Annotated in this window: 50 protein-coding genes and 1 pseudogene (1 of these 51 running past the window's edge); 32 read left to right on the top strand and 19 right to left on the bottom strand. The window is 65.2% G+C overall.

Translation table 11 applies throughout. The features are described 5' to 3' along the window. Positions 1-2,712, bottom strand: the 5' portion of a protein-coding gene (gene putA, locus LN450_RS14635) for a bifunctional proline dehydrogenase/L-glutamate gamma-semialdehyde dehydrogenase PutA (protein WP_011348844.1). 489 nt of this gene lie to the left of the window's left edge; only the first 2,712 of its 3,201 coding nucleotides appear in the window; the start codon lies at positions 2,710-2,712; its stop codon lies beyond the left edge, outside the window. A 265-nt stretch (positions 2,713-2,977) separates the two neighbouring features. Between putA and LN450_RS14630 the strand changes: the two genes are divergently transcribed. From LN450_RS14630 to LN450_RS14605, 6 genes are read left to right on the top strand one after another with little or no spacing between them, the layout of a single operon-like run. Further along, positions 2,978-3,454 (top strand): DUF2244 domain-containing protein, encoded by a 477-nt coding sequence (locus LN450_RS14630; RefSeq protein ID WP_039417578.1) that lies wholly within the window; start codon positions 2,978-2,980, stop codon positions 3,452-3,454. Positions 3,455-3,470: 16 nt separating this feature from the next. Further along, on the top strand, positions 3,471-4,430 hold the full coding sequence (gene coxB, locus LN450_RS14625; RefSeq protein WP_011348842.1) for a cytochrome c oxidase subunit II: 960 nt from the start codon (positions 3,471-3,473) through the stop codon (positions 4,428-4,430). 38 nt (positions 4,431-4,468) lie between these two features. After that, on the top strand, positions 4,469-6,073 hold the full coding sequence (ctaD, locus tag LN450_RS14620; RefSeq protein WP_005911527.1) for a cytochrome c oxidase subunit I: 1,605 nt from the start codon (positions 4,469-4,471) through the stop codon (positions 6,071-6,073). Beyond that, positions 6,054-6,227, top strand: coding sequence for a hypothetical protein (locus LN450_RS14615; protein ID WP_003484652.1), 174 nt, complete (start codon positions 6,054-6,056; stop codon positions 6,225-6,227). Before ctaD ends, LN450_RS14615 begins: the two co-directional genes overlap by 20 nt. Then, on the top strand, positions 6,224-6,820 hold the full coding sequence (locus LN450_RS14610; protein ID WP_008577454.1) for a cytochrome c oxidase assembly protein: 597 nt from the start codon (positions 6,224-6,226) through the stop codon (positions 6,818-6,820). Before LN450_RS14615 ends, LN450_RS14610 begins: the two co-directional genes overlap by 4 nt. Positions 6,821-6,858: 38 nt before the next feature. Continuing rightward, a complete protein-coding gene (locus LN450_RS14605) occupies positions 6,859-7,734 on the top strand; it encodes a cytochrome c oxidase subunit 3 (RefSeq protein WP_011348841.1) in 876 nt (291 codons plus the stop codon). A 93-nt stretch (positions 7,735-7,827) separates the two neighbouring features. Here the strand turns inward: LN450_RS14605 and LN450_RS14600 are convergent, their stop codons facing one another. Continuing rightward, complete coding sequence (locus LN450_RS14600) at positions 7,828-8,046, bottom strand: twin transmembrane helix small protein (protein WP_003484642.1); 219 nt, start codon at positions 8,044-8,046, stop codon at positions 7,828-7,830. A 60-nt stretch (positions 8,047-8,106) separates the two neighbouring features. Between LN450_RS14600 and LN450_RS14595 the strand changes: the two genes are divergently transcribed. The 4 genes from LN450_RS14595 to cyoE are packed head-to-tail and all read left to right on the top strand — an operon-like array spanning position 8,107 to position 11,505. Next, entirely contained in the window at positions 8,107-8,829 is a 723-nt protein-coding gene (locus LN450_RS14595) for an SURF1 family protein (RefSeq protein ID WP_011348840.1), read from the top strand. A gap of 27 nt (positions 8,830-8,856) precedes the next feature. Then, entirely contained in the window at positions 8,857-9,432 is a 576-nt protein-coding gene (locus LN450_RS14590; protein ID WP_011348839.1) for a hypothetical protein, read from the top strand. 10 nt (positions 9,433-9,442) lie between these two features. Then, positions 9,443-10,606: a COX15/CtaA family protein gene (locus tag LN450_RS14585; RefSeq protein WP_011348838.1), complete on the top strand. Its 1,164-nt coding sequence runs from the start codon at positions 9,443-9,445 to the stop codon at positions 10,604-10,606. Between the two features lie 2 nt (positions 10,607-10,608). After that, positions 10,609-11,505 (top strand): heme o synthase, encoded by an 897-nt coding sequence (cyoE, locus tag LN450_RS14580; RefSeq protein ID WP_011348837.1) that lies wholly within the window; start codon positions 10,609-10,611, stop codon positions 11,503-11,505. A gap of 235 nt (positions 11,506-11,740) precedes the next feature. Here the strand turns inward: cyoE and LN450_RS14575 are convergent, their stop codons facing one another. The 6 genes from LN450_RS14575 to rpsU form a co-directional block, all read right to left on the bottom strand. Then, positions 11,741-13,321 carry a thioredoxin family protein gene (locus LN450_RS14575; RefSeq protein WP_011348836.1) on the bottom strand — a complete coding sequence of 527 codons (1,581 nt, stop codon included), beginning with the start codon at positions 13,319-13,321 and terminating at the stop codon, positions 11,741-11,743. Between the two features lie 170 nt (positions 13,322-13,491). Next, positions 13,492-14,538, bottom strand: coding sequence for a bile acid:sodium symporter family protein (locus LN450_RS14570; RefSeq protein ID WP_039417584.1), 1,047 nt, complete (start codon positions 14,536-14,538; stop codon positions 13,492-13,494). Between the two features lie 109 nt (positions 14,539-14,647). Beyond that, complete coding sequence (dnaG, locus tag LN450_RS14565) at positions 14,648-16,396, bottom strand: DNA primase (protein WP_011348834.1); 1,749 nt, start codon at positions 16,394-16,396, stop codon at positions 14,648-14,650. Between the two features lie 81 nt (positions 16,397-16,477). Beyond that, on the bottom strand, positions 16,478-17,440 hold the full coding sequence (locus tag LN450_RS14560) for a YihY/virulence factor BrkB family protein (RefSeq protein ID WP_039417593.1): 963 nt from the start codon (positions 17,438-17,440) through the stop codon (positions 16,478-16,480). A gap of 565 nt (positions 17,441-18,005) precedes the next feature. After that, on the bottom strand, positions 18,006-18,452 hold the full coding sequence (locus tag LN450_RS14555) for a GatB/YqeY domain-containing protein (RefSeq protein ID WP_011348832.1): 447 nt from the start codon (positions 18,450-18,452) through the stop codon (positions 18,006-18,008). 263 nt (positions 18,453-18,715) lie between these two features. Beyond that, positions 18,716-18,931, bottom strand: a complete 216-nt coding sequence (gene rpsU, locus LN450_RS14550; protein ID WP_002808376.1) for a 30S ribosomal protein S21 — start codon at positions 18,929-18,931, stop codon at positions 18,716-18,718. A gap of 278 nt (positions 18,932-19,209) precedes the next feature. Here rpsU and tsaD point away from each other — a divergent pair, with 278 nt between their 5' ends. The 3 genes from tsaD to LN450_RS14535 all read left to right on the top strand — a co-directional run bounded on the left by tsaD (position 19,210) and on the right by LN450_RS14535 (position 23,112). Continuing rightward, a complete protein-coding gene (gene tsaD / locus LN450_RS14545; RefSeq protein WP_011348831.1) occupies positions 19,210-20,271 on the top strand; it encodes a tRNA (adenosine(37)-N6)-threonylcarbamoyltransferase complex transferase subunit TsaD in 1,062 nt (353 codons plus the stop codon). Positions 20,272-20,355: 84 nt separating this feature from the next. Next, positions 20,356-20,712 (top strand): dihydroneopterin aldolase, encoded by a 357-nt coding sequence (folB, locus tag LN450_RS14540; RefSeq protein WP_011348830.1) that lies wholly within the window; start codon positions 20,356-20,358, stop codon positions 20,710-20,712. Positions 20,713-20,940: 228 nt separating this feature from the next. Next, on the top strand, positions 20,941-23,112 hold the full coding sequence (locus LN450_RS14535; protein WP_008577425.1) for a glycoside hydrolase family 3 N-terminal domain-containing protein: 2,172 nt from the start codon (positions 20,941-20,943) through the stop codon (positions 23,110-23,112). Between the two features lie 169 nt (positions 23,113-23,281). On the opposite strand, the gene LN450_RS14530 is transcribed toward LN450_RS14535, so the two are convergent. Next, complete coding sequence (locus tag LN450_RS14530; protein WP_011348829.1) at positions 23,282-24,460, bottom strand: PQQ-dependent sugar dehydrogenase; 1,179 nt, start codon at positions 24,458-24,460, stop codon at positions 23,282-23,284. 182 nt (positions 24,461-24,642) lie between these two features. On the opposite strand from LN450_RS14530, the gene yiaA reads away from it, so the two are divergent. Continuing rightward, positions 24,643-25,077, top strand: a complete 435-nt coding sequence (gene yiaA / locus LN450_RS14525; RefSeq protein ID WP_011348828.1) for an inner membrane protein YiaA — start codon at positions 24,643-24,645, stop codon at positions 25,075-25,077. A gap of 54 nt (positions 25,078-25,131) precedes the next feature. Here the strand turns inward: yiaA and LN450_RS14520 are convergent, their stop codons facing one another. The 6 genes from LN450_RS14520 to LN450_RS14495 form a co-directional block, all read right to left on the bottom strand. Beyond that, positions 25,132-25,464: a hypothetical protein gene (locus LN450_RS14520; RefSeq protein ID WP_011348827.1), complete on the bottom strand. Its 333-nt coding sequence runs from the start codon at positions 25,462-25,464 to the stop codon at positions 25,132-25,134. Between the two features lie 174 nt (positions 25,465-25,638). Further along, complete coding sequence (locus LN450_RS14515) at positions 25,639-26,136, bottom strand: hypothetical protein (protein ID WP_008577417.1); 498 nt, start codon at positions 26,134-26,136, stop codon at positions 25,639-25,641. Between the two features lie 200 nt (positions 26,137-26,336). Further along, on the bottom strand, positions 26,337-27,653 hold the full coding sequence (locus LN450_RS14510; RefSeq protein ID WP_011348825.1) for an APC family permease: 1,317 nt from the start codon (positions 27,651-27,653) through the stop codon (positions 26,337-26,339). Further along, positions 27,650-28,426, bottom strand: coding sequence for a L,D-transpeptidase family protein (locus LN450_RS14505; RefSeq protein ID WP_011348824.1), 777 nt, complete (start codon positions 28,424-28,426; stop codon positions 27,650-27,652). The genes LN450_RS14510 and LN450_RS14505 overlap by 4 nt, the downstream gene beginning before the upstream one ends. 259 nt (positions 28,427-28,685) lie before the next feature. Next, positions 28,686-29,783, bottom strand: coding sequence for a dipeptide epimerase (locus LN450_RS14500; RefSeq protein WP_011348823.1), 1,098 nt, complete (start codon positions 29,781-29,783; stop codon positions 28,686-28,688). After that, positions 29,780-31,192 (bottom strand): C40 family peptidase, encoded by a 1,413-nt coding sequence (locus tag LN450_RS14495; protein ID WP_039417587.1) that lies wholly within the window; start codon positions 31,190-31,192, stop codon positions 29,780-29,782. The genes LN450_RS14500 and LN450_RS14495 overlap by 4 nt, the downstream gene beginning before the upstream one ends. Positions 31,193-31,564: 372 nt before the next feature. On the opposite strand from LN450_RS14495, the gene LN450_RS14490 reads away from it, so the two are divergent. The 10 genes and pseudogenes from LN450_RS14490 to hglS all read left to right on the top strand — a co-directional run bounded on the left by LN450_RS14490 (position 31,565) and on the right by hglS (position 39,451). Further along, the gene (locus LN450_RS14490) at positions 31,565-32,371 is read left to right on the top strand and encodes an N-acetylmuramoyl-L-alanine amidase (RefSeq protein WP_011348821.1); all 807 of its coding nucleotides are present in this window, start codon (positions 31,565-31,567) and stop codon (positions 32,369-32,371) included. Positions 32,372-32,462: 91 nt separating this feature from the next. Next, positions 32,463-33,209, top strand: coding sequence for a M15 family metallopeptidase (locus tag LN450_RS14485; RefSeq protein WP_008577405.1), 747 nt, complete (start codon positions 32,463-32,465; stop codon positions 33,207-33,209). Positions 33,210-33,494: 285 nt separating this feature from the next. Further along, the gene (locus LN450_RS14480) at positions 33,495-33,692 is read left to right on the top strand and encodes a CPXCG motif-containing cysteine-rich protein (RefSeq protein WP_008577403.1); all 198 of its coding nucleotides are present in this window, start codon (positions 33,495-33,497) and stop codon (positions 33,690-33,692) included. Positions 33,693-33,917: 225 nt separating this feature from the next. After that, positions 33,918-34,295 carry a hypothetical protein gene (locus LN450_RS14475; protein ID WP_008577401.1) on the top strand — a complete coding sequence of 126 codons (378 nt, stop codon included), beginning with the start codon at positions 33,918-33,920 and terminating at the stop codon, positions 34,293-34,295. Positions 34,296-34,521: 226 nt separating this feature from the next. Next, positions 34,522-34,875, top strand: a pseudogene (locus tag LN450_RS14470) (EF-hand domain-containing protein). A gap of 232 nt (positions 34,876-35,107) precedes the next feature. Beyond that, positions 35,108-35,509: an EF-hand domain-containing protein gene (locus LN450_RS14465; RefSeq protein ID WP_033479311.1), complete on the top strand. Its 402-nt coding sequence runs from the start codon at positions 35,108-35,110 to the stop codon at positions 35,507-35,509. 36 nt (positions 35,510-35,545) lie between these two features. Then, positions 35,546-36,298, top strand: a complete 753-nt coding sequence (locus tag LN450_RS14460; RefSeq protein WP_008577394.1) for an HAD family hydrolase — start codon at positions 35,546-35,548, stop codon at positions 36,296-36,298. A 137-nt stretch (positions 36,299-36,435) separates the two neighbouring features. Further along, positions 36,436-37,008, top strand: a complete 573-nt coding sequence (locus LN450_RS14455) for a hypothetical protein (protein WP_008577392.1) — start codon at positions 36,436-36,438, stop codon at positions 37,006-37,008. Positions 37,009-37,302: 294 nt separating this feature from the next. After that, positions 37,303-37,920, top strand: a complete 618-nt coding sequence (locus LN450_RS14450; RefSeq protein ID WP_046935182.1) for a hypothetical protein — start codon at positions 37,303-37,305, stop codon at positions 37,918-37,920. Between the two features lie 163 nt (positions 37,921-38,083). Further along, positions 38,084-39,451, top strand: a complete 1,368-nt coding sequence (gene hglS, locus LN450_RS14445) for a 2-oxoadipate dioxygenase/decarboxylase HglS (RefSeq protein WP_011348817.1) — start codon at positions 38,084-38,086, stop codon at positions 39,449-39,451. Between the two features lie 184 nt (positions 39,452-39,635). Here hglS and LN450_RS14440 read toward each other — a convergent pair whose 3' ends face one another. The 3 genes from LN450_RS14440 to LN450_RS14430 form a co-directional block, all read right to left on the bottom strand. Beyond that, the gene (locus tag LN450_RS14440) at positions 39,636-42,776 is read right to left on the bottom strand and encodes an efflux RND transporter permease subunit (protein ID WP_011348816.1); all 3,141 of its coding nucleotides are present in this window, start codon (positions 42,774-42,776) and stop codon (positions 39,636-39,638) included. 133 nt (positions 42,777-42,909) lie between these two features. Further along, a complete protein-coding gene (locus LN450_RS14435) occupies positions 42,910-46,158 on the bottom strand; it encodes an efflux RND transporter permease subunit (RefSeq protein WP_011348815.1) in 3,249 nt (1,082 codons plus the stop codon). 93 nt (positions 46,159-46,251) lie between these two features. After that, a complete protein-coding gene (locus LN450_RS14430; protein WP_011348814.1) occupies positions 46,252-47,496 on the bottom strand; it encodes an efflux RND transporter periplasmic adaptor subunit in 1,245 nt (414 codons plus the stop codon). A 259-nt stretch (positions 47,497-47,755) separates the two neighbouring features. Here LN450_RS14430 and LN450_RS14425 point away from each other — a divergent pair, with 259 nt between their 5' ends. From LN450_RS14425 to LN450_RS14405, 5 genes are all read left to right on the top strand, one after another. Then, the gene (locus tag LN450_RS14425; RefSeq protein ID WP_011348813.1) at positions 47,756-49,063 is read left to right on the top strand and encodes a M20 family metallopeptidase; all 1,308 of its coding nucleotides are present in this window, start codon (positions 47,756-47,758) and stop codon (positions 49,061-49,063) included. A 156-nt stretch (positions 49,064-49,219) separates the two neighbouring features. Beyond that, positions 49,220-50,035: an NADPH-dependent 7-cyano-7-deazaguanine reductase QueF gene (queF, locus tag LN450_RS14420; RefSeq protein WP_011348812.1), complete on the top strand. Its 816-nt coding sequence runs from the start codon at positions 49,220-49,222 to the stop codon at positions 50,033-50,035. A 102-nt stretch (positions 50,036-50,137) separates the two neighbouring features. Further along, positions 50,138-50,431 carry a LysM peptidoglycan-binding domain-containing protein gene (locus LN450_RS14415; RefSeq protein WP_039417450.1) on the top strand — a complete coding sequence of 98 codons (294 nt, stop codon included), beginning with the start codon at positions 50,138-50,140 and terminating at the stop codon, positions 50,429-50,431. A 105-nt stretch (positions 50,432-50,536) separates the two neighbouring features. Continuing rightward, positions 50,537-51,094 (top strand): RodZ family helix-turn-helix domain-containing protein, encoded by a 558-nt coding sequence (locus LN450_RS14410; protein ID WP_011348810.1) that lies wholly within the window; start codon positions 50,537-50,539, stop codon positions 51,092-51,094. Between the two features lie 357 nt (positions 51,095-51,451). After that, positions 51,452-53,683, top strand: coding sequence for an NADP-dependent isocitrate dehydrogenase (locus LN450_RS14405; protein WP_011348809.1), 2,232 nt, complete (start codon positions 51,452-51,454; stop codon positions 53,681-53,683). 71 nt (positions 53,684-53,754) lie between these two features. Here the strand turns inward: LN450_RS14405 and LN450_RS14400 are convergent, their stop codons facing one another. After that, complete coding sequence (locus tag LN450_RS14400; protein WP_008577373.1) at positions 53,755-54,015, bottom strand: hypothetical protein; 261 nt, start codon at positions 54,013-54,015, stop codon at positions 53,755-53,757. A gap of 101 nt (positions 54,016-54,116) precedes the next feature. Between LN450_RS14400 and LN450_RS14395 the strand changes: the two genes are divergently transcribed. The 3 genes from LN450_RS14395 to LN450_RS14385 all read left to right on the top strand — a co-directional run. Next, positions 54,117-55,061 carry a LysR substrate-binding domain-containing protein gene (locus LN450_RS14395; RefSeq protein WP_008577370.1) on the top strand — a complete coding sequence of 315 codons (945 nt, stop codon included), beginning with the start codon at positions 54,117-54,119 and terminating at the stop codon, positions 55,059-55,061. Next, on the top strand, positions 55,058-56,797 hold the full coding sequence (gene aceK, locus LN450_RS14390; RefSeq protein ID WP_011348808.1) for a bifunctional isocitrate dehydrogenase kinase/phosphatase: 1,740 nt from the start codon (positions 55,058-55,060) through the stop codon (positions 56,795-56,797). The genes LN450_RS14395 and aceK overlap by 4 nt, the downstream gene beginning before the upstream one ends. Positions 56,798-56,857: 60 nt before the next feature. Next, positions 56,858-57,671, top strand: an 814-nt coding sequence (locus LN450_RS14385) for a TonB C-terminal domain-containing protein (RefSeq protein ID WP_228892857.1), incomplete at its 3' end; no start/stop codon positions are given.

Raw genomic sequence — 57,671 nt, 5'->3', positions numbered from 1 at the left:
CTTGAGCGCATCAGCATCGATGACGGGGCCAACGTCGGTCGAGAGCAGGCCCGGATCGCCGATCTTCAACTCGCCCATCGCGCCGGCCAGCATCGTCATGACCTTGTCGGCGATGTCGTCCTGGACGAACAGGACGCGCGCCGCGGAGCAGCGCTGCCCGGCCGAGATGAAGGCACTGGAAATGGCGTCTTTGACCACTGCTTCGGGCAACGAGGACGAGTCGGCGATGAAGGCGTTCTGGCCGCCGGTTTCGGCGATCAAGACGCCGATGGCAGCGTCGCGTGCGGCCAGGGTGCGGTTGATGATGCGTGCGGTTTCGGTAGAGCCGGTGAAGGCTACGCCGGCAACGCGCGGGTCGTTGGTCAGCGCAGCGCCAACGGTAGCGCCATCGCCTGGCAGGAACTGCACGACCGCTTCCGGTACGCCGGCCTCATGCAGCAGCTTGACCGCTGCAAAGCCGATCAGGTTGGTCTGCTCGGCCGGCTTGGCGATGACCGTATTGCCGGCCGCCAGCGCTGCGGCGACCTGACCGAGGAAGATCGCCAACGGGAAGTTCCATGGGCTGATGCAGACAAAGACGCCGCGCCCGTGCAGCTGCAGCTCGTTGGATTCGCCGGTCGGTCCGGGCAGACGCTCCGGCGCACCGAACTGCGCACGCGCCTGGCCGGCGTAGTAGCGCAGGAAATCGACGGCCTCGCGGACTTCGGCCACTGCGTCGGGCAGCGTCTTGCCGGCTTCCTTGACGCAGATCGCCATGAAGTCGGGCATGCGCGTTTCGAGCAGATCGGCTGCATGTTCAAGGATGGTGGCGCGGCTCGCTGCAGGCGTGCGGTTCCAGGCCGGTTGCGCGGCCGCAGCGCTGGCCAGCGACTTCTGGACGGTATCCGGATCGGCCGGGTGCCACTGTCCAACCGTCTCGCGGCGATCTGCCGGATTCAACACCGTCTGGCCGGGTGTGCTGATCAGCGCACCGGGCACCAGGGGCGTGGCCTTCCACGGCTTGATCGCGGCGTTGAGTTGCTCGGCCAGCTGGCGCAGATCGTTGTCGTTGGCGAGATTGGCGCCCATGGAGTTTTTCCTGTTCTGGTTCTGGCTACGCAGCAAGTCGGCTGGCAGCGGAATCTTGGGATGCGGGATGGAAGTAAATGACGTCACTGCCTCGACCGGGTCGCGGATGAGGTCCTCGATGGCGACATCCTCGTCGGTGATGCGATTGACGAAGCTGGAATTGGCGCCGTTTTCGAGCAGGCGACGTACCAGATACGGCAGCAGATCTTCGTGCGAGCCGACCGGTGCATAGACGCGGCACGGCAGATCGAGACGATCGGCAGGAATCACCTCGGCATACAGGTCGTCGCCCATGCCGTGCAGTTTCTGGTGCTCGTAGGTCTTGCCTGCCGCAATCGCACGTACCGCCGCAATGGTCTGCGCGTTGTGCGTGGCGAACATCGGGTAGAGCGCGTCGCTGTGCGCGAACATGCGACGTGCGCATGCCAGGTACGACACGTCGGTGTTCTGCTTACGCGTAAACACCGGGTAGCCGGGATGCCCTTCGATCTGGGCGCGCTTGATCTCTGCGTCCCAGTACGCGCCTTTGACCAGGCGCACCGGAATGCGTCGCCCGACACGGCGCGCCACATCGGCAAGAAAATCGATCGTGTACGGCGTGCGTTTTTGATAGGCCTGCACGGCCAGGCCATAGCCTTCCCAGCCATCCAATGACGGGTCGGAGAAGGTGGCCTCGATGATGTCTAGCGACAGTTCCAGCCGGTCGGCTTCTTCGGCGTCGACGGTGTAGCCGATGCCGTACGACTTGGCCAACTGCGCAAGTTCCAGCACGCCCGGCACCAGCTCTGCCATCACGCGGGCGCGCTTGGCGTGCTCGTAACGCGGGTACAGCGCCGACAACTTGATCGAGATGCTGGGCGCGGCAAGTACATCGGTACCGACGAAGTTGCCGCTGCGGCCGATCGCATGAATCGCATCCCGATACGCCTGCAGATAGCGCTGCGCATCCTTCATGGTGAGCGCGCCTTCGCCCAGCATGTCGAACGAATAACGGTAGTTGGCGTTGTCGCCCTTGCGCGAACGCGACAGCGCTTCGCCGATGGTGCGGCCCATGACGAACTGATGGCCCATGATCTTCATGGCCTGGCGCACGGCCAGGCGAATCACCGGCTCGCCGACGCGGCCGATCAGGCGTTTGAAGGCGCCCGGCACATCGGCGCGGGTGAGGTCGTTGAGCTGCACCAGCTGACCGGTCAGCATCAGGCCCCAGGTGGAGGCGTTGACCAGCACCGAATCGCTGCCGCCCATATGCTTCTTCCAATCCGCATCGCCGAGCTTGTCGCGGATCAGCTTGTCGGCGGTGTCCTGGTCGGGAATGCGCAGCAGTGCCTCGGCCACGCACATCAGCAGCACGCCTTCTTCGCTGCCCAGGTCGTATTGGCGCATGAAGGCTTCGATGGCGCCCTGGTCCTGCGCGCGTGCCCGCACACGGGTAACCAAGTCGGCCGCGACCGCCTGCACCTTGGCTTGCTCAGCGGCGGGCAGGCGTGCCTGGTCGAGCAATTCGCGCACGTGTTCGGCTTCGTCCTTGAGCCAGGCCGCGGTGATGGCGGCACGCAATGCGCCAGGTGCGGCGGGCAGTTCGGGCGCCAACAGCGGGCGCGCAACTGAGGTGGAGGCAAGCGGGTCGAGCTGTGCGTTCATGCGAAAGGTGCCTTGGATTCCGTGCTCATTCTAGTGAGCCAGACGGCTTGCGCACTTGTGTGGAAGCGGCGGCTTTCCCGCCGTTTTGTGCATGCCGCCATCGCGCAGAGTGACGGCACGGCCATTGTCGAGCAACGCGGAAGTGATTGATTTGCGCGCACTTTTAGCTGCACTGCAGCAAATTCTTGATCGCCGGAAATGCTTGCCGCATGCGTTGGCGCGGGTCTACCATCGGGCTATTCCCGCAGTGCGCTGCGTGCCGTTTATGATCGAAGTGCTGCCGTTGATGTCCGAAGGGGTTGGGACGCAGCTGCGGTTGCGGCCTCCGCGGGCACTGTCGGCCAGGCAATTCGTGCAACTGTTCGCAGTGCTGGCGGGAACGATGTGGTTATTTGCAGGCCTGGGGTGGTGGACCGGCAATGCGTTCGCGCCGGTGTTTGCCCTGGTGCACAGTGGTGTGGTGGCGCTGGCGCTACGGCAGTTGTGGCGAAGTGGCGAGCGCGAAGAAGCGATCCGGGTGGGGGAAGCCGTTGTTGAGGTGTTTCCGTCCGGGCATGCGCCACCAGCGTTTCAGGCACATCCGCACTGGGTGCGGCTTTGCATAGAACGCGATGACAGGGTGTTGCTGGTCAGCAGCGGCAAGCAGATCGAGATCGGAAGTTTTCTCGGGCCGGCCGAACGTGTGGAACTGGCAATAACGCTCAAACGCTTGCTCGCGGCCGCCAATGGCCGTCACCGATGACGTAAGGGTCTAGGCAATGACGCAACGCAGCAGCTGGAAGTCGATCAACACCTGCACACACGTGGGCCTGGCGATGGCGGCGCTGCTGAGCGCGCCGGTGGCCTGGGCGCAATCGGCCGATCCCAAGGAATGGCAGCTCAACATGGGGCGCGGAGTGACCCAGACCGCGCGGATGGCCTACGAGGCGCACATGGTGGCGCTGTGGGTGTGCGTGGTGATTGGCGCGCTGGTGTTCTCGGCGATGGGCTATGCGATGTTCAAGTTCCGCAAGTCCAAGGGCGCGGTGGCCGCACAATTCAGTCACAACACCACCGCGGAAGTGCTGTGGACGGTGATTCCGGTCCTGGTGCTGATTGCGATGGCGTGGCCGGCGACGGCAAAACTGATCGCGATGTACGACACCCGCGAATCGGAAATGACGGTCAAGGTGACCGGCTATCAGTGGATGTGGAAGTACGAATATCTGGGCCAGGGCGTGGAATTCACCAGCCGCCTGGCACGCGAATCCGATCGTATCCGCCAAAGCGGCGAGCGCCCCACCGCGGCCTCGCAGCCGCACTATCTGCTGGATGTCGATAACCGCCTGGTGCTGCCGGTCAACACCAAGATCCGCTTCGTGATTACCGCCGACGATGTGATCCACGCCTGGTGGGTGCCGGCGCTGGGATGGAAGCAAGATGCCATTCCCGGCATCGTCAACGAAGCCTGGACCAACATCGAGCAACCGGGCGTGTATCGCGGGCAGTGCGCCGAGTTGTGCGGCAAGGATCATGGCTTCATGCCGATCGTGGTGGAGGCGCTGCCCAAGGCTGACTTCCAGCGCTGGCTAGCGTCGCGTCGTAGCGCGTCAGGCACTGCTCCGGGAGCGGCGCCAGCGGCCGCACCGACGCCGACCAGTGCACCGGCCGCTCCGCAAGGTGACGCCGCGCCTGCGGCGACACCGGCCCAGGCCGCAACACCGACCGCCGCTCTTTAATCGCCCGCAATCGCTCGCTTCGCAGAGGTCGTTCCGTCATGGCGCATACCGCAGTCGATCACCACGGACACCACCAGCCCGGTTTCGTCGAGCGCTGGTTCTTTTCGACCAATCACAAGGATATCGGCACGTTGTATCTGCTGTTTTCCTTCGTGATGTTCATCATCGGCGCGGCGATGAGCGTGGTGATTCGCGCCGAATTGATGCAGCCCGGCTTGCAGTTCGTCAAACCGGAGTTCTTCAACCAGATGACCACCGTGCATGCACTGGTGATGATCTTCGGCGGCGTGATGCCGGCTTTCGTCGGCTTGGCCAACTGGATGATTCCGTTGCAGATCGGTGCGCCGGACATGGCGTTGCCGCGTATGAACAACTGGTCGTTCTGGTTGTTGCCGGTCGCCTTTACCCTGCTGCTGCTGACGCTGTTCCTGCCGGGCGGCGCGCCGGCAGGCGGCTGGACGCTGTACCCGCCGCTGTCGCTGCAGGGCGGCTACAACGTCGCCTTCAGCGTGTTTGCGATCCACGTGGCCGGCGTCAGCTCGATCATGGGCGCGATCAACATCATCGCCACCGTGCTGAACATGCGCGCGCCAGGCATCGATCTGCTCAAGATGCCGATCTTCTGCTGGGCCTGGCTGATCACCGCGTTCCTGCTGATCGCGGTGATGCCGGTGCTGGCCGGCGCGGTGACCATGCTGCTGACCGACAAGTTCTTCGGTACCAGCTTCTTCAACGCGGCCGGCGGCGGCGACCCGGTGATGTACCAGCACATCTTCTGGTTCTTCGGGCACCCGGAGGTGTACATCATGATCCTGCCGGCGTTCGGCGTGGTCAGCGAGATCATTCCGACCTTTAGCCGCAAGCCGCTGTTCGGTTACCAGGCGATGGTCTACGCCATTGCCGCGATCGCCTTCCTGAGCTTCATCGTCTGGGCCCACCACATGTTCACCGTGGGCATGCCGCTGGGCGGCGAAATTTATTTCATGTTCGCCACCATGCTGATCTCCATCCCGACCGGGGTGAAGGTGTTCAACTGGGTCAGCACGATGTGGAAGGGCTCGCTGACCTTCGAATCGCCGATGTTGTGGGCGGTGGCGTTCGTGATCCTCTTCAGCATCGGTGGGTTCTCCGGCCTGATGCTGGCGATCGTGCCGGCCGACTTCCAGTACCACGACACCTACTTCGTGGTGGCGCACTTCCACTACGTGCTGGTGACCGGTGCGGTGTTCGCGCTGATCGCGGCGGTGTACTACTGGTGGCCCAAGTGGACCGGGCGGATGTACAACGAGACCTGGGCCAAGGTGCACTTCTGGTGGACGATGGTGTTCGTCAACCTGCTGTTCTTCCCGCAGCACTTCCTTGGCTTGGCCGGCATGCCGCGGCGCATTCCCGACTACAACGTGGTGTTTGCCGACTGGAATCTGGTCAGTTCGATCGGTGCGTTCGGCATGTTCGTCACGCCGTTCCTGATGGCCGCGATCCTGCTGTCCTCGCTGCGCAGTGGCGCGCGTGCACAGGCCCGCTCCTGGGAAGGTGCCAAGGGTCTGGAATGGACGGTGCCGTCACCTGCCCCGGCGCATACCTTCACCGTGCCGCCGGTGATCAAGCCTGGAGATCTTGCACATGAAGACATCGGCCACTGAGTCCGCCTCGGAGCCGGCGGTGACGCGTCTGTTATCTGCTGCGGAACGGCAGGCGCAGCAGCGCCGTGCGGTACGCCGTACCGCGATCACGGTCGGCATCATCGCGTTGCTGATCTATGCGGGCTTCATCGCCTCGGGAGTCATCGGGCGGTGAGTGCACGCGCGCCCGCACACGCACCCACAGCCGGCTTGTTCAAGCTGCTGGGCGTGGTGCTGGGCGTGTTCGTGCTGACGTTTTCCCTGGTGCCGCTCTACCGCATCGCCTGCGAGAAAGTGTTTGGCATCCGCATGGAGCGTGCGCCTGGGAGCAATCGCACAAACGCGGGCGCGCCACCTGCCGCCGGCAAGCGCACGGTGCGCGTGGAGTTCGATGGCGGGGTCAATTCCAAACTGCCGTGGACCTTCCATCCCGAACAGATGACGATGGATGTGGTGCCGGGCGAGCTCAACGAGGCGCTGTATTTCGCGCGCAACGATGGTGCACGTGCGGTGGTGGGCAGTGCGGTGCCTTCGGTTGCACCTGCGCGTGCGTCGGGCTACTTCAATAAAACCGAGTGCTTCTGCTTTACCGCGCAGACCTTGCAGGCCGGCGAAACGCGCGACATGCCGCTGCGTTTCATCGTCGACCCGGCACTGCCGCCGGAAGTCACTACGATCACCCTGTCCTACACGTTCTATCGCAACGACGCGCTGACCTCCGAACTGCAGGGCGGAGGCGCAGCTGGCGCGCCACGCGCTGCGCCGTAACCTTCCATCCACCCGTACCACGACACGGAAGCAACGCCATGGCCGATCACAGTCCCAACGCCGATGCGTATTTCGTCCCGAGCCAGAGCAAATGGCCCTTTGTCGGGTCGATTGCGATGTTCGTGATGATGATCGGCGTGGCCAGCTGGCTCAACGACGCGGCATGGGGGCGCTGGACCTTCTTCGCCGGCGTGGCGATGCTGCTGGCGACGTTGTTCATGTGGTTTGGCGATGTCATCCGCGAATCCAATGCCGGGCATTACAACCGCCAGGTGGATGGCTCGTTCCGCATGGGGATGGTGTGGTTCATCTTCTCCGAGGCGATGTTTTTCTGCGCTTTCTTCGGTGCGCTGTTTTACACGCGTGTGCTGACGCTGCCCTGGCTGGGCGGGGAAGGCGACGGCGTGATGACCAACGAGCTGCTATGGAATGGTTATTCCGCTGCGTGGCCGACCAATGGCCCGGGCACCATCGGTGGGCAGTTCCAGACCATTCCGGCCTGGGGCCTGCCGCTGATCAACACGCTGATCCTGCTCAGTTCCGGCGTGACCTTGACCATCGCCCACCACGCGCTCAAGGGAGGGCGCCGCGGCGCGCTGCTGTTGTGGCTGGGGTTGACCGTGCTGCTGGGCTGCGTGTTCCTGTTCCTGCAGGCCGAGGAATATATCCACGCCTATACCGAGCTCAATCTCACCCTGGGCTCGGGCATCTATGGTTCGACCTTCTTCATGCTGACCGGCTTCCACGGCATGCATGTGCTGCTGGGCACCATCATGCTGGCAGTGATGTGGCTGCGCGCGGCGAAGGGGCATTTCAACCGCGACAACCACTTCGCTTTCGAAGCGGCCGCGTGGTACTGGCACTTCGTCGACGTGGTGTGGCTGGCGCTGTTTTTGTTCGTGTATGTCCTTTGAGGCGGGGATTCGGGATTGGTGATTCGGGATTCGTAAAAGCGGCAGGCTTTAGTTTTTACGAATCCCCAATGCCGAATCCCCAATCCCGGCTCCTCAGCGGCCGAGCCCATGTGGCTTGATCCAGCCGGTGTAGATGCCGAGGATCACGATGGCGATCAACGCCACCGATAGACCGATGCGCCAGGTCAGGGCGTTGACGGTGCGCTTGGTCTGGCCACGGTCGGTCAGTAGGTAGTAGAGGCCGGCGCCCAGGTTCCATAGGATCACGATCAGGAAGGCGACAATCAGCAGCGTCTTGAGCGAATCGTTCACAACAGCCCCGGGTGCAGTCGGCGTGGTGATGGCATTGCACGCTTTTTTGCGCCGCTTGTCATGACGCGCAAGCACACGGCGGTCATCGGTTGGTGTCTGGCGCTGCTGGTGAGCGCGGGTTTCGCGGCGCTTGGGCATTGGCAGTTGCAGCGCATGCAGAGCAAGCAAGCCTTGCTGGACCGTGCCGCACATGTGCGCGACACCACGCTGCCCTTGGCACCGGCGCTGGCGACGAAGAATGAGTTGGCATGGGTACGCGGGCAAGTGCGTTTTTTGCCGCAGCTGGTCTTGCTGGACAATCAGCTGCATGACGGGCGTGCCGGTGTGCGCGTGTATCAACTGGCAGCGCCGGAAGGTGGATCGACAGACGTGCTGGTGGATCTGGGCTGGTTGCCATTACCGGCCGATCGGCAGTTGCCCGGCATCGTTGCGCTGAAAGGCGTGCAGACCGTGCAGGGGCTCTTGAGCGCTCCGCCGTCGGCGGGGCTGGCGATCGGACCGGCGCTGGCGCCGGGGGCTGCGGCGCAGACCTGGCTGGCCACGCGACTGGATCTGCAGGCCTTACGCAGCACGCTGGGCAGGCGCGACATTTCGTCGCAGGTCCTGCGCCTGGACCCTGCACTGCCGGTTGGCTACGCGCGCGATCTGGACATGCTGCCAAACACGCTACCACCCGCGCGGCACTTGGGTTACGCGGTGCAATGGTTCGGGTTGGCCGCCGCGGTCCTGGCGACCGCAATGCTGCTGACATGGCGTGCGCGCCGCCGCGACCGCGGGCACTGACGCCTGCGGCATGAGAAAATCGTCAGTATGACCTCCTCCACATCGGCCACGCCGCACTCGGTCAAACGCGGCCGCAGGATGCTGATTGCCCTGGCGGTGCTGTTCTTCGGCTCGATGTTGCTGGCCGGCGTGCTGCGCTTCTCCGGATGGCAGCCGGCGTCGATGCGCAATCACGGCGAGCTGCTGAAGCCGCCCGCGGATCTGCGGGCGCTGGTGCCGGTCCGTGCGAACGGGCAACCGTATGCATGGGCGCCGAGCGAGCGCATCTGGCGCATTGCAGTGGCGCCGCCGGCCGATTGCACGCAGCAGTGCGTGGCGTTGGCCGCGGAACTGGACAAGGTGTGGCAGTTGCTCGGGCACCGCGCCGACAAGGTGGAGGTGCTGTGGATCGGCCCGCCGCCGGCCGGGCTGCCGCCGATGCCTGCATTGCGCGTGCTACGCGACGATGCCCGCCTGCGCCAGGCATTGCCGCGCGGCACCGATGCGGCCGGCGTGCCGGTGTATGTGATCGACCCCAATGGCTTTGTGATCCTGCGGTATGCCCCCGGTTTCGACCCGGCCGGCCTGCGGTCGGATCTGGTCAAGCTGCTGAAACTGATGTGAGCCCGTTTCGATGAACCTGTTTGCGCCACCGGCGTTGTTCCGTCACTTCCATCGCATGGCCTGGCTGGCCGCGTTGTTCACTGCAAGCACGATCCTGTTCGGGTCGTTCGTCCGTTTGTCCGATGCCGGCATGAGCTGCCCGGACTGGCCGACCTGCTACGGCCGCGTGACCTGGCCGCAGACCAGCGACGAAGCCAACACGCACGTGGCCAGCAAGATCCGCCCGCTGGAATCGCACAAGGCCTGGCGCGAACAGGTCCACCGCTTCCTGGCCGGTGCGTTGGGCGTGGAAGTGCTGGTGCTGTCGTTGCTGGCGGTGCGTCGCCGTCGCATGGGCATTGCCCAGGTGGTGTCGGCCGCGGTGCTGGTGGCGTTGTCGATCCCGCTCTATATGTCCGGCTGGCACGCCATGGCCTTCGGCGTGGCGATCGCCGGCGAGGCCATCCTGCTGCTGGCGGCATTGCGCTGGAGCAACATCGATCTGGCGCGTGCAGCGGTGCTGACGCTGGCGGTGGTGATTTTCCAGGCGTTGCTGGGCATGTGGACGGTGACGTTGCTGCTCAAGCCGATCGTGGTGATGGGGCACCTGCTGGGCGGCATGCTGATGTTCTCGCTGCTTGTGTGGATGGCCTGGCGCGCGACGCATCTGCCGATCACCCTGGCCGATGCATCGCGCTTGAAGTGGCTGCTGCGCCTGGGCGTGGCGGTGCTGGGCCTGCAGATCGCGCTTGGTGGCTGGGTCAGCGCCAACTACGCCGCGCTGGCGTGTGGCGGCGGCAGCTGGTCGGCCGACAACTTCCCGCGCTGCGTCAGCCAGTGGTGGCCGCCGCACGATTTCCGTGAAGGTTTCACGCTGTGGCGCGGCATCGGAGTGGATTACGAAGGTGGCGTGCTGGACGGTGCGGCGCGTATCGCGATCCAGATGGCGCATCGGCTATGGGCAATTGCGACCGCGCTGTACTTGTGGTGGCTGGCCTGGCGCTTGTCGCGTTCGCCGGGCATGCGGGTGTGGGCCGGCGCATTGGCGCTGCTGGTGGCCGTGCAGGTGACCCTGGGCATGCTCAACGTGAAGCTGGCGCTGCCGCTGGAGGTCTCGGTCATGCATAACGGCGGGGCGGTGGCGTTGCTGTTCGTGCTGGTCTCGCTGCTGGCGCGGCTGCGCGCGCCGGAGTGAGCATGGCTGTCAGCGCACGCGATTATTGGGATCTGACCAAACCCAAGGTGGTGGCACTGATCGTGTTCACCGCGTTGGTGGGCATGTTCCTGGCCATTCCCGACATGCCGACCTGGCTGCAGGTACGCACCGGCGCGCTGGGCTTCCTGGGTATCTGGCTGGCGGCTTCAGCGGCGGCAGCGATCAACCAACTGCTCGACGCCAAGATCGACGCACAGATGGCGCGCACCTCATGGCGCCCGCTGGTGGTGGGCAAGGTGCGGCCCTGGCAGGTGCTGGTGTTCGCCGGCGCGCTGATCGTGATCTCCATGACCATTCTGGTGGTGTGGGTGAATGTCATCACCGCGGTGCTGACCTTCGCCTCGCTGATCGGGTACGCGGTGATTTACACCGTGTACCTGAAGCGTGCGACCTCGCAGAACATCGTGATTGGCGGCCTGGCCGGCGCCACCCCGCCGATGCTGGGCTGGGCCGCGGTGACCGGGCTGCCGACCAGCGCCGACTGGATCAATGCCTCGCTGCTGGTGCTGATCATCTTCATCTGGACGCCGCCGCATTTCTGGGCGCTGGCGATCTTCCGCCGTGCCGATTACGCCAAGGCCGCGATCCCGATGTTGCCGGTGACCCATGGCGTGCCGCATACGCGCAAGCAGATCCTGGTGTACACCGTATTGCTGGCGATCGTGACCTTGGCGCCGGTGGCGGTGGGCATGAGCGGGGTGTTCTATCTGGGCGGTGCGATCGTGCTCAATGCGGTGTTCCTCTGGTACGCGTGGCGCATGCTGAACCCGCCGGACGAACTGTTTTCGATGAAGATGTTCGGGTACTCCATCGTGTACCTGATGGCGTTGTTCGCCTTCCTGATGGTCGACCATCTGCTGCTGCCGTGGGTGCGCTAGTCGCCGAAGCGAGACGAGCGGCAATGCGGTAGCTCTGCCCCGATGACTTGCGTGGCAATCAGGCGGATGGATGGATCACGCCTGCAGCGCCTGCAGCGCGTGGCGAAAGGTGCCGGATGCGTGCCGCGTGCGCCGCGTCGAGGTCACCAGCGGCGTCCATGTCAGCAGACGCCGCGGTTTGCGGCTTGCCACGCTCTGATCATCATGCGTTGCCGGCACACGGCACTGTATCAACTCAACTCAGCCAACTGGCGCACTCGCTGGTAGCTTTGCTGTCGCAGCTGGACTGCATTTTCTGTTGCAGACGCGCCAGCACTGCGCTGCCTTCGCGGCGATGCTGCTTGCTCCAGGTCTTCAATGCGGTGCCAAGGGTGGCGAAGCGCTGACGGGTCCGTTGCCGGTAACCATCCGGTTGACCGGCCAACTCGCCGATCACCTGGGTGGCGGCGCCCTCGATGCCGGCGCTGTCGTCGGGGCTGAGCCGGATGAGCCCATCCACGTACATCACGCCCCACTGCACGCGTGTGGCGGGACCTTGCGCGCTGTCGTAGGCCCGTTTGAGCCACAACAGGGCGGTCTTCTTGTCGCCGCGTTGTTCGGCCAGATCCGCCAATTCGGGCATGTAGTAGTACGGCGTTTTGCTGCGCGACAACTCGGCCAGCAGCAATTGCTCTGCCGCGCTGCGATCGCCCACCTCGCTCAGCAACGCGGCGGCCATGCTGATGGTGGATTGGCGCTCCTCGTCGGTCTTGGCGGTGTCGGTGGCCCACTGCACGCGCTGGTGCACCACCTCCACCACGTCTTTCGGCAACGGTGGTTGCGGGCCTTCGGCTTCGGTTTCGGTGGGCTGGCCTTGTGCCAGGCGTGCCAGCTGGATGCGCGCGTATGCGGTGCCAAGCCGGTCGGAAATCGGCAATGAAGGATCGGCGTAGACCTTGTCCAAGGCCTGATTCAGTGCGTTGGAGAGCGTGCTGCGCTCGCCGGCCTCGTTGCTGGCGGCGGTGACCAGGCGTGCCGGCACATAGTTCAGCGTGCCGAGATTGGCGCGCACTTCTGCCGGGTCGGCCAACACCGCTTCCAACAGCGTGCGGTTGGCGCTGCTGGCAGCCGGTGGGTGTCTGGCGGCACTGATGGCGGCCAGGGCGAAGCTGCGTTGCAGTGCCGGCTGTGGCGCCGAGGTGGAGAGCCGGGTGAGCACGTCGGCGGCGGCATCGGGTTTGACCAGCGTATCGTCGGTGCCCCAGGCGTAGTTGCCGAGCACGGCCCAATCGTCCGCGCTGAGCTGTTGTGGTGTGTGCAGCGCCTTGTCGAGCAATTGCTGGGCGGTACTGGTGCTCTTGGCCGCAACCCGCAACACCTCGGCCAGGCGCGCGTTATCGGCATTGCCGGCCAGCCGGGTGATCTCCCTGCGGTCCGGGCGCAGCACGATGATGGTGGGATACGCCTTGACCCCGAAGCGCTCGCCCCAGGCCTGCGCGCCCTCCGAATCGCCGTCCAGGTGCACGGCGACGAACTGCTGGGTGCGCGCGATGAAGGCCGGATCCTTGAACAGCGTGGCCTTGAGGCGATTGCAGGGCGGGCACCAGGCTGCGCCCCAATACAACAGGATCGGCTTGCCGCTGTCCTTGGCTTCGGCAAAGGCGTCTTCCACGTCGCCCTCGCGCCAGGCGATGCCGGCAACGGGTGCCGGCGTGGACGCCGTCTTGGGTGGTGCGGGCGCCGCAGGCGGTGCTGGCTTGTCGCAGGCAGTCAGCGCAGCCAGCACTGCCAGCAGCGCGATCAAGGAAGGGGAAGGGCGTGGCAGCGACAGCGTCATGGCAAATCACCGTGGGGCGGCAGAAGGTCGATCGCGCACTCTAGCGGCCGCTGGCGGACCTGGGCGGGCGTGCGTCATCACCGTTGTACATCTGCTTACAACCTGGATGTGCGGCGATGCGAACTGCTGTTACGCGATACGCAGCGGGCAGGTGCTGGCGCGGTGCAGCGTCAATGACGCTCGGCTGCGCCTTGCGGCTGGCCCGATGCGCTGCGCGCATACCGTGCGGCCACAACGGCGCAGACGATCAGCTGCAACTGGTGATACAGCATGATCGGCAACACGATCGCGCCCAGCCCGCCGCCGGCAAACATCACCTTGGCCATCGGCACGCCGGTGGCCAAACTCTTTTTCGAGCCGCAGAAGACGATGGCGATTTCATCGGCGCGGCTGAAGTGCAGGCGCCGGGCGATGAAGGTGATCGAAAGCATCGCCATGGCCAGCAACAACGCTGCAGCGCCGAGTACCGCCAGCAGTGCAGGCAGCGGCGTCTTCTGCCACAGCCCTTCGTTCACCGATGCACTGAAGGCGGTATAGACCACCAGCAGGATGGTGCCTTGATCGGTGTAACGCAGCACGGCGCGGTGACGTTCGACCCAGCCGCCGATCCACGGACGCATGAAATGGCCGGCCAGAAACGGCACCAGCAACTGCAGCAGGATCTTGCCGATCGCTTCGGCCGGATGCGCCATGGCGCCCTGACTGCCGACCAGTGCGCCCATCAGCAGTGGGGTGAAAAACACGCCCAGCAGGCTGGAAAGCGAAGCGGCGCAGACCGCGGCCGGCACATTGCCGCGCGCCATCGAGGTGAACGCGATCGAGGACTGCACCGTGGACGGCAACGCGCACAGGAACAGCACGCCGACATACAGCTCCGGCGTCAGTGCCAGATGCGCCAATGGTTTGAACAATAACCCCAATAGCGGGAACAGCACGAAGGTGCAGCCCAGAATCACCAGATGCAGGCGCCAGTGCAACGCGCCGGCCTTCACCGCTTCGCGCGACAGCCGCGCGCCGTGCAGGAAGAACAGCGCCGCGATCGCCATGTCGGTGACATCGTCCATGACCGCCGCTGCCGTGCCCGTGACCGGGAGAAACGAGGCCAGTGCAACTGTGCACAGCAGCGCGAGGGTGAAGGGGTCAATGCGCAACCGCGCCAGCAGCTTCTTCATCGAGGTCCAACGGTAGCGCGCGATCTTGCGCCTGGTATGGGCCATTCTACGATGCGTGCAGGCCTTGGCTGTGGCATCGACGTCACCGGTCAGGCCTGAAACGGCACGGCAGTGCGCGATGGCCTTGCGCTGCCTTCGGCCAGGCAGCACTGCATCACAACGCTGCGAGCGCTTTGAGCAGTTCGCGCATTTCGTATTTGTCGGTGTCGTCCAGCCCTTGCGCGCGCTGTTTGGCCTGCAGCTCCTCCACGCGTTGACGCAGCAACTGCTTGTCGAGTTGCGCGACGACGTCATGCAGTTCAAGCGTCCAACTGTGTTCGTCGCCGGGAAGCTCCTGCGCCGCCAGCTTCTGCAAGGCAGCAAGCTCCTGGCGCTCGGCGAAGTGCTCCAGCAGCGCGCCGGTGCTGATTTCCGGGCGTTGCCGCACCAGGTCCAGCAACTCCATCAACAAGTCGATCCCGGGCAGGCGCAGCCCGGAAAAATCATGCACGCCCTCCAGGCTCATCGCCAATGACGGCCGTTGCAGCAGGATGGCGATGGACGCACGCACCAGGCTGCGTTTCTGCGTGGGCGCGCCCACGCGCGCAGGCAGCCGTAGCCTGGGTGCGGACTGCTGCGCAGACGCAGTGGCGCCAACCCCGGTCAGGCGCGCCAGTTCCTGTTTCATCAGATCGCCGAACGCACCTTCGGGGATCTGCGCCAACAGCGGGCGCGCACGTTCGGCCAGACGCGCCTTGCCGTCGAGCGTGTGCAGGTTGATCTCACGCGACATCTCGTCGAAGAAGAACTGCGACAGCGGCGTGGCCTGCTTCAGGCGCTGATCGAAGGCCTGCGCGCCTTCCTTGCGCACGATGGTGTCCGGGTCCTCGCCATCGGGCAGGAACAGGAAAAACGCCTGGCGGCCGTCCTTCATGCGCGGCAGCACCGATTCGAGCGCGCGCCAGCCGGCCTTGCGCCCGGCGTTATCGCCATCGAAACAGAAATACACATCCGGCGCGTTGCGAAACAGCAGCTCGGCATGTTCGGGCGTGGTGGCGGTGCCCAACGTGGCTACCGCCTGGGTCACGCCGAACTGGAACAGCGAGACCACATCCATGTAGCCCTCCACCACGATCAGCCGCTCGATCTTCTGATTGGCCTGGCGCACCTGCCACAGGCCATACAGCTCGCGGCCCTTGTGGAACAGCGCGGTTTCCGGCGAATTGAGGTACTTCGGACCCGGGTCGCGGCCATCGGCCGGCGCGCCCATGATGCGCCCGCCGAAGGCAATCACGCGGCCGCGGCGGTCGAAGATCGGGAACATCACCCGGTCGCGGAACTTGTCGTACACATGGCCGCGATCGTTCTTGGAAAACAGCCCGGCGCGTTCGAGCACGCTCATGCGGCGCGCATCGGTGCCCAGGGTGTCCTTCAGTGCGCTGTAGCCATCGGGCGCGTAACCGATCTGGAAGCGCGCGCGGTTGTCGGCATCCACGCCGCGACCGTCCAGATAGTCGCGGGCGCGTTCGCTGCCCTCGAGCTGGCGCTGGAAGAACTTGGTCGCCGCGTCCAGTGCCGAATACAGCTCGCGGCTGTCGTCCTGCTGTTGCGGGGTGCGTTGCTGGGTCTCGCGCGGGATGTCCATGCCGGCGCGCTTGGCCAGCTCGTCGACCGCATCGAGAAATTCGAGGCGGTCGTAATTCATCAGGAAACTGATTGCGGTACCGTGCGCACCGCAGCCGAAGCAGTGATAGAACTGCTTGGTCGGCGAGACCGTGAACGAGGCCGAGCGCTCGTCATGGAACGGGCAGCGCGCCGAATATTCCTTGCCCTGACGCTTGAGCGGCACACGACCGCCCACCACCTCGACGATGTCGGTGCGTGCTAGCAGTTCGTCGATGAATGCGTCGGGGATGCGGGCCATCCCGATAGGATATCCCAGCGGCCTGCCAGCACTTCGTCGCCCCCGTTGACGAGGCCGGCGAGGCAGGCATTGCAGCAGTCCTCAGCCGCGTGGCAGCGCGTGCGAGTCCGACGCTGAAGATGCAGGCGCCGCATCGGCAGGCGGCACGATCACCGGCGGATGCTCCGGGTCCACGCCCGCCTCGCGCAGCTTGCGATGCGAGCGCACCCGCTCGTCGATCACCGCAGTGATCAAGGCGCCGACGAAGAACACCACCGAGGCGTAGTACATCCACACCAGCAAAATGACCAATGTCCCCATCGAACCGTAGGCGCTACCCGGCGCTGCGGTGGCGATGTACACGCCGATGGCGTAGCGCCCCAGCGCGAACAACACCGCGGTGATAACGCCGCCCAGGAATGCCTGGCGCCAGTCGACGGTGCGATCGGGCAGGTAGCGATACAGGAACGCGAACGCCAGCGAGTACAGGGCCAGCGTGGTCACGTAGCCGACCGCCGGCAGGACCGAGGGCAGGCGCGCAAAGACCACCTGCAACGCGGTGGTGGCGATCATCGACACGATCAGCAAGAAGCCCAGCGCCAGGATCACCCCGAACGAGAACACCCGCTTCTGCAGCCAGGCCATCAAGCCGTCCAGGCGTTGCTTGTCGGTGCGAAAGATCAGGTTCAAGGCGTTCTGCAACTGCGCAAACACCGCCGTGGCGCCGATGAACAGCAGCAGCGTGCTCCACACGCCGGCCAGCGAGCCAACGCCAGGTTGATCGGTGGCATTGCGAATGATGGTCTGGGCGACTTCGGCCGCGCTGCCGCCGGCCAATTGCCCGATTTGCTGCACCAACGCTTCTTGCGCTGGCGGATAGAGCGAGGCGGTCAGCCACAACAGCAGCACCAGCAACGGGGCCAGCGACAGCAGCGCATAGAACGACAACGACGCTGCCTGCGTCATCACGTCGATCTCGATGAAGCGGTTCAGCAGCGCCATCGGCACGCTGCGCTGCAGACGGCTCAGATGCTTGTGCAGATAGGCGGATGAAAGCGTCGTCACCGGCGGGAGAATCCTTGGCGCATACCGTTGGCGCGCAGGCGACGTCAGGGCAAGGTCGGTATGCGGAAGGACCTTGCCCATGCCTGCGCTGGCGCACCCGTTCTAGCAGGGCCGGATCGAAGGACGGGTGAAAGCGCGCACGCGCTATGGGTAAAGCAGGAGGCGGCGCATCTGGTACGCGCAGTCTGTTGCTCGTCGGGAGCAAGGTGCGCGGTGTGTCTGTCAGCGCATTCAATGTGCGCCAGATGCCGATCTACCTGTATCAGACCGCGCCTGGCACTGCCGGCTGTCCACGCGATGACAAGAGCGCAGACTGTGCAGAGCGCTTGGTCCGCATGCTGGGCTAGACGCGTCTGAAGACGGCATTGCGCCTTGCCTGATGCGTTGCGCGTGGCAGATGTGCAACGGCCGTGGCGCTCCAGCGGCGTCTTGCACCATCACTGTTCGTTGGAAGGTCCGCCTTCCACTGGAAAAGCCGCTCGGTGATGCGGCAGGCAGTGCCGCAGCGCGCGCTGCGCACCGGTCGCAGCGCCCTGGCCGTGGCACAGGGCGCTGCGGCGATCCATCAGCCTGCCAGCTGCTGCTTGACCAGGGTCGAGACCAGGCCCATGTCGGCCTGACCGGCCAGCTTGGGCTTGAGTGCGCCCATCAGCTTGCCGATATCGGCCGGGCTGCTTGCCCCGGTCTCGGAGATCGCGGCCCGGATGGCGGCCACGATCTCGGCTTCGCCCATCTTGGCCGGCAGATAGCGCTCGATCACCACGATCTCCTCGCGCTCGATCTGCGCCAGGTCGTCGCGCGCGGCGGCTTGGAACTGGGTGACCGAGTCCTTGCGCTGCTTGACCATCTTGTCCAGCACGGCGATCACGGCGGCATCGTCCATCTCGATGCGCTCGTCCACTTCCTTCTGCTTGATGGCGGCGTTGATCAGCCGGATCACGCCCAGGCTGTGCTTGTCGCCGGACTTCATCGCGGCCTTCATGTCATCGGTGAGTTGCTGCTTCAGGGACATGCGGTAACTCCTGAGTGTAGGGATCGAGTGGTGGCCAAGGCGCCCAAGCGGGCTGGGTACCTCGGCCGAACGGAGGCAGGGCGTGCGTGGAGAGATGTCTTGCAGCGCCTCGCGCTCGGCGCAGACTGCCTGATGTCTCCAGCGCAATGCCTTGTGGCAGGCCAATACAAAAAGCCGGCGACGCTTGCGCGTGCCGGCTCTTGGGTTCGCTCCCGCTAGGTCGCGCCTTCAGCGCAGACCTGCCGGCAAGGAACCGCGTTCGATCAGTACAAGCGCTGGCGCTTGGTGACGTCGCGCGAGGAACGACGCAGCTGACGCTTCACGGCAGCGGCAGCCTTACGCTTACGCTCCTGGGTCGGCTTTTCATAGAACTCGCGCTTGCGGGTTTCGGCCAGCACGCCGGCCTTTTCGCAGGTGCGCTTGAAACGACGGAGCGCAAATTCGAAGGGCTCGTTCTCGCGGACTTTAACGCTGGGCATGTGTTCTCCAGAAATGGGATTTCCGTCCGGGAGCCCCGGGCGGGTGCGAGCGGACTCGCGTGACGGAATTTCCGGGTTGCCCCGGCGAGCCGCGCATTATAACGACTTGCCGACGACCTGCAAGCCCCCGGCAGAATTTCCCGCCGCGACACTGATAAAGCGTGCGCCCGGGCCATATGCGGCCGGCACGGCAGGGCCGAGCAGCATCTGGGAATCGGCCGATCTGCGCAGTGCAAAAGCTGCGAAAATAGTGGCATCTCCCTGCATGCCGAGCTGCCGTGAAAGTCCTTGGGATCGAATCATCGTGCGATGAGACCGGTGTGGCGGTCTACGACACCGCATTGTCGGGCGTGCCGGCGCTGCGCGCCCACGCGGTGTACAGCCAGATTGCGCTGCATGCCGAATACGGCGGCGTAGTGCCCGAGCTGGCCAGCCGCGACCATGTGCGCAAACTGCTGCCGCTGATCCGCCAGACCCTGGGCGAAGCCGGGTTGAGGATCGACGAACTCGATGGCGTGGCCTACACCGCCGGTCCGGGCCTGGTCGGGGCCTTGCTGGTCGGTGCCGGGGTGGCGCGTTCGCTGGCCTGGGCACTGGATGTGCCGGCGATCGGCGTGCATCACATGGAAGGCCACCTGCTGGCGCCGTTGATGGAGGACGACCCGCCGCAGGCGCCGTTCGTGGCCTTGCTGGTCTCCGGCGGGCATACCCAATTGGTGTCGGTGAAGGCGCTGGGCAGCTACGAAGTGCTGGGCGAGACGCTGGACGACGCGGCCGGCGAAGCCTTCGACAAGACCGCCAAGATGATGGGCCTGCCGTACCCGGGCGGCCCGCAGCTGGCGGCCTTGGCCGAAACCGGTACGCCGGGGCGCTATAAGTTCGCGCGTCCGATGACCGACCGGCCCGGCCTGGATTTCAGTTTCAGCGGGCTCAAGACCCAGGTGCTGCTGGCCTGGCGGTCCAGCGACCAGTCCGACACCACCCGCGCGGACATCGCGCGTGGCTTCGAAGACGCGGTGGTGGAAACCCTGGCCATCAAGTGCCTGCGCGCGCTGGACGCGGCCGGCTGCAACACCTTGGTGGTGGCCGGCGGCGTGGGCGCAAACAAGCGCTTGCGCGCGCGCCTGCAAGAGGCCGCCCAGCGCCGCGGCGGCCGGGTCTGCTTCCCGCGCCCGGCCTTGTGCACCGACAACGGCGCGATGATCGCCTTCGCCGGCGCGCTGCGGCTGCAGGCCGGCGAGCATGCGGATGCGGCGGTGCATGTGACGCCGCGGTGGGATATGGCGTGCTTGCCGCCGCTGGCGGCGGCGCGGGAATCGGGAGTGGGGAATCGGGAATAGTGAAGATCTTTACGCCGATCCTGTCCGTACGTGCGCTGTTGCCTTTGCTCCTCCCCATTGCCTATTCCCGACTCCCGATTCCCCATGGATAAAGTGTTTATTGAAGGTCTCGATATCGATGCGCTGATCGGCATCTACGATTGGGAACGGCGCATCCGGCAGACCTTGCGGTTCGATCTGGAAATGGGGTTCGACAACCGCATTCCGGCGGCCAGCGACGACATCGCCGATACGCTGAACTACAAGGCGGTGAGCAAGCGCTTGATCGAGTTCGTGCAAACCTCGGACTTCGGGCTGGTGGAGACGCTGGCCGAGCGCTGCGCGGCGCTCGTGCTGGACGAATTCGGCGTGCACTGGCTGCGTTTGAAGCTGAGCAAGCCGGGGGCGGTGCGCGGCGCGCAGGTGGTGGGCGTGATCATCGAACGGGAACGAGCGGTCTGATCGCCGCCTGCGCACCCGCCTGCCGGCCATTCACTCCATGGCGGAAGCCGGGAGGGCTGGAGGCGCCTGGCGGAGAGGGCTGCGCCGCTGCGGCATTCTGGCGCGCACTGTGCGTTGCAACCGGCCTCTACAAATCACCAAATCCCACTCCCGGCCCTCGAAACTTGCCTGCGCGCAGGTGCGTCAGGCTAGAATTGACGGCCATGTAAACGTTTTCTCAAGGATCTCATGGCTGCTGATCGCATCGAAACCCTGATTGCCCGGATGACCGTCGAAGAGAAGGTCGGACAGTTGGGTGTGTTCGCCGACATGGTGCGGCCGTTCGCGCCGGACGTGAATCCCGAGGCCAACGTGCTCAATGCCGACGAGGTGCTGCAGCAGGTGCGCCTGGGTCGGGTCGGCTCGCTGTTCAACGGGGTGGGCGCCGCGCTGGGCGTGCAGATCCAGAAAGTCGCGGTGGAAGAGAGTCGCCTGGGGATCCCGGTGATCCTGGCCGCCGACGTGATCCACGGCATGCGCACGGTGTTCCCGATCCCGCTGGGCGAGGCGGCCAGTTTCGAGCCGGCGTTGGCCGAGCGCACCGCGCGCGCCACCGCGATCGAGGCCACCGCTGCCGGCCTGCACTGGACCTACGCGCCGGCCGTGGACATCGCCCGCGACCAGCGCTGGGGCCGTGGTGCCGAGGGTGCCGGCGAAGACGTGATGCTGGGCGCCGCCTTTGCCGCTGCCCGTGTGCGCGGGTTCCAGGGCAGCGACCTGACCGCCCACGATTGCCTGTTGGCCACGCCCAAGCATTTCGCCGCCTATGGCGCAGTGGCGGCGGGCATGGAATACAACACCGTCGACATCGCGCCGCAGACGCTGCGCGATGTGCACTTGCCGCCGTTCAAGGCCGCTTTCGAGGCCGGCGCGTTGACCGTGATGTCGTCCTTCAACGACATCAACGGCGTGCCGGCCAGCGCCAACCACGAGTTGCTGACCGAGATCCTGCGCGGGGAATGGCAATTCCCCGGCGTGGTGATTTCCGATTACACCGCCGACATGGAATTGATCGCCCATGGCTACGCCGCCGATGAGCGCGACGCGACCAAGAAGGCCTTCCTGGCCGGCCTGGACCTGAGCATGCAGAGCGGCTTTTATGCCGCGCATCTGCCTGCGCTGGTGGAAAGCGGCGAGGTGCCGATGGCCACGTTGGATGCCAGCGTGCGGCGCATCCTGCAGCTGAAGGACGCGATCGGGCTGTTCGACAATCCGTATCGCTCGCTGGACCCGGCGCGCGAAGCCGACACCACGCACCTGCCGGCGCACGATGCGCTGTCGCGCGATGCGGCGCGGCGTTCGATCGTGCTGTTGAAAAACGAAGGCGGCGTGTTGCCGCTGAAGAAGAGCGGCCAGCGCATCGCGTTGATCGGCCCGTTCGTGCAGGACCGCGAGAACATCGAGGGCTGCTGGACCTTGTTCGGCGACAAGGAACGCTACGTGACCCTGGAGCAGGGCGTGCGTGCGGTGGTCGGCACTGAAGATCTGAGCGTGGTGGCCGGTTGCGGACTGGAAGAGGCGCTGCCGGGTGGCATTTCCGCTGCGATCGATGCAGCGCAGGCGGCCGATGTGGTGGTGCTGGCGTTGGGCGAGCCGCAGCGTTTCAGTGGCGAGGCACAATCGCGCACCGAAATCACCTTGCCGCCGGCGCAACAGGCACTGGCCGAAGCGATTGCAGCGACCGGTACCCCGATGGTGGTGTTGTTGCGCAATGGCCGCGCGCTGGCCTTGAGTGGTGCGGTGCGCGATGCCGATGCGATTGCCGTGACCTGGTATCTGGGCACGCAAACCGGGACCGGCGTGGCCGATGTGCTGTTCGGCGACTACAACCCGTCGGCGCGTCTGCCGATCAGCTTCCCGCAGGTGACCGGGCAACAGCCGTATTTCTATAACCATCTGCGCACCGGACGCCCAGAATTGCCGGCCCTGTCCGAGTACAAGGCGCGTTGGCGCGAGATGCCAAACGAACCGTTGTATCCGTTCGGACATGGATTGAGCTACACCACCTTTGCGTATGCGCAGCCGCAGTTGAGCGCGGCGCAACTCGGCTGGGATGAGACACTGACCATTACCACGCGCGTCACCAACACCGGCAAGGTCGCCGGCGAGGAAGTGGTGCAGTTGTATGTGCACGATCGCGTGGCCAGCCGCGTGCGCCCGGTGCGCGAACTCAAGGGATTTCGCAAGGTGTTGCTGCAGCCCGGCGAGAGCCAGGAGGTGGTGTTCACACTGGAGCGCGACGCGCTGGCATTCACCAACCACAAGGGCATCTTCGGTGCGGAGCCGGGTCTGTTCGATCTATGGGTGTGCGCGTCGGCCAAGAGCGGCGAGGCCGTCAGCTTCGAGCTGCTGGAACGCTGATAGCGGCGCGCTTGGCACCGACAGCCAGCGGCTATCGTGCGAACGGATGACCACGGCTACAACACGAAGCCCGCTGATGCGGTGCTCAGACGCGATGACGACTGTTCATGTCGTCATCGCGTCTGCCGGTGCGCTGCGTCAGCTACACCGGCTCATGCTGCGGAATCGATCAGGCGTCGTTCTCGACCGCGGCCTTGCTCTTGGGCGTCAGCTTCAGCAGACGTCCGGTGCTGCCACTGGCTTCGTCTTCCAGTAGCCAGAGCGCGCCGTCCGGACCTTGTTCCACTTCGCGGATGCGTGCGCCCATGTCGTAACGCGCCACTTCGCGCGGCTGGTCGCCCAGCGACACCTGCACCAGCGCCATCGACGACAGCCCACCGATGAAGCCATTGCCGCGCCACGCCGGGAACTGCTTGCCGCTGTAGATCACAAAGCCTGCCGGCGAAATCACCGGTGTCCAGCTGATCTTGGGCGCGGCGAACTCCGGGCGCGTGTAGTGGTCGGGGATCGGCGTGCCGTCATAGTTGTCGCCGTTGGAGACGATCGGGTAGCCATAGTTGGCGCCACGCTGGATCAGGTTCAACTCATCGCCGCCGAGCGGGCCCATTTCGTGTTCCCACAGGCGGCCCCTGCTGTCGAAGGCCAGGCCAAGAATATTGCGGTGACCCAACGACCACACCTGCGCAGCAACGCCGCCTTGCGCAACGAACGGGTTGTCGGTCGGTACGCTGCCGTCGTCGTTGAGCCGGATCAGCTTGCCGAGGTTGGCTTTCATGTCCTGGGCAGGAGTGAATTTCTGCCGTTCGCTGGAGCTGATCCACAGTTTGCCATCGGGCCCGAACGCGAGCCGATGCCCGAAGTGGCCATTGCCGGTGACCTTGGGATCCTGGCGCCAGATCACCTTCAGGTCCGACAGCGTGCCGCCGCCGGTTGCATCCAGCGTGAGTTTGGCGCGCGCCACCGCGGCGCCCCGCGTGTCGCCCTCGCCGGGCTCGGCATAACTCACGTAGACCAGCCCGTTCTTGGCGAAGCGCGGATGCGCCAGCACATCGCCGAAACCGCCCTGGCCACCATAAGCAACGGCCGGAATACCGGTAATGGCGCTCTTGCGCTTGGTCTTTAAGTCCAGTCGCATCAAGGCGCCGCGCTTTTCGCTGACCAGCAAGCTGCCATCGGGCAGAAAGGTCATTGCCCACGGTTCGTCGAAATCGGCGACCGTGGTGGCCTGAAATGGCCACTGTGCCTTGGGAATGGAGGCCGCGGGGGCGGCTGCGGGCGCAGCAACTGCAGTGCCGGCAGTAAACAGGGTGGCCGAGCAGGCCAGGGCAAGCAGACGACGGACAGACACGGGGTCCTCCTGGGGATGGGCGCGGTACGTTGCAGCCCTCCCGCAACGTGTCCCGCGTCGGGTTTTCAAGTACCTTACACGACGTCGCCGGGGTCGCCCTTGTTGCAGATCACTGTCTACAAGACGTCCGCGTCTCACATCGTTATATGTCATGCATCGTTTCACCATGAAAAGGAGTTTCCATGGCCACGCAAAAAACCTCGCCTGCTTTTATCGCTGCATCCTGGGCCGCCTTGTTGCTAGGCGGTGCGGCATATCTGATCGGGTTGTGGAATGCCGAGATGTTGCTCAACGAAAAGGGTTACTACTTCACGCTGCTACTGTTCGGTTTGTTCGCATCGGTGTCGCTGCAGAAGAGCGTGCGTGACCGTGCCGATGGGATTCCGGTCACTGGCTTGTACTACGCCATTTGCTGGTTTTCGCTAATCGCCGCATTGGTGCTGCTGACCATCGGCTTGATCAATGCCACGCTGCTGCTGAGCGAAAAGGGCTTTTACGCAATGGCGTATGCGTTGAGCCTGTTCGGTGCGGTTGCCGTGCAGAAGAACACCCGCGATGCGATGGAGATCAATGACGCACCGCGCAATCCGCGTAGCGTGCCGCCAGCACTCGACTGATCCATTGCAGATCGTACGATGCGACAACGCCACCTTGACGGTGGCGTTGTCGTTTTAGCGCTTGTGTGCATCGTCGCCGGTGACGAAATTGGCTGCGTTTTCCCAGGCGCGCTTGACGGCATGCCGCGCCTTGCTCCAACTCAGCGACGAAGTGCCGCGCTTGGCTTCCCAATCGCGATGCAATTCGGCTTCGACCTGGTCGTAGGCACGTGCGTTGTCGCGGATGCGCGCTTCATGCCCTGCAAGATAAGCGCCCTCATAATCTTCGTAGCGATCGCCTTCGGTGTAATACGGCTCTTCGGTGAAGCGTTCGCGCCAATACGTCGATACGTTCTGACTGCGGTCTTCGTCCGGTGCCCGGCCCGGAATCTGATACGGCACGTTCATGCCTGTCTCCGTGGTGGATGTGCGGCCTACCCTAGGCCGATCGCCGTTAATTTCATTGCCAGGGCAGGTGAGGAGTACATCAATGCAGCAGGCTCGAAGGGCGGCGTCGGCCACGCTTTTCAACGCGCTATCGCTGCAGCGTTGCGCGGCATGGCAGGCGCCTGGTCGATCGCTTCACGTGGTCGCTGAGGCCGCTTCATACGGCAATGGGGTGGCACCTGCCGCCACCATGGCGGCCTCGGCGTCCTGGAGCGCCGGCTGCTCTGCGTCGATGATCACCAGCACGCGCCCGGCCTGGATTTGATCTTCGAACTGACGACGCACCGGATCGGGCACCGTGGCGCCGATCAACGCCGACGACCAGCTGCCGACCAGCGCACCAGCCAGTGCCATGACGCCCGCGCCGGCCAAGGTCAGCCCGATCGGCGGTACTGCGATGGCGACCAGGCCAGCCACCAGGCCGGCGGCACCGCCGGTGGCGGCGCCGCGTGCGGCAGCGGGAAGGAAGTCGGTCTTGACGTCCTTACGTTCGTCCGGCACCTCCTGCAGCTCGATATCGGAGCGGGCAATCAACGACAGCGCATCATTGTCGATGCCGGTACTGCGCGCGGCCTGCAGCACGCGCTGGGCGCTGTCGAGATCGGCGGTGCTGTAGACATGGCGCAGTTTCATCGCAAGCTCCCATGCAGGTAGAAGCGCAGCGTTGGGTGCGCGCGGTTAGGCGTGCGTGAGCGCTGCGCGAGCATGCCGCGAAATCGCAGGTCATCGCCGGGGGCGCGGCTCACTGCCCGATGGACGGGAACGTGCAGCAAGCATGCGTTCGTACGCGCATGCCGCCTCGAAGGGCTGCTCAATCGCAGTTCGTCGTGCCCTCAGCCGTTTTCGACCTGCTTGCGCGGAAACAGATAAAACACCCAGCCGACCAGAAGTGCAACGCCTGCTGCGGCCAGATTCTGCCAACTGGCGCTGGCCAGCAGGCCCAGCGACAGCACCAAGGCGGCAATGGGGATGGCCGGGCCGCCGGGCAGGCGCAACGTGTCGGTGCGCTGCCGGTACCTGCGCGCCAGCACGATCACTGCTGCGGCGGTGCCGATGTAGGCGAACAGGCGGGTGACCATCGACAGCAATGCCAGCTGCGTAAACGATCCCGACAACGCCAATGCAAGCGACAACGCACCCTGCGTCAGCACTGCTGCGGCGGGCGTGTGGAAGCGCGGATGCACGCGTGCGAGAAACGCAGGGCCATAGCCATCGCGCGCAAGCGCAAACAGAAAGCGCGGGCCGAGCATCACGGTGTTGCTGGTGGTGCCGAGGATGGAAATGGTGGCACCCACGGTGAGGATCAGTGCCAATGCTTCGCCACCGAATCGGCTTGCGGCATCTGCCAGCGGCGTCGGCGAGGCCGCAAGGTTGGGCAGGGTGCCTTGCGCCACCACCTGCACGGCGGCGTAGATCAGGGTGACGGTGACGATCATGGTGATCAACGCAAATGGCACATCGCGCCGCGGGTTGCGGTATTCGCCAGCGGCCGCCGGAATGTTTTCGAAACCCGCGTAGGCGAACAGCAGCAGCAAGGCCGCTTCACCGAGATTGCCCAGGTCGCGCAAATCGGGCGCGGTGCCGGCAAAGGCCCACGACCAATCGACATAGAACAGGCCGATCGCCACGAACAGCAGCAATGGAACCAGCTTGCCGATGACCAACGCGATGCCGGTGCGCGCGGCCGACTTCACGCCGATCACGTTGATGGCGGTGAGCAGTCCCAGCGAGCCGACGACCACCAGCAAGCGCGCCCAGGGATCGGTGGAGGCGGTGGGCCAGAACCGCGCCACTGCGTCGGCCAGGCCATTGCTCAAGGCGGCGGCCGAGCTGATGCGGGTAAGCCAGATCATCCAGCCAATCTGAAAACCGACGAACGGGCCGAATGCTTCGCGCGTATAGAGATAGCTGCCGCCCGGCGTATCGAAGTAGCTGCCCGCCTGCGCGTAGCACAGCACCAGCAAGGCGACCGCGAGGCCGGCCAGCATCACGGCCCACAGGCTCATCGGCCCGAGCAGCGCGGCGGTTGCGGCAGGCAGCAGGTAGATGCCGCTGCCGATGACATCGTTGATCGACAGGCCGACGATCTGCCATCGGCTGACGACACGGACCAACCCCGTCGCGTCCGGCGCAGGTTGCGGCGTGCTCATGGCGCGTCCTCGGTCAGTGCAGGCAATTGCCATGCAGTGTGCAGGCGTGCGTATTCGGCGCGTGGCAGCAGCACGAACAACGGGCGATCTTCCGGCTTCAGCCAGGCGAGCAGGCGTTGCATGTCGGCCGCCGCCATCGCAGTGCAGCCGGCGGTGAACTGGCCCGGCGTGCGCCATAAATGCGCAAAGATGCAGCTGCCGCGCCCGGGAATGGCCTTGGGGTTGTGCGCGATCACGAAACCCTCGCTGTAGCGCGCATCGCCTGGGTGGCGCAGATCCAGGCGCATCGGCTCGGTCGAGCCGGCGACGGCGGCCTCGCCTACTTGCGCGGCATCGACGATGCGGTTGTACAGCGGCGAGCTGGGCACATCCATGCAGTAATGGGTGGCGCTCATCGCCTGGTACGGCATCGCGGTGTCGATCTTCGAGGCATAGCCGAACGCCGGGCCGATGGCGAAGACGCCGGCAGGGCTGCGGCCATCGCCTTCGCGCTTCTGCGGGCCTTGCGTCTGCGCCGGATGCAGGCCCTCGCCCCAGGCACTGCCATGCCGCCCAAGCGCGACGGTAAAGCTCCGGGCAGCCGGTTGCCATTTGCCATCCACACGGGTGAAGGTATGCAGACGCGCCTGGGTGCTGTTCCAGTCCGCGGTGGTCACCACGATCAACGTGCGTGCCTGATTCAACGCATCGACCGGGCTGGCCGCGATGGCGCGACTGCTACAGCTTGTCAGCGCCAACAGCACAAAGGATCGAAACACGGTGGCAAGGCGCATGCAGGCTCCGGGTGTTGGGTCGAGCGGGATGAATCTAGGGGCGACACACGTTGCTGAAGACGGGGCCACGCAGGTGTCGCGTGATCGACGCCGCCTTGTCGTTACTGTACTCAGCAATGCCGCCCGGTGGTGCATATGCGTGCCGCGCAGCAGGCAGGCGCGTCCGTTGCCCGGAATCGGCGAGTAACGCCGGTCATACCAACGTTTCAGCGCGGTCTGCTCCACTTGGGAGCCGTGCGCTGCACCGCGTCGGCCGCTTTCACGCCGGCAACAGCTCCAGCCCACGAATGCGGCGAATGCCCAGTCCCGGCGAATCGTCGATGTGGATCTGCGCCTCGTCGAAATGCGCGCCGCCCTCGGTGGGGTCGAACTGCCCGAGCGCAGGTGCATCCAGATCGGCCAGGGTGATGCTGTCGGCCTTGGCCACCGCCAGATGCACCGCGGCGGCCACACTGATGCTGGATTCGATCATGCAACCGATCATGCATGGCAACCCGTACACCCCGGCGATGTCGGCGATGCGGATGGCATTGGACAGCCCGCCGGTCTTCATCAGTTTGATGTTGATGATGTCGGCGGCGCGACGCTGAATCAGCTCGATCACCTGCGTGGGCGAGAAGACGCTCTCGTCGGCCATCACCGGCGTGTCGATGCGTGCGGTGACGAAGGCGAGCCCGTCGAGGTCGGCGGCCTTGACCGGCTGCTCCAGCAGCTCCAGCGCGATGCCGCCATCTTCCAGCGTGCGCATGGTGCGCACCGCTTGTTTGGGCGTCCAGCCTTGATTGGCATCCAGCCGCAGCGATGCGCGCCCGGCCACTGCCGCATGAATTGCCGTGACGCGTTCGACATCCGACTCGATGTCCTTGCCGACCTTGATCTTCAGTGCGCGATAGCCGCGTGCGAGCGCGGCCTGCGCCTGCGCCACCATGGTGTCGATCGCATCGGCACTGATGGTGATGTCGGTGGTGATACGCGGCGTGCCGCCACCGAGTAACCGGTACAGCGGCGCACCAAACGCCTGCGCCCACAGGTCGTACAGTGCGATTTCCACGGCGGCCTTGGCGCTGGTATTGCGTTCGATCGCGTGTTGAACGCGCCCGCATAGCCGGTTGAGATCGGCCACGTACTGGTCGATCAGCTTGGGGCCGATGCAGTGTTCGATCGCGGCAATGATGCTGCCATGGGTGTCGCCGGTAATGGGCGCGGTGGCGGGCGCGGCGCCATACCCGATATGGCCGCTGTCGGTCTGCAACAGCACCACCACGTCCTCGATTGCCTGCACCGTGCGCACGGCGGTCTTGAATGGTGTTTTCAAGGGCACGCGCAGCATGCCAAGCCGAAAGCCGGTGATCTTCATAAGGTGGCCGTTGGAAAAACGCGTTGAATGCGGGTGATGTGGTCGATGAATGCAGTGCCATCGCTGGCAAGCAACGGCAGCAACGGGGTGACCGACACACCATTCAAACGCGCGCGCTGCACGCTGCCATCGACGACGCGGTAACTGGCCCCGGCCACATCATGGATCACCCATGGCGTGCCATCTGCATGCCCGATGACCAGCATCACATGGCCTGGAATGTAGATCAGATCGCCAACCTGCAGCTGTGCGAGCCGTTGCAGGCGTTGCGCCAACGGCGCGCCAGCGTCGAACGCAACACCGTGCAACACCGCGCTGCGCGCCTGGTCGCCGGTATTGCGAGGCAGCGCGAGACCGAGGCTGCGATAGACATCCAGCACGAAGCCGCTGCAATCGCGCGCATCGTAGTCGTTGCCCCAGCCATAGCGTTCGCCAAGGAATTTAAAGGCCTGCTGGAGCAGTGCGGCGTCGGTGGCGGGCAAGGCGCCGATGCGCACATCGGCACCGCGCGGCATCAATGCGGGCACCAGCTGCAGATGCCCATCGGCACTGCGCACCGGCAATTGCACCACGTGGGCCGCTAGCGGCAACTGTCCGTTGACTGGCTGCTGGGGCGGCCAGTCGCCGAGCAAGGGCAGGCTGGTGCCCATGTCCAGGGTCAGTGCAGAAATTGCCGGACGTTCGGGTGTGTAGGCGGTCTGCGCGCGGGCTGCGGTGACGATCAGGCGCGGGCTGCGCTGTGCGTAATTCAGCACCTCGGTGCGGCTGCCTTCGGCAAGCTGCGTGCTTGCGATCCAGGCAGCGTAGTTGGCGGCGACCACGAACTTCCACGCGCCATCGGCGCTGCTGTGCAGGACCGCCACCGGCGTGCCGGGGTATAGCGCCGATTCCTGGAAGCGGTCGATATCGCGGTCGTCGGTACTGGTGAACACACGCTGCGCAGTGGGGAAGGTGCGCAATGCGCCACGTGTGACGACCAGCGCAAAGCGCAGTGGCACCTGTGCGGGTATCGCATCCAATGCCAAGGCCGTGTGCAATGTCGCCAAGCGTGCGGTATCCAGACGCCGCCCGTCTGCGTCGTAGAGCGGACGCGTCGGTATTGCCGATAACGCGTCGATACGTGCTCTCACATCGGCTGCGGGCAGCGTCTGGGGAAGTTGCGCGATGTCATGCATCGATGCATCGTCGCGCAGCAGGCGTGTATTGACGTCGGCAATCTGCGCGGGGTCGATCCGCGGCAGCTGCGCGTTGCGGCTGCGCCGGATCCAGTACTCTGCGGTGAGCTGTGCATCGCTGACGACAAAGGGCGGTGCTTGCGCGGCCGGCGTGGCAGCAGGCGCTGGTGCGGCGCCGCTGGGAAGGGCAAGCGCGATCAGCAGCAACATCAGCAGGTGGCGCGACAATGGCATGCACGGCTCGTGAGGAAGGCAGCCGCTGGCGCGCTGCAAGGCAAGGCCGATAGTGGCATGCGGCGCAGAGCGTATCCACATGTCCTAACTGCGTGGCGACTCTTGCCGGCAGGGGACGTGTGGGGGCGCGTTGGTGCAGAGCGTGCGGGAAGCCCATGACCCTCCTTGCCGCAGCCGTAGATACGCGAGTGGCCGCTACTGCCGTCTCCGCAACGGCGATGCTTGCCAAGCTGGGAGACACCACCTGCGACTCACCGATGGCAGCGCGTAAGGCACCGCGCTGCCGACGGTCCCATCGGCAGACGGCCGCGCAAGCACGACTCGGCCGATAATGGTGCTGCGCAGGTCGTCCGGCCTTCCCAGGAGTAATCCGTGCTGCCCAGCTTTTCTCTCTCGTCATCGGCCTGGCTGCGTGCAGCTGTTTGCCTGGCCGCTCTGTCGCTGGGCGCCTGTGCCCACGCACCGCAGCGCAATCCGCTGGCGCAGTGGGTGCCATCGCCCAACTACGACACGCGGCGACCGATCCTGATCGTGTTGCATTTCACCGACCAGCAGTCAGTCCGGCAAAGCCTGAGTACCCTGCGCGGCCGCAACAGTGGCGGGCGCGTCAGTGCGCACTACCTGATCGGCGAAGACGGCCAGCGCTACCAATTGGTAAGCGATGGGCAGCGCGCCTGGCACGGCGGGGCCGGGCGCTGGGGCACCATCACCGACATCAATTCGGCCTCGATCGGCATCGAACTGGACAACGACGGTAGCGAGCCATTCGCGCCGGCGCAGATCGACAGCCTGCTGGTGTTGCTGGACGATCTGTGTCAGCGCCTGCGTATCCCGCGTACGCAGATCGTCGGCCATGAAGACGTGGCCCCGACGCGCAAGAACGACCCCGGACCGTTGTTCCCCTGGAAGCGCCTGGCCGACGCCGGTTTCGGCCGCTGGCCCGCTGCCGACGCGCCCGCAGCCCCGGAAGGTTTCGACCCGTGGCAGGCGCTTGCCCTGATCGGCTACAGCATCGACGATCCGGCCGCCACCCTGCAGGCGTTTCACCACCACTATCGCGGCAACAGCGCCACCACCCTGGATGCCGAAGACCTGCGCATCTTGTCTGCGTTGACCCACCACGCGAGACCTTCCAGCCCGCGACCGGCGCTTGAGCCAACTGAAGGCGACGACCACTAGGCCCACAGGGATCGCGCCACGCTGTAGCCGGTGGCGAAAGACGCGCGGCTTGATCTACCGCGCAAATGCGGCCTCTTGCAAGGGAACCGAAATGACCGACAACCTGCTGTTCCGGAATGGGCGCTGCTGGCGTCAGTGCTTTGTTCAAGGCGCTTTGCTGATGAGCGCCGTGGCGCCATTTGCGCTGGTCGCCGGCCAGGTGCATATGTCCTCGGCAAGGACCGCGGCAGAGGCCGGCCTTGTGGACGTGCACGCCCTCGCGCCGGATATCGCATTGGACATGCGGTATGCGAGCAGCAACAACTTCACTGGGCGGATGGTACCGGGCTATGACGCGCCGCGGTGTTACCTGTTGCGGCCGGCTGCCGACGCATTGGCGCGGGTAGCGCAGACGCTCAAGGCCGAGGGCTATCGGCTACAGGTGTTCGATTGCTATCGGCCGGTGCGGTCGGTGAAGGCATTCGTCACCTGGGCTGCGGATCTGCAGGATCAATCGACCAAGGCGCAGTACTACCCGCGGGTGGACAAGCGCGCACTGCTGGGCGATTACATTGCGCCCACCTCCGGGCACAGCCGTGGCGCGACGCTGGACCTGGGCTTGCTGGAGTGCCTGCCGGGCGGGTGCCGTGCAGTGGACATGGGCACAGGATTCGACTTCTTCGATGCGCGGGCGCACACCAACACGCCCGACATCAGCGCAGCGCAACGCGCGCACCGCCAGCGCCTGTTGCAGGCGATGGCGGCCGAAGGATTTTCCAACTATCCGATGGAATGGTGGCATTTCACGTTGCGTCCCGAACCCACGCCCGAGACGGCCTACGATGTTCCGGTAGACTGACAGCGACCAGGCAACACGCTCTTGGTCGCTGATCGATCTGGTCGTGCTCGCGATCGGTTGGCCGCTCGCGAGAGCCGTGGAGGCAGGCATCGTGTCGACGTCGGCCGCACTTACATGGTCGGGCGCGCGCTCGCCTCATGCAGATCGTGCTGGCATCGGTCACCTCACCGGCACGGCGCAAGCACCAGCGCAGCGCCGGTCGTACACTCCGATGTCCGCCAGCAGCATCGGCCGGGGTCGCCCGCCACGTCCGGTCACTGGCTTCGATAGATCCAAGGAACCGTCATGTCCGACCCGGAACGCTTTGTCGATATCGCCTGCCCGTACTGCGGGGAGTGGATCACGCTGGCGCTGGACCTGACGGGCGGCGATCAGCATTACATCGAAGATTGCCAGGTCTGCTGCAAGCCGATTGCGGTAAGCGTGCGCTGGGACGAAGAAGGCGAAGCGCAGGTGACTGCGCGTGGTCAGGACGACGCCTGAGCCATTGTGCGGGCGGCCGCATCTGGCCCGCCTGTGATTGTGATACGCGACAGTAGCGCGCCCGGTGGCATGCGTATGCCGGCAATCGCCTGTCATCTGCAGGTCGTCACGGCCGCGCCATGGGCCTGGCAGCCTCCGGTTCGTTCAGGGCACCCGCGTTGCAAGGCGCGCGGATCCAGGCGCTGCAGCCGCTAGACTGGTGCGCCTGCTGCCTGGATCGTCACAATGAATCTGCCCCTGCATTTCGGCCTGCTCGGTTCACTGGAGGCCGGGCTGATTGCGCTCGTCCTGGGCGTGGTGGTCTTTGCGGCAGTGGAGCGGGGCGGGCGACGGTTGCAGTTCAACCATGGCCACACGCTGGGCATTGCGTGCCTGCTGGCCGTGGCCATCGGTGCCGGATACGACATCTGGCATCTCGTCTACACCAGCATCGTGCGGCTGGAATCGCCGTTGTATGCGCACCTGGCGCTGGCCAAGATCCACGACCCCAACGAATTGGGCTCGCGCGTGGTGCTGGAAGTGGCCGGCGCGCTCGCTGGCGTGGTGCTGGGTTGGAAACTGTTCAGTTCCGGGAGCTGGGAAAACGACCCGCCAAGTGCCTGAGCATGCGGCATAAAGCGCGGGGCAGGTCGCAAAATTCCATGCATTGAATGAGGCGCTTCGGTTTGACTCACTTACGCCTAACAGGCGCTTAGCCGCAAATATTCAGGTGGTGGTTAAAAGCCTGTTTCGCGCGAAATTGCGCCGGGTTGGGCGTTCATTTGCGATGGGTAGGGTGGTGCCATGTGCGGCGACACCGCGCATTCCCAAGCATAAGGAGACCACCCCAATGAAGAATCGCAACCGCACCTCGCTGCTCGCCGCTACCACCGCTCTTGCTGCCGCCCTGGCGCTGCCGGCGATGGCGCAAAGCACTTCTCAGGACGCAGCGGCGCAATCGGGCAGTTCGGCCACCTCCGCACAATCGAGCGGTGCAAGCTCCGGTGGTGGCTAGACCTGGGCCAGCGTGGACACCGACAGCGATGGCGCCATCAGCAAGCAGGAAGCGCAGGTCAACGCCGGCCTCGCGCAGATCTTCGATCAGGCCGACGGCAACACCGATGGCAAGCTGACCCCGGATGAGTACAAGGCCTTCGTCGCCAAGCAGCAGGGTGGCGGTGCCACCGGTTCGCAGGGCAACTAAGCCACGTTCGACATAGCGCTGGTTTGAGGAAGTAAGGCAAGCAACGCGCCGGCACAGAGTCCCGTCGGCGCTAAGCGACCAGCTTTGACCTGCAACTGCAACAGGATGGACACGCGGGAGCGATCTGCCAGGGTCGCTCCCGTTTTGTTGACGTCTGCCGGGTTAGGGTGAGCCGTTCCGTGTCGAGCGCTCATCGATCATGTCGCACTTACGTCTTGCCCTTCTGCTCGGGTTGGCGAACCCCGTGCTTGCGCTCGCCGCACCGCCGGTGTTGCCGCCCGCCACCCCGACGACGTCGGTGCCGGCAACTGCTGGCAGCACCACACCGGCGATGTCGCCGTTGCCGATCGATCCGCCGGCTCCGGCCACCACGCCCCTGCTGCCGACGGCACCCGGGCCCGCCAAGTCCACGAGCGGTGCCGAGGCGTCCGCTGCCGCCGCCGGCAGCCTGGTACCGCGCAGTTTCCGTAGCCTGGATACAGACGCCGACGGATCGCTGACGCTGGCCGAAGCAAGCGCCGACCCGGTGTTGCGCGAAAACTTCGCCAGCTTCGACAGCAATGGCGACGGGCGCCTGTCGCGCGAGGAATTCGCCAGTTATCAGCCTGGCCCGGGCGATGCTGCAGGCGATTGAGCACGGCGCCATACCGTGCGCTGCTAAACTTGCCCGATGAGCTCACTTGCACAGCGCGACGGCCAGGCGATCCAACTGGTCGGCTTCGATGGCGACGATACCCTCTGGAAAAGCGAGGACTATTACCGCACTGCCGAAGCGGATTTCGAAGCGGTCCTGGCCGGGTACCTGGATCTGGGCGACAGCCGCATGCAGCAGCATTTGCTGGCGGTGGAGCGGCGCAACCTCAAGGTCTTCGGGTATGGCGCCAAGGGCATGACGCTGTCGATGATCGAAACCGCGATCGAACTGACCCAGGCGCGCATCGCCGCGCACGATATCCAGCGCATCGTCGAGATCGGCCGCGCCACGCTGCAGCATCCGGTGGATGTGATTGCCGGCGTGCGCGAGGCAGTCAGTGCGATTGCCGCCGAGTACCAGGTGGTGCTGATCACCAAGGGCGACTTGTTTCACCAGGAGCAGAAGATCGAGCAATCTGGCCTGGCCGATCTGTTCCCGCGGGTGGAAGTGGTGTCCGAAAAGGATCCCCGGACTTATGCGCGCGTGCTCGGCGAATTCGGTTTGCCGGCGCAGCAGTTTGCAATGATCGGCAATTCGTTGCGTTCGGATGTGGAACCGGTACTGGCCATCGGTGGTTGGGGCATCTACACCCCGTACGCGGTGACCTGGGCGCACGAACAAGAGCATGGGGTCGCGGCCGACGAACCGCGCATGCGCGAAGTGCCCGACGCTGCCGGCTGGCCGGCAGCGGTGCAGGCGCTGGATGCGTTGGCGCGGCGGCAGGGCTAAGCTGGGATGGGGCGCCGTTGTTGCGGCAATGCTGGTTTGGTAAGTTGATGCGTCAACGCGCGGGCGCCTCACGCGCCCAACGACAGGATGTTTATGGCTGTGCATGCGTGCGCGGCCGGAGCTTGGAGGGAGTGCCGATGACCATGGTGTCCGTTGCCCAGCGCGCCGGTTTGGCCTTGTTGCTCGGGCTGCTGATCGGTGCCGCACCGCTGGCTGCCGCCGAGCTGGAAGAGGAAATCATCAACCCGAGCGAAGTCACCTTTCGCGACGGGCAGCCTTACTACGACGACGGCGGCGATTACGTACGCCTGCAAACGCGCCGTGTGGGCGGTGAGTTGGTGTATTTCCGTAAGGTGCGCTTCGATCGTGAGCAGGGCTATGTGGATGCGCACGGCGAGAGTGTCGCCAGGTCGCAGGCTCGAGCGAGCGAGCGCGTTCGCAGCACCGGGTTTGTCGGCGCCGGGTACGACGACCGGTATGTGGGCGATGGCGGATATCGGGCCGTTGGTGGCCCACTTCGCCTTGGTGCTTCGCGCAACCGCCCCTACGGCCAGATGTATTATGGCAATGGTCTGTATGGTACGGATCCGTACAGCAGTCCGCACAACCGCGACGCACGCCAGCGTTACATCGGCCCCGGCTACATCGGCTCCTGCGATCTGAGCGGTTGCCGCGAGGTTCACCAGTTCGGGTTTTACGAGCTGCGCTAGGAGTCAGGGTGCGGCCCACGCCATCCATTGGACGTACCGTGTCATTGCCGCGCAGATCGCCGTGGCCGATCTTTCGCCGGACCTTGGACTGCGCGCCGCGGCTGACGACCACTGCAATGGCTGGTTGAAATCAGTGCGCACGGGGCCGCTGCGGCCGACGCGCTGATCTATGCCCGATAGCGCACCTGGGGCACTGCGCTGCGCTTCCTCGCCAGGCGTGGGCGTTGATACGCGGGTGTGCCAGGCGCCCAGCAGCGGCGCTTGACCCGGCGCCGGCCTGACAGCACCGCACGCATGCGGCATCATCGCTGCATGCCTGTCTCTTGCTCATCCGTGTTGCGCTCCGTGCCATTGCTGGTGGCCTCGCTGTGGCCGGCGCTGGGCGCAGCGCAGGCCTCGCCGGCATCGGCGACCGCAGCTGCAACGGAAGAAGCGGCGCCAGCGGTGACGCCAGGCACCGGCGACGCCTGGGTGGATCAGCACCTGGCCGATATGGGCAGTTATGCGCAGCGCTATCCGGCCAGCTTCATCGACGAGGTGGCGCGCTATACCGGCACGCCGCGCGCGTATGTGCAGGCGCTGCTGCAGGTGCACGGCTGGCATGCCGGGGACATCTATTTCGCGTGCTTCTGGGCGCAGACCGTGCAGCTGTCGTGCCGGGACACGGTACGCGCTTACAGCCGCGACCATCGCGATGGCTGGGAGGGTGTGGTCACGCGGCTGTCGGTGGCACCGGACAACCTGCACATGCGCGCACTGCGGCATGCCATCGTGGCCAGCTACGACCGCTGGGAACGTCCGATCACCCTGGACGCGTTGCTGCGGCGTCAGCTCGGCGATCATGCGCAGCGCCTGGAAGCGGCGCGCCAGGCGAGCGAAGCGGCCGAAGCGGCGGTGCAGGCCGGGCTCTGACGCGGTCGCTGCGTCGTCGCGCCATGCACTTGCCGGCATGGCGCGGCTGTCTGCGCAACAACACGTCGCCTGCGATGCTGCCGTGCCGCTGGTCGACCCAGGCCGCGGTCGGCGAGAATGCGCTACCGCTGGCGTTCGGCCGGCACCTGCCCAAGACCAGCCCATGCGCGATACCGCCTTTGTCTCTCCCGATCAGATCCGCAGCTGGTTCGCCCAGGCGATGTCGGACATGTATCGCACCGAGGTGCCGTTGTATGGCGACCTGATGTCGCTGGTGGCGCAGGTCAACGCGCAGACGCTGCAAGCCAATCCGGCGCTGGCGCAGCGGCTGCAGCGCAACGACGAGCGCGCGCGGCTGGATCTGGAACGGCACGGCGCCATCCGCGTCGGCACGGCGGCCGAACTGGCGACCTTGCGTCGGTTGTTCGCAGTGATGGGCATGCAGCCGGTGGGCTATTACGACCTGTCGGTGGCCGGCGTGCCGGTACATTCCACCGCATTCCGCCCGATCGACGAGGCGGCGCTGTCGGCAAATCCGTTTCGCGTGTTCACCTCGCTGCTGCGGCTGGAACTGATCGAAGACGCCGCCCTGCGCGCACAGGCCGAGCAGATCCTGCAGCAGCGCCAGATCTTTACCGCCGGCGCCTTGCAGTTGATCGAGCGCTACGAACAGCAGGGCGGGCTGGATGCCGATCAGGCACGGCAGTTCGTGGCCCAAGCGCTGGAAACCTTCCGCTGGCATGGCGATGCCACGGTGTCGTTGCCGACCTATCGCGCGCTGAGCCAGGCGCATAAGTTGATTGCCGATGTGGTGAGCTTCCACGGCCCGCATATCAATCACCTCACGCCACGCACGCTGGACATCGATGCCGCGCAGGAACAGATGCAGCGCGCCGGTATCGATGCCAAGGCGGTGATCGAGGGGCCGCCGCGTCGGCGCGTACCGATCCTGTTGCGGCAGACCAGTTTCAAGGCGCTGGAAGAGCCGGTGCGTTTTGTCGGCGATGGCGGGCAAGCGGAACACGGCACGCATACCGCACGCTTCGGCGAGATCGAGCAGCGCGGCCTTGCCCTTACGCCAAAGGGTCGCGCGCTGTACGACGCGCTGCTGGCGCAGGCGCGCGATGCCGATGGCGCCGGCAGCACCGGCACCGATTACGCCACCCGGCTGCAGACCGCCTTCGTGGCCTTCCCCGACGACGAGGCGTTGCTGCGGCAGGAAGGGCTGGGCTATTTCCGCTATGCGCTCACCGATGCCGGCCGCGCCGACCCCGCACAGGTGGCCGCCATGCCGGCAGAAACCGCGATCGCGCTCGGCCTGGTCAGTGCCGACCCGATCATTTACGAAGATTTTTTGCCGGTCAGCGCGGCCGGCATCTTCCAATCCAACCTCGGTGGTGCCGAGCAACGCGCCTATGCCGCCCATTCGAGCAAGCGCAGTTTCGAGCAGGCGCTCGGTGCGCAGGTGCACGACGAATTCGCGCTGTATGCGCAGCTGGAGCGGGAGTCCTTGCAGGGGTTGCTGGCGTAGGATCGCGGCATGCCGCATGCGGCGGCGGTATCAAGCGGGGCTCAGCGCATGCGTCTGTGCTTGCTTTGCGCAGGTGTCCTCGCCCCACGGCATGGGTCCACACGCAGACGAGCGCCTGCGTGTTTCCGGTTGCTTCGCACCGAGGCTTCGCTGCCGGGCCGGGTGGGTCAGTCGAGGCGAAACCTCAATGCGCCGGGGTGGCCGGGCGACGCGCTGACGCGCGTTCTGCACGGCGTGCGCGCGCACGGGCGCGACGCGCCTTCCAGCGCTCGCTCAGGCACGAGAAGATCACGTACAGTGCCGGGGTGCTGAGCAGGGTCAGGCTCTGCGAGAACACCAGCCCGCCGATCATCGCGATGCCCAGCGGACGACGCAGCTCCGAGCCTTCACCCAGGCCCACCGCCAGCGGCACGGCGGCCAGGATCGCCACCATCGTGGTCATCATGATCGGGCGGAAGCGCACGATCGAGGCCTCGCGTGCGGCTGCGCGCGCATCCATGCCGTGCACGCGCTGCGCCACTAGCGCGAAGTCGATCATCATGATGGCGTTCTTCTTGACGATGCCGATCAGCAGCACCAGCGCAATCATCGAGATGACCGACAATTCGGTGTTGGTGATGAACAACGCCAGCAGCGCGCCCACGCCGGCGGCCGGCAAGGTGGACAGGATGGTCACCGGATGGATCAGGCTCTCGTAGAGCATGCCCAGCACGATGTAGACCGTGAGGACCGCGGCCAGCAGCAGGATGCCCATCGAATTGGGACTGAGCTGCACGTTGAAGCTGTCGTCGCCACTGAGGCGGATGCCGTCGGGCATGCGCAGGCCCTCCACGGTGGATTTGATGATCAGATCCGCCTCGCCCGTGCTGACGCCCGGCGCCAGGTTGTAGCTCAGATCCATCGTGGTGTACTGGTTTTCGTGGATGATCTGCGGCGGCGCCAGGCCCGGTACCTGGGTGCCGACCGCGGTGATCGGCACCATCTGGCCGGCACGGTTGGGCACGAAGATCTGATCCAGCGCCTTGGGGGTGGCCGTCTGCGACGGCAATGCATTGATCACCACGCTGTACTGATTGAGGTCGGAATAGATGGTGGAAATGGAGCGCTGGCCGAACGCGCCATACAGCGCACCATCGATGGCGCCCACCGAGATGCCCAGGCGCGCCGCCTTGGCACGGTCGATCACGATGTTCTGGCGCAGGCCGGCGGTATCCACGTCGGTACCGACATCGCGCAGGTGCGGGTTCTTTTTCAGCGCCGCCTGCAGTTTGGGAAGCCACTCCTGCAGCTGCGCCAGGTCGTTGCCCTGCAGCGACACGCGGTATTGCGCGCCCTGGCTGGTGCCGCCGCCGCCGTCGCTGGGCAGGTCCTGGATCGCACGCAGGCGCAGGTCCAGGTCCGGGTAACGGTCGGCCTTGGCGCTCAGGCGCGCGACCACTTCGGCGGTGGTGTCGCGACGGCCCTCATCGCGCTTTTTGAGCTCGATATTGAACGATGCGCTGGAGCCCTGACGGCCGGAGCCCAGGCGTGCGCCGACGGTTTTCACCGCCGGGTCTGCCATCAGCATGTCGGTGATGCGGCGCTGGCGGCTGACCATATCGGCGAAGGACACCGTGGCGCTGGAATTGGCGCGGCCCCAGATCAGGCCGGTGTCCTGCGCGGGAAACGAGCCCTTCTTGACCGCACTGCCCAGGAAGAGGGTGGCGGCAATCAGCAACAACGGCGTCAACGACAGCAGGAGTGCATGGCGCAGCGAGAAATCCAGCGCCACCGTGTACACGCGCAGCATGCGTTCGTGCATGCGGTCCAGCCAGGCGCCGAAACGGCCGGGTTTTTCAGGCTCGGTGTGCGGCGACAGGAAACGGCTGCACAGCGCCGGCGTCAAGGTCAGCGACACCAGCATCGACACCACGATCGCCGCCACCAACGTCACGGTGAACTCGCGGAAGAACGCACCGATCATGCCGCTGGCGAACAGCATCGGGATGAACACCGCCACCAGCGAGGCGGTGATCGACACGATGGTGAACCCGATCTCGCGCGCACCGGCCAACGCCGCGTCCAGGCGCGACATGCCTTCGTCCAGATGCCGCATGACGTTTTCGATCACCACGATCGCATCGTCGACGACAAAGCCAATCGCAATGACCAACGCCAGCAGGCTGAGGTTATTCAAGGTGAAGCCGAGCACGTACATCACCAGCGCCGAGCCGGCCAGCGACAGCGGCACGGTGACTGCGGCGATCAGGGTGGGCGCCAGCCGGCGCAGGAACAGCGCCATGGTCAGGATCACCATCGCCAGGCTGATCATCAGCGTGGCCTGCACCTCGTGCAGCGAGGCGCGAATGGTGGGCGTGCGGTCGAAATAGGGCGTGAGCGTGGTGCCGGGCTGCAGATAGCTGCGCAGTTCGGGGATCTGCGCCTTCACCTGGTCGACGGTTTCGACGATGTTGGCGCCGGCGCGGGTGAAGGCGTACATCACCACCGCCGGTTTGCCGTCGAACCAGGCGGCTTGATAGGCATCCTGCTGGCCGTCGTAAACGGTGGCCACATCGCCCAGCCGCACGATGCGTCCGTTGGACTGGGTGGAGATGGCCAGCTGCGCAAAATCGGCGGCCTTGGACACCGAATCGTTGGAGATGATGGCCATGGTGGTGTTGCCGTCGGACAGGAATCCGGTCGGCGAGGTCACATTGGCCGCGCGCACCGCATTGCGCAGATCGTCCGGGGTCAGGCCCAGCGCATTGAGTGCGCGCAGGTCCACGTCCACGCGGACTGCCGGGGTGGACGCACCGGCGATGTCCACCGAGCTGATGCCGGTGATCTGGCGCAGCCGCTGCGCCAGCAGCGAATCGGCCACGTTGTAGAGCTCATCGGCCGATTGCGTCTCCGAGGTCAACGCGATGGCGATCACCGGGTCGTCGTTCGGGTTGGCCTTGGAGTACATCGGCGTCCCGAGCCCGGAAGGCAGGTCCGATTGCGATGCGTTGATGGCGGTCTGGATGTCCTGCGCGGCCGAATCGATGTTGCGGCTGCTCTGGAACACCAGCACGACCAGGCTACTGCTCTCCGAACTGGACGAGCGCATGCGGTCGATCCCATGCAATTGGCCCAGGTGACGTTCCAGCGGCGCGGTGACGGTGGAGGCCATGGTGCTGGCGTCGGCACCGGATTGGGTGGCGTGCACGAAGATGATCGGAATCTGGATGTTCGGCAGCGCCGCCACGCCCAGCCGCAGGTAGCACATCAATCCGATCACGAACAAACCGATCGCCAGCAGCGAGGTGCCGATCGGGCGCTTGATGAAGGGCGCGGAGATGTTCATCGGGTGACTGCCGGGAATCGGGAATCGGGATTCGGGAATCGGTAAAGGCAACAGCCAGCGCGGCCTCCACGCGTGCGTGCGCGCAGGCGATGCCGTGGGCAGGCAGAGCGATCAGCGAAGACGTCAGCAGTCGTCATGCCGATCGCTCCGAGGTAGATGCCGGGGTTGCGCCGTCATGGCGCGCTGCGCGGCGCGCGCGCCAGGCACGCAGCCGCTCGCCGGTGCGTTCCATGTACAGGTAGATCACCGGGGTGGTGTACAGCGTGACCAGCTGCGACAGCAGCAGGCCGCCGACGATCGCGATGCCCAGCGGGCGGCGCAGTTCCGAGCCGATACCGGTGCCCAGCGCCAGCGGCAACGCGCCCAGCATGGCGGCAGCGGTGGTCATCATGATCGGGCGGAAGCGCAGCAGGCAGGCGCGCCGGATCGCATCGTGCGCGCTCGCCCCTTCGCGGCGTGCGTCGATGGCGAAGTCGATCATCATGATGGCGTTCTTCTTGACGATGCCGATCAGCAGCACGATGCCGACGATACCGTCCACCGACAGGCTCAGCCCGCACAGCATCAGCGCCAGCAACGCACCGACACCGGCCGGCGGCAGCGTGGAGATGATGGTCAACGGGTGGATGTAGCTTTCGTACAACACGCCCAGCACGATGTAGATCACCACGATCGAGGCCAGCAGCAGCCACACGATATCGGTCTGGCTGCCGGTGAATTCGGCGGCCTTGCCGACGAACTGCGCATGCACCTGGGTCGGAATCTTGAGTTCTTCGCGCGCCTTCTCGATTGCCGCCACCGCCTGCGACAACGAATGCCCCGGCGCCAGGTTGAACGAGATGGTGACGGCCGGCAGCTGCTGCTGGTGGCTCACCACCAACGGTGTATTGGTGACCTTGGCTTCGGCCAGCGCGGCCAGCGGAATGATGCTGCCGGCACCGACCACGATGCCGGTGTTCTGCGCGCCCACGCCGGTGGCGGTGGACGAGTTGGACGAGGTGACCTGGCCGAAGCTGCTGGCGTTGGTGCCGGTGAGCGCGCCGCTGCCGTTGCTGGCCACGGCCAGCTGGTTCATCAGGGCGGTGCTGGTGCGGAATTCCGGCGCCACTTCCAGTACGACGCGGTACTGGTTGAGCTCGGTGAAGATGGTGGAGATCTGGCGCTGGCCGAAGGAGTCGTACAGCGTGTCGTCGATGGTCTGCATCGGCACGCCGAGCATGCTGGCCTTGTCGCGGTCGATGCTCAGTTCCAGCGCACGTCCCTGGTTGGCCAAGTTGTTGTCCACATCCGCCAGCTCGGGCAGCTTGCGCATTGCCTCGGTCATGCGCCCGGCCCAGGTGGCCAGCTCGCTGCTGTCCACGTCCGAGATCGAATACTGGTATTCGGTCGCGGCCACCCGCGTGTCCAGGGTGACGTCCTGCACCGGCTTGAGGAACAAGGCCACGCCCGGAATGCCGGCCACGGCGTTCTGCAGCCGCGGCAGCACCTCGTCCAGGCCCTCGCGGTCGCCGCGCGTCTTCAGCACGATCGACAGCTGGCCCTGGTTGAGCGTGGGGTTCATGGTGCCGGCGCCGATGAAGGCTGCCACGCCGGTCACCGCCGGGTCCTTGCGCAACGCGGCGGCCACCGCCTGGGTGCGTTGCTCCATCTGCGGGAACGCCACGTTCTGGTCGGCCTGCACCACCCCGGTGATCAGGCCAGTGTCCTGCTCGGGCAGCAAGCCCTTGGGAATGGCCACATACAGCACCACCGTCAACGCCACCGCAGCGATCGCCACGCCCAGGGTCAGCGGTTGATGGGCAAGCACCCAGTCCAGGCTGCGCTCATAGGCGCCCACGGTGCGCGTCCACAGGTTGGTCTTGCCGGCGGCGGTTGCGCGCTCGTGCGCGTCTTCGCCTTCGGGCAAGGCATCGGGCTTGAGCAGGTAGGCGCACATCATCGGCGTCAGCGTCAGCGACACCAGCATCGAGATGACCACCGCGATCGACAGCACCCAGGCAAACTCGTGGAATAACCGCCCGGTGACGCCCGGCATCAGCAGCAGCGGCAGGAACACCGCCACCAGCGACACGGTCAGCGACAACACGGTGAAGCCGATCTGTTTGGCGCCGATCTCGGCCGCTTCCGGCCCGCTCTTGCCCTGCTCGATGTAGCGCACGATGTTTTCGATCATCACGATCGCATCGTCGACCACGAACCCGGTGGCCACCACCAGCGCCATCAACGAGAGGTTGTCCAGCGACATGCCGGCGAAGGCCATCACCCCGAAGGTGCCGGCCAGCGACAACGGCACCGCCACCGAGGGAATGATGGTGGCCCACAACCGGCGCAGGAACACGAAGATCACCGCCACCACCAGGGCGATGGTCAGCACCAGGGTGAACTTCACCTCATGCACCGAGGCGCGGATGGTTTCGGTGCGGTCGGAGAACACCTCCAGATGCACATCGGCCGGCAACACCGACCGCAGTTGCGGCAGGATGTTGCGGATCTGCTCCACCGTCTGCACGATGTTGGCGCCGGGCTGGCGGCGGATTTCCAACAGCACCGCCGGCTTGCCGTCGGCCCAGGCGGCCAGCTGATCGTTCTCCACCCCGTCGACCACCTTGGCCACATCGGCCAGCCGCACCGGGCGGCCGTCCTTGTAGCTGATGATGGTCTCCCGGTACTGCGCCGCGTCGGTGAGCTGGTCGTTGGTGCCGATGCTGTAGGACTGGGTCTTGCCGTTGAGCGAGCCCTTGGGCGCACTGACGTTGGTCTGGGTCAGCGCGCTGCGCAGCGACTCCATGGTCAGGCCCATGTTCGACAGCTGCGCCGGGTTGACCTGGATGCGCACGGCTGGGCGCACGTTGCCGGCGATCGACACCAGGCCCACGCCCGGCACCTGCGACAGGCGCTGGGCCAGGATCGCATCCGCGTAGCGGTTGACCTCGCGCAGCGGCAGCGAATCGGAGGTGAGCTTGAGCGTGAGAATGGCCGCATCGGCCGGATTGACCCGGTTATAGACCGGCTGGTACGGCAGCGAGGAGGGCAGGGTGGCCTGACGGATCGCCGCTTGTACGTCCTGCGAGGCGATATCGATATCGCGCTCCATCGAGAACTGCAGAATGATCGTGGACAGGCCCGCCGACGAATCGGAGGTCATCATCTGCAGGCCGGAAATCTGCCCGAACTGGCGCTCCAGCGGCGTGGTCACCAGCGAGGCCATGGTGGTCGCATTGGCGCCGGGGTACTGGGTGGTGACGACCAGGCTGGGCGCGTCGATTTCCGGCAACGCCGAGACCGGCAATTGACGGTAGCCCAGGATGCCCAGCAGCAGGACGCCGGCCATCAACAACGAAGTGGCGATCGGGCGGCGGATGAAGATGGTCGAAAAGCCCACGGGGGGTGTCCTTGCTGAAGACGTCAAGCGAAGCCGGCGCATGCAGCGCCGGCGCACATCGGCGACGGAGGTTCCGTCGCCGGTGGTCGAGGATTAGCGCGGACCGCCGCCACGACGGCCGCCTGGGCCACCGCCACGGCTCTGTTTGTCCTTCGCGGCCTTGAGTTCGGCCTCGGTCGGTTCCGGCGGCGTCTCGCCCGGCTTGAGCGCGCTGACCTTGCTGCCCGGTTTCAGGCGGAACTGACCTTCGGTCACCACGCGCTCGCCAGGCTTGAGGCCCTTGGTGATCTGCACATGGCTGTCGTCCACCTCCACGCCCTGCACCACGGTGCGCATCTGCGCGGTGTTGTCGCTGCCCACCACGTACACGTAATCGCCGTCAGGGCCGCGCTGCACCGACTGGGACGGCGCCACGGTGCCGCCGGCGATGGTGCGCAACTGCAGGCGCACATTGACGAACTGGCCCGGCCACAGCGCGTTGTCGGTGTTGTTGAAGATCGCGCGTGCGCCGAACGTGCCGCTGTCGGCGGAGATGCGGTTGTCGATCACATCCAGCTTGCCGTCGCTGCTGATCACATGCGCATCGCCACGATCCAATGCCGCCACGGCCAGTGGCGCCGCCGTCTGACCGGTACGCACTGCCTGCAACTCACGCTCGGGCAGGTTGAAAGACACGTAGATCGGGCGGATCTGGGTCAGGGTGACGATCGTGGAGCTGCTGGTGACGATGTTGCCCACGTCCACGCCACGGATGCCAGCGATGCCGTCGATCGGCGCAGTGACGCGAGTGAACTGCAATTGCACCTGCGCCGAGCGCATCTGCGCATCGTTGGCCGCAACCGCGGCCTCGTATTGGGCAACCTGGTTGCGTTGGGTATCCAGGTCCGTGCGCGAGACGTACTGCTTGTAGGCCGGGTCGTTGGAACGCTGGTAATTCACCCGCGAGGTCGCCAGCAGCGCCTGGTTCTGGCGTTTGGCCGCCAGCGCCTGGTCGTAGCTGGCCTGCAGCGTTCGCGGATCGATCTGCGCGAGCAGATCGCCCTTCTTCACTTCCTGGCCTTCCTTGAAGTTCAGGCTCATCAGCTGTCCGCCCACCTGCGGGCTGACGGTGACCGTATTGAGCGCGGTGACCGTACCCAGCGCGCTGGCATAGACCGGAACATCCTGCGTGGTGGCCGCCACCACCGTCACCGGTACCGGGCCGCTGTTGTCCGGGTCATTGCCGTCCGGTGCGCCCGCGCGCTTGCCGTGATTGCCCCCACCCATCATCCGCATTGCGACGAACACCACGACAAGCACCGCGACAACCAGCAGTGTGATCTTCCAAAAACGCGACATGCGACAACTCCTGAGGGCGGGCCGGGCGCGTGGATGCGACCGTGGGGGCGGCGGTGCAAAGCATATCGTTGCGCTCTGCCAATTGAGCGTTACTGAAGTAACGGCTCGGCTGGCGAAACGACCGCAACGGTCACAGGTGCACTGCAGCGGCAACGCGCCACGGCTACCGTGGTTGACCGCCGGGCTGAATCGGGCCCCACTGCAGCCCATCCGGCGCGCGCCTGCACTACATTAAGCAACCATCTATCGAGGATTGCCGATGCGCCCCTCCCGCCTGCTGACCAGTGCGCTGCTGCTCGCCCTGCCCACGCTCGCCACCGCGCAGACCGCGCAGCGGCCCGAAGTTCAGGCCGCTGCCGCCCCGCTGCAGGCCAAGGTGGTGCAATGGCGCCGCGACTTCCACCAGCATCCGGAGTTGTCCAACCGCGAGGAGCGCACTGCCGCCGCCGTGGCCGCGCAGCTGCGCAAGCTGGGCCTCAAGCCGCGCACCGGCATCGCCCATCACGGCGTGGTGGCCATCATCAAGGGCGGCAGGCCGGGGCCGAAGATCGCGCTGCGTGCCGACATGGACGCGCTGCCGGTGAAAGAACAGACCGGGCTGCCGTTCGCTTCCAGGGCCACCGCCGAATACCGCGGCGAGCAGGTCGGGGTGATGCACGCCTGCGGCCACGATGCGCATACCGCGATCTTGCTCGGCGTGGCCGAAGCGCTGGTGGGCATGCGCGAGCAGTTGCCCGGCGAAGTGATGCTGATCTTCCAGCCCTCCGAAGAAGGCGCGCCCGGCAACGAAGAGGGCGGCGCCTCGCTGATGCTCAAGGAAGGCCTGTTCGCCGATTTCAAGCCGCAGGCGGTGTTCGGCCTGCATGTGTTCTCCAGCGTGCAGGCCGGCAAGATCGCGGTGCGCAGCGGCCCGCTGATGGCGGCCTCGGACCGCTTCGCGATCAAGATGATCGGCCGCCAGACCCACGGCTCGGCGCCGTGGAACGGCATCGACCCGATCGTGGCCAGCGCCGACATGATCGGCGCCGCCCAGACGGTGATCAGCCGCCGCGCCAACCTCTCCAAGCAGCCGGCGGTGCTCAGCTTCGGCGCGATCAAGGGCGGCATCCGCTACAACATCATCCCCGATGATGTGGAAATGGTGGGCACCATCCGCACCTTCGACGAGGGCATGCGGCAGCAGATCTTTGCCGATCTCAAGAACGTGGCCGAACACACCGCCGCCGCGCACGGGGCCAAGGTCCAGGCGCAGGTGCCGGATCAGCCAGGCAACCCGGCTACCGTCAACGACCCTGCATTGACTGCGAAGATGCTGCCCAGCCTGCAGGCCGTGGTGGGTGCCGACAATGTGTACGAGCCGCCGTTGCAGATGGGCGCGGAAGATTTCTCGTTCTACGCCCAGCAGGTGCCGTCGATGTTCTTCTTCGTCGGCTCCACCGCCAAGGGTATCGATCCGGCCACCGCACCCAGCAACCATTCGCCGCAGTTCCTGCTGGACGAGTCGTCGCTGGATGTGGGCTTGCGCGCGCTGTTGCAGGTGTCGCTGGATTATCTGCAGCAGGGGTGAATCGGGAATCGGGAATCGTCTGCGGCTGGGCGATTCTCGCTTCCGGCGGCGGTGCGGGGTGATTGGGCACGAGCGATGCTCTGCGAGTGCTCCATTGGCCCGTGATACGCCTCGCCATACACCTCACGGCCAGCCCGTGCGGCCTAAAATGGCGGCATGAATACCCCAGAAGATTCCACCCTCGGTCGTGAGGTCGCCTATCCGAGCGGCTACGACCCGTCGTTGCTGTTTCCGATTCCGCGTGCGGCCGGGCGCCAGGCCATCGGGCTGACCGGTGAGCTGCCGTTTATCGGCCGCGATCGCTGGCACGCCTACGAACTCAGCTGGCTCGATGCACAAGGCAAGCCCTGCGTGGCCACCGCCACCTTGCATGTGCCCTGCGATTCGCCTTCGCTGATCGAATCCAAGTCGCTCAAGCTGTATCTCAACTCGCTCAACGCCACCCGCTTCAACAGCGCCGAAGCGGTACGCACGCGCATTGCCACCGACCTGTCCACGCGCGCTGGTGCCGATGTGGCGGTGGAGTTCGGCCTACCGCCGATCGACGCGGTGGGCGAGGGCGAATCGATCGATGCGCTGGATGTCAGCATCGACGATTACGGCCCGCCGAACGCGGCCTATCTCTGCGCACGCGCGCAGCCAGCGGTGGAAGAAGTGCTGACCTCGGCCTTGCTCAAATCCAATTGCCCGGTGACTGGTCAGCCGGATTGGGCCAGCGTCACCTTGCATTACCGCGGCGCACCGATCGATCGCGAGGGATTGCTGCGTTATTTGGTGAGTTTCCGCGACCACGCCGAGTTTCATGAGCAATGCGTCGAGCGCATTTTCAACGACGTGCTGACCCAGTGCGCGCCGCAGTGGCTGGTGGTGGAAGCGCGCTACACACGTCGTGGCGGCCTGGACATCAACCCGCTGCGCAGTTCGGCCAGCGTGCCGACGCCGCTGTCGATCTTCCGCGACCTGCGCCAATAGATCGCGCTCATGCGGGATCGCGCGGGCTTCACGGCGGCGCGATCCACGCTTAACAGCGCCCCGCGCACCCTGCTGACACCGCGATGCACAGGGATTGCAGCAATGAGTGTCGACAAGAAAGCAGATTTCTCCAACGTCACCTCATCGGTCGATAGCACCGCTGAAGTGACGCCTGCGCCGGATTTTTCCAACGTGCGCACCAGTGTGCAAAGCACCGCGCAGCTTGTTGAAGAATCGGTCACCGTCCAGGCCGGCGACAGCCTCTCCAGTATTACCAAGCGCCATCTGGGCGACGGCAATCTGTGGCCACGTATTTTCGAAGCCAATCGCGAAACGCTGCAGGATCCGGACAAGATCTTTCCCGGGCAGGTACTGCGCTTGCCTGCAAAGTCGTAATCGCAGGTCGGCGTCCAGTCTCGCTGGCGGCGGCACGATTCAACACACCTAGACACCCACTCGAGCACTGCGACTGCAGATGTTCTGCTACCGGAGAATCGATTTATGCGTATCACCTCTGTTTCGAGCAGCTTCGCCCTTGCCCTGGCCGGCGTTCTCGCAGTGTCCGGCTGCAGCAAGAAAGCCGACGATGACAGCGTTTCCAAGGACCCCACGTCCGGTGCCGCAACCGACGCGATGCCCGGCCCGGCTGCCACCCCGCCGGGGAGCGATCAGGCTGCCCAGGGTAGCGCCACCGGTGCGGCCAGCACCGATGGCGGTGCTGCGATGGGCAGCGCAGTGACGGTGTCCAGCGTGGCGGTCGGCACCCAGGCCGCGGCGGACAAGACGGTGACGCCGGCCACCAGTGTCGGCAGCAAGGACACCATCATCATCTCGGTCAAGACCGACGGCAGCGCCAGCAACGTGGCCGTGTCGGCGAAGCTGACCTACCAGGATGGCCAGGTGGCCGGCGAACAGAATGCGACGTTGAATACCACCGGTGCGGAAACCACCAACCTGAGCTTCAGCAAGCCCGATGGCTGGCCGGCCGGCACCTACACCGCGCAGGTGATGGTGGACGGCAAGCCTGCAGGTAATCCGCAGACCATCACCGTCAAGTAAGGATGGGTGATGGAGTGGGATGTGCAGCCTTGGCCGCGCGTCGCCACTGCTTCAGTCAACGGGTGGCTCGACGTTGCACCAAGCCACCCAAGCAGGGCGCGACCGATGACGTCGCGCCTTTTTGTTGCATCGCATTTGTTACAGCTGCATCCATGTCGATTGCCCTGGTGACGGGACGAAGCATCCGCCTGTGGTCGCTTTACCCGGGCGCGGCTCAGACGCGACAATGCCGTGCTGATCCATCGCCGCATCCAACGCGCTGGTTAACCGGTGTGCATCAACGACCCCGTCGCGCGCACCACTGCCATCGTCCGTGAATGCCGGCGCTCCTCCCGACCACAAGAGCCATCGCACCTCATGTCGAAGACACCGAAGATCCTGTACACGCTCACCGACGAAGCACCCTACCTGGCCACGCAGTCGCTGCTGCCGATCATCGATGCCTACACCGATACTGCCGGCATCGTGGTCGAAACGCGCGACATCTCGCTGGCCGGCCGCATTCTGGCGCTGTTTCCCGAGCATTTGAGCGGCACGCAGAAGATCGCCGACGACCTGGCCGAACTGGGTGAGCTGGCCACCACGCCGGAAGCCAACATCATCAAGCTGCCCAACATCAGCGCCTCGGTGCCGCAGCTCAAGGCCGCGATCAAGGAACTGCAGGGCCAGGGCTATGCATTGCCGGCGTATCCGGATGAACCCAAGGATGCCGCGGAAAAAGACATCAAGGCGCGCTACGACAAGGTCAAGGGCAGCGCGGTGAATCCGGTGCTGCGCGAGGGCAATTCCGATCGTCGTGCACCGCTGTCGGTAAAAAACTATGCGCGCAAGCATCCGCACCGCATGGGCAAGTGGAGCAGCGATTCCAAGTCGCACGTGTCGCACATGGAGTCTGGCGATTTCTTCGGTAGCGAACAGTCCACCACGCTGGCCGAGGCCGGCACGCTGAAGATCGAATTCGTAGGCAACGATGGCAGCAGCACCGTGCTGAAAGACAAGGTGGCGGTGAAGGCGGGCGAAATCGTCGACGCTGCCGTATTGAGCAAGCGTGCGCTGGCCAGCTTCATCGACGCGCAGATTGCCGATGCCAAGGCCCGCGACGTGCTGTTCTCGGTGCATCTGAAAGCCACCATGATGAAGGTCTCCGACCCGGTGCTGTTCGGCGTGGTGGTCGGCGAGTTCTACAAGGACACGCTGAGCAAGCATGCCGATGCGCTCAAGTCGGTCGGCTTCGATCCCAACAACGGCATCGGCGATCTGTACGCACGTATCACGTCGCTGCCGGAAGCGAAGCAAACCGAAATCAAGGACGATATCCAGGCCGAATACGCGCAGCGCCCGGGCCTGGCGATGGTCAATTCGGATAAGGGCATCACCAACCTGCATGTGCCCAGCGACGTGATCGTCGATGCTTCCATGCCGGCGATGATTCGCGACTCCGGCCAGATGTGGAATGCCCAAGGCAAGCTGCAGGACACCAAGGCGGTGATTCCGGACCGCTGCTATGCCGGCGTGTACCAGGCGGTGATCGACGACTGCAAGGTGCATGGTGCGTTCGATCCGGCCACGATGGGTTCGGTGCCCAACGTGGGGCTGATGGCGCAGAAGGCCGAAGAATACGGCTCGCACGACAAGACCTTCCAGATGGCCGCTGCCGGCACCGTCAAGGTCACCGATGGCAACGGCAAGACGGTGTTCGAGCACGCCGTGGAAGCCGGCGATCTGTGGCGCATGTGCCAGGTCAAGGACGCGCCGATCCAGGACTGGGTGAAGCTGGCCGTGGAGCGCGCCCGCCTGAGCGAGACGCCGGCCGTGTTCTGGCTGGACAAGGCGCGTGCACACGATGCGCAGGTGATCGCCAAGGTCGAGCAGTATCTGAAGGATCACGACACCAACGGCCTGGATATCCGCATCCTGCCGCCGGTGGAAGCGACCACGTTCTCGCTGGAGCGCATCCGCAAGGGCCAGGACACCATCTCGGTCACCGGCAACGTGCTGCGCGACTACCTCACCGATTTGTTCCCGATCATGGAGCTCGGCACCAGCGCCAAGATGCTCTCCATCGTGCCGCTGATGGCCGGTGGCGGTTTGTTCGAAACCGGTGCCGGTGGTTCGGCGCCCAAGCATGTGCAGCAGTTCGTCGAAGAGAACTGCCTGCGCTGGGATTCGCTGGGTGAATTCCTGGCCCTGGCCGCGTCGCTCGAGCATCTGGGCAACCGTTACGACAATCCGTCGGCCACGGTGCTGGCCAAGGCGCTGGATGTCGCCAATGGACAGTTCCTGGACAACAACAAGTCGCCCGCGCGCAAGGTCGGCGAGCTCGACAACCGCGGCAGCCACTTCTATCTGGCCATGTACTGGGCGCAGGCCCTGGCCGCGCAGACCGAAGACACGGCATTGCAGGCCAAGTTCGCGCCGCTGGCCAAGGCCCTGACCGAGAACGAAGCCACCATCGTGGGCGAACTCAACGGCGCGCAGGGCAGGCCGGTGGAAATTGGCGGTTACTACCATCCTGACCTGGCCAAGGTCAGCGAGGCGATGCGGCCGAGCAAGACCTTCAACGACATCCTGGCCACGCTGAAGGCCTGAGTCGCCGCACCGCCTGCGGTCTCCGCATGGCGTGTTCAAGGCCCGTCTCGCAAGAGGCGGGCCTTGTCGTTTCAGCGAAACGGCGACAATGCCGTCACGCCACGCAGCAGGCGTCGGCTGAGCCGCGCCATGCGTCGCTCGCGCCGGCGTTGCGAAGGCGGATCGGTCATTGTCTGAACGTCTTGCCGTGGCTCCGCGGGAGATTCCGGCGATTCCATTGAGGTCTGCCCTTGCATCGCCTCCACTGCCGTGTCCGGTTCCGCCAGGCGCTGGGCCAGTGCCACATTGGCAATGTGGCCGTGCTGAAACAACAGTTCGCTAAAGATGCGCATGGCCCACCTCCACTTGAGTGGAATCCACGGTAGGCGCAGGCTAGGGGACGTAAAAGCGAGACTTTTACAAGTGAGTCTTGAAATCCATTCAAGGGTTGGCCATGTCGCGTCCGCCGCTTCACGCATTGCAAGGCTTCGTCAGCGCGGTACGCCTGGGCAACCTGTCGCGCGCTGCTGGCGCGATGCATCTGACTGTCAGCGCCCTTAGTCACCAGATGCGCGTGCTTGAACAACGGCTCGGGTATCCGCTGCTGCAACGGCATGCGCGCGGCGTCACTGCCACGCCGCAGGGCCAGCAACTGCTCGACCGCATCGCACCGCACCTGGACGCCATCGCCGAGGCATTCGAGCCATTCGGTGCGCGTCGCGAAGACACCCTGACCCTGAGTCTCACGCCGTCGATGGCATCGGCCTGGCTGGTGCCACGCCTGGGCGAATTTCTGGCCATTCATCCCACCATCGAAATCAACCTGTTGTCGAGCGAGCGGCTGGTGGATTTCGAGCGCCAGCAGCAAGTGGATGCCGCCATGCGCATCGGCGCCGGGCAATGGCCTGGCGTCATCGCCGAGCCCTTGTTCGACGAATGGCTGGTGCCGATGGCAAGCCCGGCCCTGATCGCCCGCATGGGCGGCGTGGAGGCGCCACCGTTGCATCAGTGGCCATTGCTGGGCGACCCGGATGACGCCTGGTTGCGCTGGTTTGCCGCGTTCGGCGGCGATGTGCCGCGACGCTATGTCGCCGTACTCGACGAATCAGAGGCACACCACCGTGCCGCCCTGGATGGCGTCGGCGTCGCACTGGGCCGCGTGACGCGCGCACGTCTGTTGCTGGCGTCCGGCCAGCTGGTGGCGTTGTCCACGCAACGGCTCAAGACCAGTTGGTCGCATTACCTGGTGTATCCGCCACGTTCCAGCACGCATGGCGGGTTTCTTGCGTTTCGCACCTGGCTGCAGGGCCAGGCGCGCGAACACGCCGCGCATGCGCAGCAGGCGACCGCCATACCACTTGCCGCGCGCCGCAAGCGCTCCGGGACACTGCCGCCATGAGCCATCCACCCTTGCCACCACAATCCGAGCGCCGCGCGCTGGCGATCGCCCAGGCCGTGTACGAAGCGTTCGAGGACTATCACGCGCGCTTTTCCGAAATCACCGCACGCGCCAAGCAGCGGTTCGAAACACGCGACTGGAGCGGCGCGCGCGAAGACGCGGTAGCGCGCATCGCGCTGTACGACCAATACATCGCCGAATGCATGTTGCGCCTGCGTGCAGTACTGCTGGGCCAGGCGCACGATCGCGCGCTGTGGATGCGTGCGCGCGATCATTACGCCGCCTTGCTGAGCGGGTTGATCGACCAGGAGTTGTACAAGACGTTCTACAACACCCTGACCCGGCGCTACTTCGGTACCCACGGCGTCGATGCCGATATCGAATTCATCGCCCTGGATATCGAACCGACCGACGCCATCACCGTGCCTGTTGCGCGCCACACCTATGCGGTCTCGCCCGGCCGCCTGACCGACATGCTGGTGCGGGTGCTCGGCGACTACGCGTTCGCCGTACCGTATACGCACCGCACCCGCTGCGCGGCCGCCATCGCGGTGCGTCTGCTCGACGATCTTGCGCATTGGGGCGAGCATCCGGTGCGCAGCGTGGAATTACTGGAGACGGTGTTCTATCGCGAGCGGCGCGCGTATCTGGTCGGACGCGTGTTCGGCGAACATCGCTTTTCGCCGTGCGTGATCGCGCTGATCAACGACGAGGCGGGCCTGCGCGCCGAAGCGGTGTTGACCCGGCGCAGCGATGTCGCGCAATTGTTCAGTAACTCGCGTAGCTATTTTCAAGCCGACCTGTCCACTGTCGGCGACGCGGTGGTGTTCCTGCGCAGCCTGCTCACCCACAAGCCGGTCGATGAGCTATACACGATGCTGGGTCGCGCCAAACAGGGCAAGACCGAGCGTTACCGCACGTTTTTCAGTCATTTTCAGGCGCATCCGTCCGAACAGCTGGTGCACGCCGACGGCACTCCCGGCATGGTCATGGTGGTGTTTACGCTGCCCAGTTATCCGCTGGTCTTCAAACTCATTCGCGACCGCTTTGCGTATCCCAAAACCATGAGCCGCGCGCAGGTAGAGGGCAAGTACGAGCTGGTCTTCCAGCTCGACCGCATCGGCCGCCTGCTCGACGCGCAGCCGTATCGCTTCCTGCGCTTCCCCAAGGCGCGCTTCTCACCGGCGTTGCTGCAAGAACTGCAGACCAGCTGCGCGATGAGCCTGAGCGAAGACGGCGACGATGTCCTGATCGCACTGTGCTATGTGCAGCGCCGGTTGCGCCCGTTGAATTTGTACCTGCGCGAACAATTGCCCGAAGCCGCGCATGCCGCAGCGCTGGACTACGGCCAGGCCATCAAGGACATGGCGCGCAACAACATCTTTCCTGGCGACATGCTGCTGAAGAATTTCGGCATTACCCGCCATCAGCGCGCGGTGTTCTACGACTACGACGAGCTATGCCTGATCACCGAATGCAACTTCCGCGATTGGCCAGTGCCCACCACTTACGAAGAACAGATGGCCGCAGAACCCTGGTTCCATGTCGGCCCGCGCGACGTCTTTCCCGAGCGCTTCGCCTTGTTCATGGGCCTGCCCGCCTCGCAACTGGAAGCGGTCAAGCACCAGCACCCGGAACTGTTCGACCCACGCTGGTGGCGCGACCTGCAGAGCCGGCTGCGCGAAGACGATTATCCCGACACCCCGCCCTATGCGGAGTCGCGCAGGCTGGCGTAGCGATTTACCGGCAGCGGCAACACTGGTACAACGCACGCTACATCATCAGGGAGTGCGGTCATGCAATGGAAGCAGCGTTTCAGTCTTGGCATCTTGCTGGCATTGAGCAGCATCGCAGCGACGCAGGCACGTCCAGGCGCAGAACAGGCGCACATGCAGATTGAGGCCAGCATGAATGTGGCAGGCGAGTTGACCCTGACCCCGGACGGCACGGTCACGGCAGTGAAGCTTGCCGACGAAGCGAGTTTGCCGCCGGCAGTGCGCGAGCGGATCAAGCGTTCGGTCGCATCGTGGCGCTTCGACCCTGTGCGCGACAACGGAAGCGCCTTGCCCGCGCAGTTGCCGATGAGCCTGCTGCTGGTCGCCAAACAGGGGGAAGGGGAAAATTATCTGGTGTCGATCCGTAGCGCGCATTTTGGCGGCCAGGCGCAGGACGCGACGAGTGTGCGCACCAACGACATGCGGCCGCCGCGCTACCCCGAAGCGGCGTTTCGGGCCGGTGCCACCGGCGTGGTCTATCTGATGCTCAAGATCGGGCGCGACGGCAAGGTCCAGGATCTGATCGCAGAGCAAGTCAACCTGACATCCCTCGTACCGGAATCCAAACGTGCACGGTTGCGCCAGGCGTTTGCCGATGCGGCCTCGACGAAGGCGCGTGCATGGACGTTTCTGCCGCCGACAGAGGGTCCGGACGTCAAGGCGCCGTACTGGGTCATGCGTGTTCCGGTCAGCTTCGACATCGGAACGTCGCCACGCGATCTGATCGCCGCACAACAGGTCCAGAAATGGCGTTCGTATCTGCCTGGCACCCGTCAGGCCGCCCCATGGGATGAACAGCGCGGCGCAGCGACATCGAGCGACAGCCCGGATGCCC

This window comes from Xanthomonas euvesicatoria pv. euvesicatoria, from assembly GCF_020880415.1.
Lineage (GTDB): Bacteria > Pseudomonadota > Gammaproteobacteria > Xanthomonadales > Xanthomonadaceae > Xanthomonas > Xanthomonas euvesicatoria.
This window is presented reverse-complemented; position numbering and strand designations above follow the sequence as displayed.

What these genes read in the sequence shown, in the direction of transcription:
- LN450_RS14630 (WP_039417578.1), top strand. Translation starts at nt 2,978, where the DNA reads ATGATCGAAGTGCTGCCGTTGATGTCCGAAGGGGTTGGGACGCAGCTG.
- coxB (WP_011348842.1), top strand. Translation starts at nt 3,471, where the DNA reads ATGACGCAACGCAGCAGCTGGAAGTCGATCAACACCTGCACACACGTG.
- ctaD (WP_005911527.1), top strand. Translation starts at nt 4,469, where the DNA reads ATGGCGCATACCGCAGTCGATCACCACGGACACCACCAGCCCGGTTTC.
- LN450_RS14615 (WP_003484652.1), top strand. Translation starts at nt 6,054, where the DNA reads ATGAAGACATCGGCCACTGAGTCCGCCTCGGAGCCGGCGGTGACGCGT.
- LN450_RS14605 (WP_011348841.1), top strand. Translation starts at nt 6,859, where the DNA reads ATGGCCGATCACAGTCCCAACGCCGATGCGTATTTCGTCCCGAGCCAG.
- LN450_RS14595 (WP_011348840.1), top strand. Translation starts at nt 8,107, where the DNA reads ATGACGCGCAAGCACACGGCGGTCATCGGTTGGTGTCTGGCGCTGCTG.
- LN450_RS14590 (WP_011348839.1), top strand. Translation starts at nt 8,857, where the DNA reads ATGACCTCCTCCACATCGGCCACGCCGCACTCGGTCAAACGCGGCCGC.
- LN450_RS14585 (WP_011348838.1), top strand. Translation starts at nt 9,443, where the DNA reads ATGAACCTGTTTGCGCCACCGGCGTTGTTCCGTCACTTCCATCGCATG.
- cyoE (WP_011348837.1), top strand. Translation starts at nt 10,609, where the DNA reads ATGGCTGTCAGCGCACGCGATTATTGGGATCTGACCAAACCCAAGGTG.
- LN450_RS14575 (WP_011348836.1), bottom strand. Translation starts at nt 13,321, where the DNA reads ATGACGCTGTCGCTGCCACGCCCTTCCCCTTCCTTGATCGCGCTGCTG.
- LN450_RS14570 (WP_039417584.1), bottom strand. Translation starts at nt 14,538, where the DNA reads ATGGCCCATACCAGGCGCAAGATCGCGCGCTACCGTTGGACCTCGATG.
- dnaG (WP_011348834.1), bottom strand. Translation starts at nt 16,396, where the DNA reads ATGGCCCGCATCCCCGACGCATTCATCGACGAACTGCTAGCACGCACC.
- LN450_RS14555 (WP_011348832.1), bottom strand. Translation starts at nt 18,452, where the DNA reads ATGTCCCTGAAGCAGCAACTCACCGATGACATGAAGGCCGCGATGAAG.
- rpsU (WP_002808376.1), bottom strand. Translation starts at nt 18,931, where the DNA reads ATGCCCAGCGTTAAAGTCCGCGAGAACGAGCCCTTCGAATTTGCGCTC.
- folB (WP_011348830.1), top strand. Translation starts at nt 20,356, where the DNA reads ATGGATAAAGTGTTTATTGAAGGTCTCGATATCGATGCGCTGATCGGC.
- LN450_RS14535 (WP_008577425.1), top strand. Translation starts at nt 20,941, where the DNA reads ATGGCTGCTGATCGCATCGAAACCCTGATTGCCCGGATGACCGTCGAA.
- yiaA (WP_011348828.1), top strand. Translation starts at nt 24,643, where the DNA reads ATGGCCACGCAAAAAACCTCGCCTGCTTTTATCGCTGCATCCTGGGCC.
- LN450_RS14520 (WP_011348827.1), bottom strand. Translation starts at nt 25,464, where the DNA reads ATGAACGTGCCGTATCAGATTCCGGGCCGGGCACCGGACGAAGACCGC.
- LN450_RS14515 (WP_008577417.1), bottom strand. Translation starts at nt 26,136, where the DNA reads ATGAAACTGCGCCATGTCTACAGCACCGCCGATCTCGACAGCGCCCAG.
- LN450_RS14510 (WP_011348825.1), bottom strand. Translation starts at nt 27,653, where the DNA reads ATGAGCACGCCGCAACCTGCGCCGGACGCGACGGGGTTGGTCCGTGTC.
- LN450_RS14505 (WP_011348824.1), bottom strand. Translation starts at nt 28,426, where the DNA reads ATGCGCCTTGCCACCGTGTTTCGATCCTTTGTGCTGTTGGCGCTGACA.
- LN450_RS14500 (WP_011348823.1), bottom strand. Translation starts at nt 29,783, where the DNA reads ATGAAGATCACCGGCTTTCGGCTTGGCATGCTGCGCGTGCCCTTGAAA.
- LN450_RS14495 (WP_039417587.1), bottom strand. Translation starts at nt 31,192, where the DNA reads ATGCCATTGTCGCGCCACCTGCTGATGTTGCTGCTGATCGCGCTTGCC.
- LN450_RS14485 (WP_008577405.1), top strand. Translation starts at nt 32,463, where the DNA reads ATGACCGACAACCTGCTGTTCCGGAATGGGCGCTGCTGGCGTCAGTGC.
- LN450_RS14480 (WP_008577403.1), top strand. Translation starts at nt 33,495, where the DNA reads ATGTCCGACCCGGAACGCTTTGTCGATATCGCCTGCCCGTACTGCGGG.
- LN450_RS14475 (WP_008577401.1), top strand. Translation starts at nt 33,918, where the DNA reads ATGAATCTGCCCCTGCATTTCGGCCTGCTCGGTTCACTGGAGGCCGGG.
- LN450_RS14460 (WP_008577394.1), top strand. Translation starts at nt 35,546, where the DNA reads ATGAGCTCACTTGCACAGCGCGACGGCCAGGCGATCCAACTGGTCGGC.
- LN450_RS14455 (WP_008577392.1), top strand. Translation starts at nt 36,436, where the DNA reads ATGACCATGGTGTCCGTTGCCCAGCGCGCCGGTTTGGCCTTGTTGCTC.
- LN450_RS14450 (WP_046935182.1), top strand. Translation starts at nt 37,303, where the DNA reads ATGCGGCATCATCGCTGCATGCCTGTCTCTTGCTCATCCGTGTTGCGC.
- hglS (WP_011348817.1), top strand. Translation starts at nt 38,084, where the DNA reads ATGCGCGATACCGCCTTTGTCTCTCCCGATCAGATCCGCAGCTGGTTC.
- LN450_RS14440 (WP_011348816.1), bottom strand. Translation starts at nt 42,776, where the DNA reads ATGAACATCTCCGCGCCCTTCATCAAGCGCCCGATCGGCACCTCGCTG.
- LN450_RS14430 (WP_011348814.1), bottom strand. Translation starts at nt 47,496, where the DNA reads ATGTCGCGTTTTTGGAAGATCACACTGCTGGTTGTCGCGGTGCTTGTC.
- LN450_RS14425 (WP_011348813.1), top strand. Translation starts at nt 47,756, where the DNA reads ATGCGCCCCTCCCGCCTGCTGACCAGTGCGCTGCTGCTCGCCCTGCCC.
- queF (WP_011348812.1), top strand. Translation starts at nt 49,220, where the DNA reads ATGAATACCCCAGAAGATTCCACCCTCGGTCGTGAGGTCGCCTATCCG.
- LN450_RS14415 (WP_039417450.1), top strand. Translation starts at nt 50,138, where the DNA reads ATGAGTGTCGACAAGAAAGCAGATTTCTCCAACGTCACCTCATCGGTC.
- LN450_RS14410 (WP_011348810.1), top strand. Translation starts at nt 50,537, where the DNA reads ATGCGTATCACCTCTGTTTCGAGCAGCTTCGCCCTTGCCCTGGCCGGC.
- LN450_RS14405 (WP_011348809.1), top strand. Translation starts at nt 51,452, where the DNA reads ATGTCGAAGACACCGAAGATCCTGTACACGCTCACCGACGAAGCACCC.
- LN450_RS14400 (WP_008577373.1), bottom strand. Translation starts at nt 54,015, where the DNA reads ATGCGCATCTTTAGCGAACTGTTGTTTCAGCACGGCCACATTGCCAAT.
- LN450_RS14395 (WP_008577370.1), top strand. Translation starts at nt 54,117, where the DNA reads ATGTCGCGTCCGCCGCTTCACGCATTGCAAGGCTTCGTCAGCGCGGTA.
- aceK (WP_011348808.1), top strand. Translation starts at nt 55,058, where the DNA reads ATGAGCCATCCACCCTTGCCACCACAATCCGAGCGCCGCGCGCTGGCG.